We start from the raw sequence: 56,604 nt of genomic DNA, 5'->3' as shown, positions 1-56,604 counted from the left end.
GGGGCGCCTCTCCCGCATCACCTGGGCCGTGGCCGCATTCACCCGGGCCACCGCCCCCAGCGCCTCCTCCAACACCCGCACAGCCGCGTCAGGGAGACCAGCACCCGGTATGCCCACGGCCGGATCCGGAACCCCGGCACCGGGCGGGGCCGCCGTGGTCAGGGCGCGCAGCGCGGTGACGGTCTCGTGCAGGTGCACCCGGGCCGCGACCAGCTCGCGCAGGACGTCCCCCGCGTCCTGGGACACCGGCACCAGGACCTCTTGTCTTGTGCGACTGCCATCACCTGCCGTCCCGCCCACGACGCGGGCGACATCCCCTCCCGGCCGGCTGCCAGCCGCACGACCTCCAGCTCCGTCTCGTTGAACGACAGATTCACCCGCCGTCCGCGGGGTTCGGACGTCAGCCGCTCACGGCGCCGCACCCCGCCACCAGCGCCACCAGGTTCTGCGACACCCACCGGAAATCGCTCCCGGAAAAGCCGTCCTCAGGGCCCGGCGAATGGGCGAATTCCAGAGGTCGTTGCAACAGTGCAGTGATCACCGATGTGTGGTGGCGAGCAGTTTAGACAGGTGCTCGGCTGGGGTTTCCCAGCCGAGCGTCTTGCGTGGGCGGCTGTTGAGTTCGGCAGCGACTGCGTCGAGGTGGTCCCGGGTGTGGCCGGACAGGGTGCTGCCCTAGAGACTGCCCGATTCGCGACCAGCGTACGGGCCCCTATCTCTCGCCCCATGGCAGCTCCAGCCCAAAGCCGCTCCCGCCGACCTCATCGGGCCCGTGTGCGATCGTCACGCCTCCCAGGTACGTTGAGCCGTCAGCCGAGGGAGAACGCTCGCGAGGGAGGCGCCCCGCAACGCGTGGCTGCGGGGCGCCGATCCACTTTCGCAACGGGCCCTAGTGGGGTTTAGTCGACCGTCTGCCCGTCGTACATACCGCCCCTGCAGGTCGGGAGCACGGGCGTCGACCGGTCGATCGTTCCGCCGTTGTCCGTGCACTCACCCGGGGTGACGCTCCCGGCGATGGCGGTGGCGGTGGCGGCGGTGGCGGCGCCTGTGAGGCCGAGTCCGGCGAGGGCTGCCGTGGCGAAGACCGCGGCGAGGATTCGTCGAATGCGCATTTGGTTCGCCTTTCACAGATTGCCTCGGTTGGGGCACTAGCCAGCTTGATCTTCACCCATGTGGGTGGCACGTTATGTTGGGCCATCTGGGTGACAGTGTTGTCGGGTGCGGGGTCGGTAACGCGACCCGTCAGAGCGGATGAAAGCCCGTGCCACATCCGTCCCAGAAAGAGCGGATCCCAGCGGTCAAGAGCAGTCAAACGCGACGCCTCGCGATTACTGAGGTTGAACTCGTGATGTCGTGGGGGCTGACCGAACCGGCGCCAGTTCCACGATGTCCGTCCTCCGTCTCCGTGACGTGGTGAGGTGAGCGTGGTGCCGTCTACCAGCGGTGCCATACCTCTTCGGGTGCGGCGTCACGCGTGACGGAGTGGTCATCTCCCGCGACAAAGAACAGGGCCCAGGACACGACGTTGTCGTCGGCGCGCTGGGCGCCGACTTCGAGTTGGAAGCCGTCGCAGAAGAGGTCGCCAGTCGGACTGAACCGCAAGCCGGTGTCGTGCTTGATCGCGTGGGCTTCCATCTCCTGCGCGAGCTGCGACGGCACACGTCCGATGAGCCGGATCCCCTCACAGGTCACCTGAGGGCCGACGCGCCCGTCCACGAGGACATAGGCCAGCTCTCGGTCCGCATGGAAGTAGCACTCCACCGCCGCCCGGCTCGTGGGGGCGTCTTCCTTGGCGAAGCGCACGGCGTCCCACCCCGGGCTGTAACCGTCGGGCCGAGTGGTGAAGCCGTGCGCGGCCAGGGCCGCGATGACCTCTTCCTGATTCATGTTCATGCGTAGCGGCCCCAGGGTCCGCCCGGGGAGGTAGTCCCACTGATCCCGCTCCATGTCCGGAAGCACCGGCCACATACCCGTATCCATCACATGATGATCGTTCACTCGGTTCACGCCCTGTGCTTCATTCAGGGCCAATGAGACGGCCGGCCGGGACAGTGACAGCCGGTCGTCACCTTGTGTCGTTCCTCAGGTGGGTCTGATGGTCAGGCCGGTTTCGGCGAGGCAGCCGTCTATGAGGTGGCTGCGGTACTGGATGTGCCGTAGGCCGCGTCGGATGCGCTGGACGAGGTGTTCGGGGGTGGAGAAGGCGACGTTGGAGAGCCAGCCGCGTCGCAGGAGGGACCAGATGCCTTCGACGGGGTTGAGGTCGGGTGCGTAGGGCGGCAGGTAGTAGATGGTCAGCCAGTCCCGGGCCGCCGCCCATTCCCGCAGGTCGGCGGCTTTGCGGACGTTGAGGTTGTCCCAGACGAGGACGATCGGGCCGCCGAGCTGCTGATGTGCGGCGGTCAGCAGGCCCCGATAGTCGCGCCAGGAGAAGCTCTTGCGCCCGTCACGCGGGCCGTCGTCCCGGCGCGGCCGGTAGATCAGCCGGGACTGGTGGCCTGGCTTGTAGCAGGTCAGCGCCGCTATGGATATCCGTCTGCGGGAACGGCCGCGAACCTCACCACCGGGGTGCGGCCGCGCTGCGACCAGGTCTTCGCTTGCGGCGGCGTCATGGAGAATCCGGCCTCGTCCTCAAAAACCAGCCAGGCTCCACGGGCCGCCGCTAGTCTTCCGCGCAAGACCACACCTCCTTCACCCAACCAGCCACCGCCTCGTCGTCCCGCTCCATCGCGCGTCGGCCCGGCACCTGGCACGACCAGCCGTTACGCACGAGCAGCTTCCGCACGCCCTGAATCGTGTAGGTCAAGTGGAAGCGTCGGCCGATCACCGTCTTGACCCTGGCCAGGGTCCACCGCTGGTCCTCCCAGCCGTGTGCGGCCGGCCCCTTGGCCAGCTCCGCCTCCAACTGCGCGAACTGCTTCTCGCTCAGCCGCGACCGCGACGCCGGACCTTGCGACCTCAGAGTCCGCGGACCGCCCTCGTCCCACGTCCGCCGCCACCGCTGCACCAAGCGGACACTGACCCGCAGCTCCTTGGCGATCACCGCGCTCGCCTCACCCAGGGCGAACCGTTCCGCAGACTGGAGTCGTAACCCCTCGCGAAACTGCTGCCGTTCGGCCGTCAGCCCGCCCCCTTGTGGATACCGCATGCCCCGGTGATACCGCACCTGACGACCAGCCGTCAGCTCCAACGACACCACGAGTTCAACCTCAGTAGTCACCAGAGGCCGTTTGCGCTGGTCAGCGTCACCCCCCCTACTGACTTCGGCTCGTCGGGGTGAATCTTGGTGAAGTGCCTGCTGGGCTTGGAGCTGTGGCTGTATCCCGTGGTGTGTGAGGTATGCGGATGGGGGCGGGCTGACCCCTGCAGGGCGTCAGCGCCGTGAATCGGTACGGATACAGGCGGTCGGGCTGTTCGAGCAGAAGGCCAAGCCGTCGGAGGTCGCCCGGCGCCTGCGGGTAAGCCTGAAGTCGGCCTACCAATGGCACCGACTGTGGCGCGACGGCGGGGCTGCGGCACTGGTCTCGTGTGGACCGAGTGGTTCGCGGTGCCGGCTGTCGCCGTACTGCCTCGAGAAGCTGACAAGGTTCCTGGAGGAAGGTCCGGCGGCGCACGGCTGGGTGGAGGACCAGGTGTGGACCGCGTCGAGGGTGGCCACGCTGATCGGCCGGAAGTTCCACGTCTCCTACAGCGTCTCGGGTGCCACCCGGTTGATGCACCGGCTCGGCTTCAGCCCGCAGGTTCCCGCGCGGCGTGTCGCCGAGCGTGACGAGCAGGCCGTCATCGCATGGAAGGAGGCGACCTGGGCGGAGGTAAAAGGGCCCGGGCGGCCTGCGGGGGCTACGTCTGCTTCGAGGATGAAGCGGGCTTCACCCGTCGGCCGCCCCGGGGACGGACCTGGGGCAGGCGAGGCCGCACCCCGGTCGTGACGGTGAGCGGGCGCCGCTCGGGACGGCTGTCGGTGGCCGGCCTGATCGCCATGCGGCCCGGCTCCCGGACCCGGCTGTGCCACCGGCTGCGGACCCACCCCGCAGGCAAGGGCAAGCGCCGCAGCATGGACGAGCGGGACTTCATCGCGCTGGTCGACAGCGTCCATCAGCTGGTCAAGGCGCCGATTGTGCTGATCTGGGACCGGCTGAACACCCATGTCTCGCGAAAGATGCGGGACCTCGTCGCCGAGCGGACGTGGCTGACAGTGTTCCTGCTGCCCGCCTACGCGCCCGACCTGAACCCAGTCGAAGGCGTCTGGGCGCACGTTAAGCGCAGCCTGGCCAACCTCGCCGTCATGGCCCTCGACCGACTCGAAACCCTCGTCCGCAACCGTCTTAAACGGCTTCAATACCGGCCCGACACCCTCGACGGCTTCATAGCAGGCACCGGCCTGACCCTCGACGCCCCGGCATACCTTGACGAGTCGAAGTCAGTAGCACGGTGATCGGCATGTGGGGCGGGCACGTCATCCAACGGCGCTGGACGCCGCGCGCCGCCGCCGTGCTCGGGCCACCGTCTTCATGACCGGCAGAAGCAGGAACAACACGGCACCCGCGCCGGTCGAGGCGGCTAGCAAGGTCGCCCCACCGCCCTCCACGTCGGCCGCGGCGGCGACTGTCTGCGGATCGTCCGCCCGGTACCGGACGGTGAGGTGCGCGCCCACGGGGTATTTGCTGCCACTACTGCCTGGGGGCAAGGCCGCCACGACGGTGCGGTCCTGCGCCTCGAAGGCGACCGAGCACTGTCCCAGCGCGCACGTGCCGCGGGTATGCATGGTGGCGTCGGCGCGCACACCGTCGCGGAGCGAGCGCAGATGCTGGGCCTGGGGAATCAGTACCAGGGCCGACAGTGCGCCCAGGAGTAGTGCGAGACCGAGCCACACGAAGACTTCCGTACGATGCCCGGCGCCTGCACGTACCGTCTCGTCCACCATGTTCCCTACCCCCGTATGCCCTGCTCACGTAAGGGGCAACAGTATGTGGGGCTCCGCGGCGGGGTCACCCGCTGCTGGCGGCACCCATGAGCCGGTCCGGTTGCCGGACATCGGCAGAACGGGTGGCCCGAGCGACCCCGTTGCCACGGTCGTCCATACAGCCAGCACCTCAAGCCCATCAGGCACTTCGCCAAGGTTCACCCTGACAAGCCGAAGTCAGTAATGGCGTTGCGGGTGGTGTTGGTGATCTCCACCCACTCGTTGTTCAGGGAGCGGTTCGAGTGGTCGTCGCGTCCGGGGCTGTCGGCCTGGACCCGGCTGATCTCCACCCGCGGCCGCTGGTGGCGACGGTCCCCGTCCGCGGCGGACGCCGGCAGAGCAGCGGCCGAGACGATGGCGGCGGCCGCCAGGACGGTGGCGGCAATACGACGTACGGAGGAAGAAGCAGAAGACATGGGTGACGCTCCATCAAGAACAGCGCCTCACCAGCCGAAACAGGTGGTGGAGGCCTTTGCCGTGTCGGCCCGGATGAGCCGAGGGCCACACTCTCGACCCGACACGCCCCCCGCCGCAGCCCCCGCAGACGCCGGTTACCGGACACGGACATATCCGTCACACTCGCCTGCGCACTGCACGCATTACCCCCGAACGTGCCCCTGACATGCACTGAGCGCTACACCCACCCGCATCGCAAACCGAACATCGGGGTCGATGCGCTCCGGCGCACTACCGGGCGCATTCGTTCGCCGCTTCACCCGGCCGAAGTAGTTGATCAAGTAACAACCGTTCTGCAGAATTCTTCGCACGCGGACCGCATCATGATCATCATGGGCCGGTTCTACCGGCCCCCGCACCGTCAGGAACAGGCTCACGAGCCCCGGTTCACCCGCCCGAGCACACGGTTCACCGGCGAAACGCCACTGCACACCGCCGCCCGGTCAGCCAGCGGCCGTAGCCGGCCCCTCACCGAACCCGGGCACCGCATCCAGCCCCACGTCCAGGCGCAGTCGTTGGAATCGGAGCGGGTGTCGGTAGATGCCGCCGTGGTCGATGGCGCGGTCGGCGCTGACTTCGGCGACCAGGGCGGGGTGGACGAGGGTGGTGTCGAGGACGTCGCGGCTCCCCCACGTCGCCGAGAACTTCACGCCCGTCCACGGGTGTCCGGGCGCGGCCGCGGTGAGATGTTCGGCGACCTGCCGGGCGGCGTCCGGGCGCAGCGGTACGGTCCGGCCGACGGCGCGTAGTCGGCCCGTTTCGTCGTGGCGGCCGAGGACGAGGAGCTGCGGGCGTGTCAAGGTGCCGGTGATCGCACCGACGATCGTCTCCGTGGTGTCCCGCCTCCGGATCTTGGTCCACCCACGGTAGCCGGGCAGGTAGCGGCCGTTCAGGGGCTTGACCAGGATCCCCTCCACGCCCGACACATCTGTCCAGGACTCCAGCCACTCCCGCGCCTTGGCCAGGCCCCCCGGCGGGTCTGCACCAGCACCGTGCCGCCCGGCCCGGACGCGGTGAACAGGAGCGCCCGGTGACCGTCCAGCTTCTGCTCGTACGCCACCCCCGCCCGCAATGCGGCCGGGACCGGCACGGCTTCCGCGGCCTGCGCCAGCATCGGCTCGACCGGCGGTCTGAGCGTCACAGGGGCCTCCCTCGTGGGTCGCCTGCCTCTCCTCCAGAGTCCGCCAGACCAGCCGGGCGCGGCTCTGCAGGGCCGCCGCGGGTCATCCATCCGAGGGGCGCGGCGGGGGCCGTCAGGGGCGGCCGTCCGACCGCAAGGCCGACGGTCCGGCCCGACTGCGCAGGACGACCGCACCCCGGCCCGCCGTACGACCCGCCGCCAAGCCCAAGAAGGTGAAGGTACGGCCGCGCCGTACGCCCGCCCCGCCCCGCCCCGCCCGGTGCGGCCCGCTCCCGGGGCACGGGCCGGGGAGATGCGGGAATTGTGCCGCGCCGCGCACGGGGTCACCAGCCCTGCCGTGGCCGCACTCTGCCGGCAGACGTACGTGTGGTCGGATAGCGCTGCAGTTGGTCCGTCCGGCCAATTACAGCGCTCAGGTCCTGCGGGCGTGGAGGTACGCCACTGTTAAGGCGCCGCCGGCCCGCGCTGCACCGGATTCTGTCCGTTTCGTCGCGGTTGTGCCGGTCATCGACGTCACCGCGCCCACTCCGTACGCCGTCAACGCGCAGGAGATCGTCGAGTCCCTGCCACGGCCCTGAACGCCGTGCCAGACGTGAACTACACCTGGGTGTGATCCCTGGACCATGCCCCCTTCGAGGGGTGGTCGGCCGTGGCAGGCCCGCCCCGCTGATCGGTGATGATTGATGAATGCGGGCTGGGCAGTGGCGTCCGGCGGGTTCTCGGGGGTGGGGCAGTGATCGAGGTCGGACAGCAGGGCGCGTTCAGCGTGAACAGTGTCGGCATTGAGCGTGAGCCGTTCCCATTGAGCTTCAGTGTCCGCGAGGCCGAGGGGCTATGGCGGATGTCCGCCGGTGCGGCCAAGGCGAGTGAACTGGTCGACCTGCTCGTGGCCGTGGCGAGCGATGCGGTCGCTGTGGTGTCGCTGGAGACCAACTCCTACCTGAACGAGGACTGGCATCCGCTGCAGCCCGCGCTGATCGCGGCCGAGCTCGGTGTGCCGTGCACGGTTCACTCCCTCGGATCCTGGGCGTCCGGCACGAACGGACTCGCGGAGGAGTTCCTGGTGATGGACCGCGACCTCCTGCCCCGTCTCCTCGACGGCACCTGGTCGCCGTACGAGCTGACTCTGATCGACCTGCCCGCCAGCCCGACCCCAGAACAACTCGACGAGCTCGCTCTCGTGCTCGGCACGACCGGTGTAGATGAGCCTCTCCTGAGTCGCCTGGAAGACTCCCGGGTCTGGTTCTCGGGCCACGACGACTGCTACGTATTGCTGGAGACCCGAGACCCGGCCCTGCCGGCCGCGGTCCTGGCGCGGCTGCTGAGCCTGCTGGCAGGCTCAGCCCTCGTCGAACTCACCGAGAAGTCAATCTCGCGCGTTCCCGAGCCTGGGCCCTGGCTGCCCGAGGAGCTGATTGCCACCGCACCCCACTGGATCGGAGCCCTGGGCAACGTCACCGAGGATCTGGTCACCATCCGGCTAGCCGCCCTGCCAGCCCCATGGCGGCTGGGCGTGTCGTTCCCACAACAGGCTGACCTCACCGCGACGCTCGACGTACGTCACGGCACCTGGCGGATCACGCCTGCGGAGTAACACGAGAAGCCACCCCCGGCGAGGAACAGGACGCCAGTGGTGGCAGGTCACGCAACCTACGGAGCGGCACGAGAAGGTTGGTCCAGTCCTTGTCTTCCTGGCCACCGGACTTGTCCCGCTGCCCTGCAGGCCACCTTAAATTGCTCAGTCGGGCCACTAGAGGGTTCTGACCGCTCTTCCGTGATGCCTACGGTTGGAGGAGGACGCGGGCTCTGAGCAGAGCGAATGAGGCTCGACCGTACATCTGCCGCTTGATCGTTTTGATTCTGTTGACGTGTCCTTCGACGATGCCGGAGCTGTAGGACAGGGTGAGGCCTGCCGTGACGGCGTGGAGATCCTGGCGGATGGAGTCCGCGAAGATACCAATGGCGTCGGGGCAGCCCAGCTCGGCCTTCTGAATCCAGTCCTGGAGTAGGTGGCCGCGACGGTGGCGAAGCATGTTCGTGAACTCCCGCGCAAGGTCACAGGCCAAAGCGATCTCCGGGCAAGCGTTCCGGACGGTTTCCAGCTGGGCGACGTCCGCGGGGCTGAGCGTCTGCTCGGGTCGCATGATCCATGAGGTGATGTCCCGAGGGCGAGGAGTCACGGAGCGGGCAGGGACCGCGATACCCTCCCGGATTGCCATCACGTAGCGGTTCACAACGTGGTATCCGCCGGTGTAGCCGAGGGCGAGCAACTCGCGATAGAGCTGCATCGATCTGGTGCAGCCCGCCTCGAAGCGGTGCTGCACGTGCTCGATGTACGAGTCGAGGACACCGTGCCCGCGGTCCTGCGCCGAGGCGAGAAGCCCTGCCAGGTCCTTGTTCCGGTAGCGCCGGACCGTCTTGCGGTCCAACTGAAGACGACGGCCGATGGCGTTCAGCGACATGCCGGTCGCAGCGAGCTCGTTGACCTCTGCGTGGCGTTGTCGGATCCGGTTAAGGAGCGGAGTCTCCGGTGTGGCCAATGGTGGGCTTGCCTCTGGTCCGGCTGGTCGTCTTAGGCACTCACGATGCCGTCGGCAGGTCTTCTCGACGGCCGCTGAGAGGTTCTGGAGGAGGTGCCAGCGATCTGCCGCCTCCAGCGCGTCCGGGGCGGCCTGCCTGATGGCCTTGGTGAATGCCATCAGGCGGTCTCGGCAGATGATCTCGGCGCCGGGGTGCTCCTGGAGCCAGGTGGCGACCGTGCTGGTCTCTCGATCCGGCAGCACGTCCAGAGGCCTGGAGGACTCGACGTCCACGAGGACGGTGCTGTAGGTCCGGCCCTTGCTGAATGCGAACTCGTCGATTCCGAGTATCCGTGGGGCCCGGGCCGGCACGGGCTGAGCGGCCAACTGCCTCAGGAGGGTCGTCCGCCGGCCATGGATCCGCAGCTTCGCGCAGAGGCGTTGGCCCGGGCGGCCGCCAAGCTCCACGGCGACCGCTCTCATCGCCGATCGGGCCACCGTTGAAGTACGAAGTCGTGACTCGGTCAGCCCCGCCACCTGTTCCATGTATGTCCGACGTCGGCACTGGCTCTGATCACAGAAGAATCGACGCACACGGAGACGGATGATCATCCGGCGGCCGCCGACGGGCAGCCCGGCTATGTGACGCCAGTACCGGCTGTGGACGCGTGCGGCGGGATGCTATGCTGACACTGAGGGCATGGCCCTGGGGGTCCGCAGCCAGCCGCGTCGATCATCAAGGTGTCGTCCGCGACCACGGCCTGGCGCACCACGAGGTTCACGCCCGGGAAGAGGACGTCTTCGAGTGCTTCCAACTTCATGACGACGTCATCCCCTGGCGAAACGGTCCTGCAGTCCAGCCCGTCGAGCGCCAGCCGTCAGGGCAATGGCAGACTTCGAAGGTGAACTCTGATCTCTATCCCGAGCTGGCCGCTGCGGGCAGCCTTGCCGCCGCGCTGGAACAACTGGCGGCCGACCTTGGTGTCGATCTCGCGGTGGTGCCCGGCGACTGGGGGGCACTCGTTTCGGCGGGCATCGCTGCGTCGGTCCCTGAGCGCAAGCCGCTGTCCGTTCACATCGGGGCCGAGAGTCGCTGGTTCGGCGTCTCTGGTTGGAGCCAGGGGGTCGAACTCATCACCGGATCCACGCCCGATCTGGCGGATGTCGTCAGGGCTGGCGTGGCGTGGGGGCAGGGCGGGAGCCTGCGGGAGCTGCGGACGGAGCTGCCGTTTCTGCACTCCAGCGAGCGAGCCGAGGCGCACGAGCGCGGGCCGGCCGTGGTCGTGGAGCTGCAGTGGCGTTTGATGCGGGAACAGGCAGCCGAGGCGCCGGAATTTCCTGAGTTCGCTGCACTCGTGGAAGCGGCTCACGCCGAACGGAGGCTGCGAGAACTCTATGTGTTCTCCAGCCACTGGACGCTCGGCTTCAGCTCCTGCACCGGATTCCCGTTCGAGAATGAGGTCGCCATCGCCCCGTCATTTGGCGGCGGTCCGTACCGCGTGCTGAAGCACCCTCACGCCGACGTCATCAGCGAGGCCGCAACGGCCGAAGAGGCTGTCGCCTTGGCGGTGACCCGCCTCCCCGCCGGACTTGGCCCGGCGGTCACGGGCACCGCCAAATGAAGTGAGTGGCGCTAGGCGGGGAGGCCGAAGCCCGTACCCGTCATGGACGGTTACCCATCTCGCGACCATGTGACTTCCGGTTAGGAGGCGACAGGCGGCGGTCAGCGTCCGCATGAGGGAATGTTCCCCGCCTGGGTGGGGAACTACCTGACGCCGAACTGGCCGAGGTGGGGAATGGGGCGACCGTCGCCATCCCAGGTCGGGCGGTTGGATCAGCGGGCCCAGGGCAGTCGTACGGCCTCGATCTCCGAGTCGTTGAGGAGGGCTTCGACGAGCGGGGCCGGGCCGGCGACCTTGGTGGCCCACAGGTCGTAGTCCGTGCACAGGACCCAGGACCGGTCGTGGGCCCAGAGGTTGGACGGGCTCCAGGAGTCTTCTTCGGGGTGGTCGTACAGGGCCTTCGCGTCTGCGAGCCGGCCTGCCCGGACGTGCAGGTTGTCGAAGTCCTCTGCCCCGAGCACAAGCGGGGTGTAGTAGGCCAGGCAGCGGGTGTCCGCGCCCTGCGGGCTGTGCTCTGTGAGGATCTCGACCAGTCGGTTCCAGTCGGAGCGGTCCAGGCTGCCCTCGGACGGACCGGTGATGCCGACCGGCCACCCGCCCGACTCGCGGAGCGAAGGGAAGGATGTGTGGCAGGGCAGACGCCCCTCGGCGGCCACGGGATCGCCGGTCCGCCGGGCGAGCTCTGCCCAGCGCAGGCGGCGATAGCGTGGTCCGGGGTGCTCGCCTGTAGACTTGGCGAAGGGGTCCGATGGGTCGGTGAACACGTCCGCGGGGTCGAGACCCGGGATGATCTCGGGACTGGTGCTGTTCCTGTTTAGGAAGGCCCGCAGGTACTCGCCGTACGACATGTCGAAGGGCCCGAGTTCGTGTTCGTACATGGCATGGAGTACCCAGGCCGCGTCGGGCAGCGCCGGCGGCATGAACCCGGTGAGCCCGTCGTCGGAGGCCAGTTCCCTCAGCCAGTCGGTCTCCGCGGACGCGGCGAGCGGCCAGCGGGCGGTCGCCAGAGCGGCGGAGTTCTCGTACATCGGCTCAGGATATGAGCGCAGACCTGGTGTTGCTCCAGCGCCTCCCCAGTCTGGACGCGGCAGTCCTTCCGGCGTAGCCGTCACGGAAGAGCGGTCAGAACCAAGTAGGGTTCTGGCACAACTTCTGTGGTGCGGCGCCGTCGCCCGGCAGAGCCCGGTCGGTGGGAGAGGGAATCGCCACGTCGGCGGCTTGGGCGACGTCGGGCGACCGGCCCACGTGACGCAACACCACAGAAGTTGAGCCAGAACCCCACTTCGGGAGGCGCGTCGGTCGGCGGCTGTTCGCGACGCGGGTTGTCCGGAGGGGCTGCACCTGCGACGGTTATCGGCGTGAACGTGATCTTCGAAGGCGGGCGGCGCAGGTCCGGTAAGGCGTGGCCGACATGATCGGCGGCGGAAGCTGGTGGGTTCTCGTGGAGACCTCCGTCGGAGGAGATTTCCGCTGGGAGCTGGTCCGCACGATCCCGGTCGACGGGGGTCGGGACGGAGCCGTCGACCGGGCTGCACAGCTGGCCCGTACGTGCAGTGATTCCGGGTTTGAGGCTAAAGAGCCCGAAGCCTACGGCCGACGGGTTTTCCGGACAGCGGAGACGGGCTGGCTCGTGGAGGTCGGTCGGTCGTACTGGCCGAATGACATGAAGAGCCCCAGCACGCTCAAAACCCATGTACGGATCACCGTCGGCGAACTGGAGCACGAGAGCGAAACGCCGGTCGCCCAGCCTCCGGCCAAGGGCCGACTGCGGCGTGCGCTGGGCGGAAGCTGAGGGTCGGCCGAGGACGCACATCAGCTTCCGGGTGTTCGATTCGGCGGTTGCTCATCTGCCTCCCGAAGTGGTGAACATCTGCTGTTCGCTCTCGGGTTCTGGCTCAGCTTCTGTGGTGCAGCCACGCTGAGTGACCGGATCGGCTCGGGAATGACAGATCCCGGTGGCGAGAACAAACCGCTGGTCATTCCCCCGCCCCAACGGCCGACCCCTTGCTAAGGAACTGTTTCGCTGCCTCAACTGCTTCCCCGTTGAGTTCCTCGACGGAGACGCCCCAGCTCTCCTCCCAGCCGTTCAAGTTGTGCGCGCAGTGGACGAGGGGTTCGAGTTCCACGGGGTAGCCGAGGTCATAGGCGATGTCTGCCCAGATGAGGTGGGTGCCGACTGCGGGATCCAGGGATCCGTCGGCGATCTGACCGGCGACCCAATGGGCCATGGCCCATTTCGCGGCCCGTGGGTCAGCGGGCGGGTGGAAGAGCAGTCCCAGCTCCTCCAGCACCTGGTCGAAGAGTGCCGGAGCCTCGGGCTCTTCGCGCCGGAGGAGACCGGCCAGCATGGCGAGGGAGGGGCTCTCGACGCCGGCGATCAGCGCGTCCAGCCCAGCCTGGATGAGCCGGTCCGACCCGACGTGCCTACCGAATGCCCTCTCGCGCGCCATGTGGTTGAGCTGCTTGAGAGCGTCGTCGCGGGTCATCACAGTCTTCTCGATCGGCCATCCGGGAGAAGGAGACTCGCACATTCTCAGACGCTGCTGCCATCGAGTTCCTCCTGCGTGTTCGCCGATCAGGACATGAGAACCCGTTTCCGCAGGAGGGCGAAGCCCGCGCGACCGAACATCTGGCGCTTGAGCATTTTGATCCTGTTGACATGTCCTTCAACGACGCCTGAGTTCCAGGGCAGGGTCAGGCCGGCGATGACGGCGTCCCGGTCTCGTTCGATTCCTGTGGCGAGGGTGTGGAGGCTGGGGAGGTCGTCCTGTCGGACGGCGTCGAGCCAGTCCGGCAGCTGTTCGCCCTGGCGCTCGGTCAGCATGGTCGCGAACGACCGGACGTGGCGGGTGAGGGCGGCGATCTCGGGGCAGTTGGCTGAGATGTTCTTGAGCTGGAGTTGCTCCGGTTCGGTCAGGGTCTCGGGGCGGCGGAGGATCCATCCGGCGACTGAGCGGGGCGAGGGGGGCCGGGCCGCCACCGGACGGGGTGATGTCCGTTTGAGGTGCAGGTAGGCACGGACGCGTCCGTAGCTTCCCTGGTAACCGAGGGGGACGACCTCCTCCCATAGCTTCCAGGCGTTGGTGCAACCCTCACTCCAGCGGTCGTCGAGGTAGGGCTTGTACTCGTCCAGGATCGAGGACCGGTTCTGCCACTGGCCGGTGAAGAGGTCTTCCGGTCGTGCGGCGTCGGCGAAACGCTGAACGGTGCGGTATGTCATGCCCAGCTGACGTTGGATCGAGCGCCGGCTGTGCCCGGCCTCGATCAGGGCATGGATCGTGGCGTGCCGGGCTCTGGTGCGATCCGCGTAGCGGCTGCTGGTCGCCCACGGCGAGGTCGCGGGCTCGGCTGCCGGAGCCGGTTCTGTGTCGGGCTGCGGGGCAATGGGAACGAGTACGTGCAGGCAGCGACGGTGCTGGGAGACGCTTCGCTCGGCGGCCTCGCTGAGGTTGTGCCACAGGTGCCACCGGTCGGCGACCTGGACTGCCTGGGGTGCGCCGACGGTGGCACCCTCGGCGAAGAAGGGCGCCCGGTCCCGGCAGATCACCTCGATCCCAGGCCGCTTCGCGAGCCACGCTGCGAGGCTGGCCGATTCCCGGTCGGGCAGCAGGTCGACCGGCCGGCGAGTCTCGACGTCCACCAGAACGGTCCCGTAGTGCCGTCCTTTGCGAGTCGCGTACTCGTCGACACCGACCACCCGCGGGTCGGGCGGCTCCGGTTCCGGCAGTGCGTCGACCAGGCGCAGGACCGTACTCCGGCTGACGCCGACTCCGACCACCTGGGCCATGCGGGCACCGGCCCGGCCGGCCAAGGCCAGACCGATGTCGGACAGCGTCGAGCGAAGCCGCTCCGTCCGCTGGCCGTGGCGACGTGTCAGCCCCGGTATCTGCTCGACGAACGTCCGCCGACCACAGGAGGCATTCGGGCAGGTGAACCGCCGCACTCTCAACCGGAGAACCACACTCCTGCCACCGCTCGGCACGTCAGTAGGAAACCGCAGGTAGGACCCATGAACGTCGTCCGACCACGTCCCGCACAACGGACACGACGCGCCTACCGCCGAGCCCTGGACATCAACGCGCACTATCGCGATGTCCACGTCTACCGACAGCACGACCACGTCTGCCACCGACGGGAACAGTAGATCCTTCAACCGAACTGCAAGGTCATCCACGGCTCCGAACTGTCAGCCCAACCATCCGGACGGACAGCCATTTTCGGGCGACCTCGCCAACACCTGTCACTGTCGCCGCCGTTACTCACCGTGGCCGGATCACAGAACTTGAGCCAGAACCCGCTCTCGTGAATAAAACCAACGGGGTGACGGAGCAGCGGCTGAAGCTGATCAGCGGGGACGAGGCGCGAGCCCTGATGATGCTGCTCGGCGTTCTCGACGACGCGGCGCAGCCCGAGGGGATCCGCAGGGCCGCGGGCGAGATGCGCTTTCGCCTCGGCTCCCGCCTGGCCTGACTCCCAGGGTCGCATCGGCGCCCTGTCGTACGGACGGCGGCGCCCGGGTAGCCGTTCATCAACCCAAGGACGGTTCGTGGACGTCGATGGGGCGCTGGCGCGCACCGATCGGGGCCGCAAGCCAATGAACGATGGGGGCGAAAATGGTCGATTTCACCCCCCGCGTCGATCCAATCCGCCAAATCGCCTGAATAGGTCAAAATCCCGCCTCGGAGTGGCCTGCGATCCATTGAAATCCGTTCCGTACTTGCGCCCCCTATTTCGCCTATCTTGGGTGTTCATCGGACGCCGAGGCCGCCCCGGCCCGGCCGAACCGAGAGGAATGCATGCCCTTACCTCGCTACGTCCTCGGCCCGACACACCTCGCCGGTGACACCTTCGGCTGGCAGCTCAACCGCGACGGGCGTTTCCTGGGCTGCCACGAGACCTTCGCGGACAACTTCGACCACGATGTCGAGGGCGCGATGGACTGGGCCGAGCAGGTCATCGGCACCCGGCAGGACTGGCGGCACACCCCGACGGCGGCCCGGACCGGTGGATCGCTGCCGACGACCGCGCGGGGGTCGGCACCGGCGTGCTGCGCTCCCTGGAGCCCGGCACGCTTCTGGTCGCCGTCGGCCCCGGCGCCTCGGGCAAGAGCACCTTCGCCGCCCAGGCCGGGATCGTCACGGTGGTCTGCCTCGACTCCCTGCGCCAGCAGATCGGGGGCAACGCCGGGGACCGTCCGTCACACCGTCCGCCTTGGTCGAGCAGAACATCCTGCTGGAGAAGTACCTGACGGGGTTCCCGTCACAGTCAGCCGCGATGGACAACAGCCGGAACGTCGGAACTTCATCACCGGCAGGCCATACCCAGTCGTAGAGCGACCCGGCTCAGAGGGGTGCCGTCTGCAACTCGCCGATGACCTGCAGGCCGACTTGCGCTACCGGCCAGGTGGCACGTCGGGCTTCGATCTGTTTCAACCACAAGCAGTCCATGCTCGTCGTGAGTTGAGGTGAGCGGCTACACAGGGGTCAGTGTGGGGGCACGACCCCGGTCATCGGCCGGCGCTGGAGCAGACGGAGACGGTCGGCGACGAAGGCCCACTCCAGGTCCTGCGTCCCGCCGAAGACCTGCTCGCAGCGGGCGGTGAGTTCCCGCAGGCTCTCCAACCGCGTCTCGTCGAGGCAGAGTCGGTGAATTCGGTCGGCGGGGACCGGGACCTGGCTCGTTCCGCCGGCCAGCGCGGGCTCCACGGCCAAGTCCTTCATGCCCGCCGTGCGCTCGATCACCCTGCCGTCGCGGCGGACCCGGTAGTGATCCGGTACGACCAGGCCGCTGACCACGGCTTCACCCAGGCCCCAACTCGCCTCGATCAACAGGACGTCGGAGCCGTCGAGGGGGTCTCGGGAGAACAGGACTCCGGCGCACTCGGGTACCATCAACTCCTGTACCACCACTGCCACTCTGGGCCGGCCGGGCAGCCCGAGCCGCTCACGGTAGGCGAGCGCGGCGGCCGAGTGCGCCGAATCTCTCACCGTTCGGACCGCCTCGGTCAGCCCGTCCGAACCCCGTACGTTGAGGCAGGTGAGGTGCTGTCCGGCGAAGCTCGCCCCGGCCGAGTCCTCGCCCAGCGCGGATGAACGTACGGCCAGCCCGCCGCCCTGCAAGTCGGTGGTCGACACGTGCAGGGCGGCGAGCGCCTCGTTGTCGCCTTCTGCGACGGCGTCGACAAACAGCCATTCCAGGGCGATTCCTTCCGGTACCGGTAGACCGGCCCGGGCGGCGGCCGCGAGTTGTGAGGCCTTGCCGCCGTACCGGCTCTCGTCGGTGGCCAGGCGGAGCGGCACCGGGGCGGACCAGGTGCTCGGCGACAGCGGACCGGTCATCGGACCACCGCCGCCTCTCCGGCCCGGCCGTCGACCCGCACCCGGGCGCCGTCGGGTATCACCGCCGTGGCATCCGTGCATCCGACGACGCCGGGGATGGCGAACTCCCGGGCGACGATGGCGGCGTGGGAGAGCGCCCCACCGCGATCGGTGACGATCGCGCCGAGCAGCGGCAGGACGATGTTGAAGGCCGTGGTGGTCGCGCCGGTGACCAGGACGTCCCCGGGCTGGATGCGCTCGAACTCGGGCACGCCGCTGATCACCCGTGCAGTGCCCTCGTACACGCCCGGGCTTGCGCCGAGCCCGTGCACGGTCCGCCCCTCGGTCCGCGCTGCCGGGTTGCTGAACATGGCAAGGACGATGGCCCCGAGGGCGCGTTCCAGGCGTGCCGCGGCGGGCGGCAGCCAATCAGGCGGCAGCGGGTCGCCCGGGGGTGGACCCAGCATCGGCGGCGCGTCCGCGTACCGGGCGTGGTCGCGGTAATGCGCCCGGGCGACGAGTTCCGCGGCGTCGGGCCCGGAGCCCGTACGGACCAGGGCGCGCAGCTCGGCGTAGCCCGCCTCGGCCAGGTGGGCGGGTGCGTAGATGCGGCCCTGCTCGGTGAGCCGTCGGCCGGCCGCCAAGATGGCGCGCCGGGTGAGGCCGATGGCCGGCAGGTCCGCGCACGACCCGCGCTCGTCGCGCAGCCGGGAGACCAACCGCGCCTCGGCGAGCAGCTCGTCGAAGCGGGAGCGGTGCGGCGCGGGTACGACGTCGCGAAGGTCGGCCGCCGCGTCGGCGCGCTGGTCGGCGCGGGCGTCCGCCTGGGGCCTCGTCGAGGAGGAGACCGCCGAGCGAATGGCCGCGAGCACGACGGCGGGCAACTCCGCCACGCAGGGATCGCCCACATCCTCGCCATTGACGGGGCGCCAGCCCGCCGTCTCCAGGTAGTCGGCAAGGGCGGTACTCGTACGTCCCGCGACGGCCCCCAGCGCCGCCAGCAGCTCCTGGGGTCGCGCCGGGGAGGCGAGCAGCTCGCTCGCCCGGGGGTCCGCTGCCACGGCGGCGGCCAGCTCGGCCAGTTCCTCCCGGTCCGCCAGCGGGTCGGGGCTCGATCCTGCCAGCGGGGCCAGGATCTCGCCGGTGGTACGCCCGGTCCACTCCTGACAGTGTGCGAGCAGATCGCCCATCGGCAGCAGTGCCGGCATGTTGAACAGGTGGTGCAGGTAGCCGGCTCGGCGCTGGTGCTCCCGGCATCGGTCGAGGTAGGCGAGCAGACTGCCGGTGTCGAGGAGACCGGGCTCGACCTGCTGCAGTTCGCGCCGCTCGCGCTGTAGCCCGGGTCTGACCTCCTCGTCCCATCGGCGCAGGTCCTCGCGCCACAGCTTGCGCTCGAAAACGGTCACGCTGGTCGCGAGCCTGGCGCGAATCTCGGGATGATCGGCGACAAGGCGTTCCCAGACCTCCCTCGGCGGGTGGTCCGTGGCGTCCGGCGGGGCTCCCAGCGGCTGCGGATGGTAGTAGCAGAAGCCGTTGACGAAGGCCCAGTCCAGCCGTTCCAGCAGCGACCCGTACCGGCGGAGGCTCTCTCCGAAGCCGCGATGCATCTCCTCGATGAAGATCTCGGCGTGGAACCTGGTCACCGGGCGGGTGAAGTGGGTCGGGTCCAGGAACCAGGTACCCGGCCCCGGCGGAGCGAAAGTGCGTTCCGTGGCGATGCTCATGGCTCTCCTCCTCGCCGGTCATCCGCTCGGGTGGCGTAGCGGGCCGTCCGGGTCTCGCCGCAGCTCGTCCGTGAGCACCCTCACCGCCCAGGCGGCGGCCATGCCGGCCTCCGCCCCGTCGAGCCCCGCCTGCAGCCGCATGGCCTGCCAGGCCGGGGCGCTCACCAGCAGGTACAGCACGGCGACCGCGCGGCGGCGGGCTACCGGGTCGGCCTCCGCCGTGAGCTCGGCCAGCGCCGCCTCCACCGAGTGGAACCGGTCCCTGCGGCCCTGCTCCCGCAGCGGCCGGGCGGCCTTGGAGTTCAGCATGGCGAGGATCAGCGGTGCGTGCTCGTCGTACGAGCGGTAGAGCTCCGGCGCCACGCGGCGCAGCCCGTCCAAGGTGTCCGGGTAGGACTGCGTGAGCACGTGCAGATTCTCCTGGGCCCACCCGCTCCAGTCCGCGAAGAGTGCCTCCCTGGTCGGGAAGTGCCGGTAGACGGTGCGGACGGCGACGCCTGCGCGCTCCGCCACGAGCGGGATGGTCAGCTCCTGGACGCTTTCGTCGGCGATGGCCTCGGTGAGCGCGGCGAGGATCAGCTGCCGGGTCTGCTCAAGCTGCCCGGCACGCAGCGGACTCTCGTACGCGCGCTTCTCTTTCATGGCACGTCGACAGTACTCCAATTCATGCCAAACTGTCGAGAAACGGTATAAATATTCCCAAGGAGGGATGGAGGCTGAGGGGGATGCTGGACGGACATCCGGCTCTCATCGGCTGCCTGGGAAGGTCGGTGAGCGCGAGGGCCGGGAGGTGGAACCGAGCGCGAGGATCATCGACGCGCACGCAGTCGGTGCGGGCCGCCACGTCAGTGCCGGCCGCCTCACGCGGCCACGACGGCGCCAAGAAAATCCATGCGACCCCTGTATCTCCCGGGCGCACCCGCCGGCCCCTTCAGGCGTGGGCGCGGTCGTGGCGGGCCAGGTGAGCGGCGGCGACCTGGCCCGCCAGAGCCGGACCCGTGCTCTCGTAGGCGAGGGGGGCCAGGTCCGAGGGCGGGATGTAGCCCTCGGGCATGGCCGCATACGCGCGGTCCAGCAGGTCGGCGTAGCCGTCGGCCAGGGCCTGTCCCCGGACCAGGCGCGGCGAGTGTGGGTGCTGGTGCACGAGCAGCCCGAGGGCACCTGGGGCGCGGGCGGCTCCGTCGTCCGCTACGCCGACCTGATCGCGTTGGCGAAGGGACAGCGGGCTGATGGGTGAACTGACCTACGTCGCCCGGCACATCGTCGAACAGCGCGAGGTACCCGACCCCGAGATCAGGTCCGGCCAGGAGACGATCGCCGCCCCCGTCGCCGCCACCTCCTGCGACGCTGTGGTCTCCCCTGTGTCTAGGCAACGCCGGCGGCGTGTCACAGGCATGTGGCAGGGTTCCGTCATGGATGCCTCAGACGTCAATCGGCCGGTCGACCCGGATGCAGGGGACTTGACTCAGCCTCGGATCCCTCGTCCGTCCGAGACGCTTCGCATACCCCCGGGGGTCCTGGACTCGATTCAGGAAGCAGCGCGAACAGCCACGGAGGCCTCCAGGCTGCAGATAGACATGCCAGCGATGGCGGCGGCCATCTCACCGGTAGTTGCAGCCCTCGCGGACACCAGGGCTGAGCTCCTCGCCAACGTCGACTGGGCGACCACTTCGCCCGTACTCACAACCCTCGCAGACACCGCGTCCGCACTCACCGACACAGTTGACCTGTCATGGCTGCAAGGCAGCCTGTCCCAAATCACGGCCGTCGCTGCCCAGCAGGACTGGTTCACCCAACACGTGCAGACGCTGTCCAGCAGCTGGCCGGCCGGCAGCGAGGCGGGGACCCGCTGACAGCGCATTGCGCTGCTGACGAACCCTGACGCCGATGCGGATGGGTCGGCCCGGCGGTACTGCCCCCAACGAGTGGGCACCGGGCCTGACCCGCGCACGCCATATCGGCACGGGCTGCAGCGACCCTAACCCGGCCCTGACCTGTGTCTCACCCACCTGTGCGACACCGAGCAGGGGCAGCCCCGGACAGCGGATATCGTCGTTATACCGGGCATGATCAGTACGAAATACCGGGCATGATCAGTACGAAGCAGTTCGCCGGCGAGAACGCCGCCCTGGACCTCATGCTGGCCCACCTCACCCACGACCCGCAGGCCATCGCCTCCGCCACCGCCGACACCGCCGTCTGCCCCACCACCACGGCGTATGCGCGCCAGCAGCTCGCCGGGCTACTGCACGACGCTGTCCTCGCCCACCCCGACTTCTCCCCCCGTCGGCCGGCCGTCCTCGGCCCGGCCGGACGGGCCTGGCTCCAGCACGTCACCATGCATGGCCCCGTCGCGGACACCGTCATGGCTCTCGCCGACGACGGAACCGACCCCCGCCACCGCCTCGACGGCGCCCAGTGGATCGCCGCGTACGCGATCAGCGCCGTGGCCCGCATCATCGACGTCTACGGACCTGACGAAACCGCCGAACGCCTCACCCAGATCCGGAACGCCGACTTCCTCCCCCACCTCGCCCCGTAAACCCGCGGACAGAACTGCCGCCGGCCAGGCCGCCCAGGGACAGGTCCGTGCAGCGGATCCCGCCTTGGGTGTGCCACTCCAACACCGGTCCCACAGCGTCGCCGTGCTCCTGGCACCAGGAGACGGGAACCACACCGCCGCAGTCGTGGCGCTTGCACACGCACCCCTTGCCCGGCCTGGCATAGGCGACGCCGTGGCGCACCAGCCCGCCCGGCGGCCCTGACGCGGCGGTGCCGCGCAGTCCTGCCGGCCAGGCCAGCGTCAGGCGCAGGCCTCCCGATCCCGGCCGGAACCGGTCGATCACGCGCACTTCGCCGAGGACGTAAAGGGTGGTGCCCCGGGCGTGGCCAGGTGCTTGACAGTCAGTCCGAACGTGCCTGCGGACAGGGCGGCGAGCGCGTCGGCGTCCTCGTCGGTGGTCCAGCCGGACAGGCGGTCCTCGTCTTCGGCGTCGTTGGCCAGGAGCAGGTGCGGGTCCTCGATCCGGAACCGGTGCGTACCGCCGTCTGCTCCGGCGACGACCAGGGCGGCAGACGGTGCCTCCGTGGGGACGGCGATCTTGCCGTGGGCCAGGAGCCAGGCTACGACCGTGGCCCGGTCGAACTCCGGGCTCGTCTCCGTACCGCCCACCTGCGCCGGGAAGTCGACGTCGCGGCGGCGCCAGTTCGCCGCCGCGGCCCGGCCCACCCCGGCGATCCGCCCCACCTCCGCCAACAGCACCCGGTCCTCGCCTGGGACGAGTGGGGTGAGGGCGGCGAGCGGAGAGCGGCGTCCGGTCGGGGCGGTGGCCACCGCCTGCCAGTCCACCAGTGCCGGGCGACCTGCAGCAGCGCCACGTCGACAGCCGAGAACAGCGGGACAACCGTGACGCCGCCGTGGGACTTGTAGTCCACCTCCACGGTGCCGATCGGGGAGAGGAACCCGAGCCGCACCGCGGCGTCGCAGTCGACCCGGCGGACGCCGAGCCGACGGGCGGCCTGGTCGGGGCCGAGGGGGCCGTACCGGTCGAGCAGGGCGGGCAGGTCCCGGCGACGCGCGAGCGTGTTGACCTGGTCCGGGTGCACGTCAGGGAAGGCGACCTCACCGCCGAGGTGGACGAGGAGTCCGGCACGGACGAGGTGACCGACCGCCGACGCGGTCACCCGCGGCCGGCACCGCGGCAACGGCACCCCGAGCGCCTCCGTCAGCCGGTCCGCCGCCCACCCCGCCCCAACCGGGCCCCGCAGCGCCGCCCGGACCGCCTCCGGCCGGGTCGGTGGCCTCCACCACCGCCCGCGACCACCGGCCCGGCGTCCGCGGCCGGGCCCAGACCCGAACCGGTCGCCCACCGCCACGCCGCGACCGGCACCAGGACCCGCTGCTCCCGTGTCCGCCAAGTCCGACGCGGGGCGGCCCGGCAGCGCAACGGCACCGCTTCCGCCGCCGTTCAGTACTGTACGGAGCGGCCGTTCCGTACAGTGCGGAGCACCGGAAGGGGACTCGCGATGGCCGGTCTGAGGCTGGGCCCGCTCCTGCGCCACGTGGACTGGGAGTCGGGCACGAGCGCGACGGTGTGGGTCGAGACCGACCGGGCGTGCACGGCGGAGGTCCGGTGCCCGGGCGGCGGCGGTGGTTCAGCTCCCACGTTCCGCGTCGTCGGCCACCACTACGCACTGGTGGTCGTGACCGGGCTCGCCCCTGGGTCCGCCACAACGTACGAGGTGCTGCTCGACGGCGAGCGGGTGTGGCCCCTCGCGGACTCGCCCCAGCCGCCCAGCACCATCCACACGCCGCCGGTCCCGGCGACGGGCGCGGTGGTCGCCTTCGGCTCGTGCCGGTGGGCGGCGTCTGCTGTGGGCGAGCCCGATCCGGTGGGCCCCGATGTCCTCGACACCCTCTCCGCCCGGCTCGCCGCCGACCCAGAGGCGGAACGTCCGGACGTTCTCCTCCTCCTCGGCGACCAGGTGTACGCGGACGAGACGTCCGCCGACACCCGCGCCTGGATCGCCCGGCATCGGCGGGCCGCTGGCACCGGCTCCGCCGCCCCGCCGGACCAGGTCGCCGACTATGAGGAGTACACCCACCTCTACGACGAGTCCTGGGGCGACCCCGAACTGCGCTGGCTGCTCTCGACCGTACCCAGCTGCATGATCTTCGACGACCACGACGTCATCGACGACTGGAACACCAGCGCCGCCTGGGTAGCGGACATGCGGGCAACGCCCTGGTGGCACGAGCGGATCACCAGCGGCCTGATGTCGTACTGGGTCTACCAGCACCTCGGGAACCTCTCCCCCGCCGAGCTCGCCACGGACGAGCTGTACGCGGCAGTACTGGCGGCCGACGACGGCACGGAGGCGCTGCGCGCGTTTGCCGAATGCGCCGACGCCGACCCGTCGACGGCGCGCTGGAGCTACCGCAGGGACTTCGGCCGCACCCGGCTGCTGATGGTCGACACCCGGGCCGCGCGGGTGCTGGAGGAGCAGCACCGGGCGATGCTGGACGCCGAGGAGGCGGCCTGGCTGCGGACGCAGGCGTTCGACGACCCCGGCGGCGTCGACCACCTGCTGGTCGGGACCTCGCTCCCGTGGCTGCTGCCCCCGATGGTCCACTTCGCGGAGGGCTGGCACGCGGCGCTCTGCCGGGGCGAACGCGGGCCGCGCTGGGCGCGCTTCGGTGAGTGGCTGCGCCGGCGGGCGGACCTGGAGCACTGGGCGGCGTTCACCTCGTCGTTCGGAAGGCTGACGGAGACGGTCGCCGAGGTGGGGAGGGCCGAGGCGGCCCCGGCGACGGTGTGCGTGCTCTCCGGGGACGTGCATCACGCGTATGTGGCGGAGCCCGTCTGGACCACCGGGCGGCAGCCGCGCTCCCGTGTCTTCCAGTTCACCTGCTCACCCCTGCATAACTCTGTGCCCGCAGCCATACGGGTCGGATTCCGTTTCGGCTGGAGCCGGTTCGCCAAGGGGATCGGACATCTCCTCGCCCGCCACGGACGGGTCGCGAGACCGGCGATCCGGTGGGGGCGCACCGGCGGACCGTGGTTCGGCAACCAGTTGATGACGCTGACACTGCGCGGACGTACGGCGCGGCTGCGGCTGGAGAGGGCCTCGGCGGGTGCCGAGCGGGGGCGCCGCGGGACCGACCGCGCGGGAGCGCGGCTTGTCGGCGTCCTCGATCGCAGTCTGACGGACGGAAGTTGACGCCCCCGTTACTGAGGTTTTCAGGGTGGGGTCGGTGGTGCGAGGGTCAGACTTGTGGCGGTGAAGCAGCCGTCGATCAGGTGCGGCCTGAGCTGGATTCTGCGTAACTCGCGGCGGAGTATGCGGTCGAGGTCGTCAGGTGTTTCGAAGGTGGTGTTGGCCATTGCTCTGCGCACGAGTGACCAGGCGGCCTCGACGGGGTTCAAGTCAGGCGCATAGGGCGGGAGGCGGACGGTCGTAAGCCAGTCGTGCTCGGCCTCGTACCGTTTCAGCCCGGCGGCCAAATGGGATTGTCCCAGACCACTACGATCGGGCCGTCGAGCTGGATGTGTGCCCGCACCAGCAGGTCGCGGTAGTCCTTCCAGGAGAAGCTCTTGCGTGCCCCCTTGAGCAGGAGATGGGTGCGGGGGCGGTGGATGAGACGGCTCTTCTCACCGGGTTTGTAGCAACACAGCGCGGCGACCGAGGTCCGGCGGCGGGACCTGCCACGGACGCGGACGACGGGGGTCTGCCCGCGCCGGCCCCAGGTGCGGCCACGCGGCGGAGTCATCGAGAAGCCGGCTTCGTCCTCGAAAAGGATCCCGGCACCGGACGCCGCCGCGAGGCTTTTCCCCGCGGCCACACCTCCTTCTTCCACAGCTCCACCGCGTGCTCGTTACCGGCAGGCCAGCCTTCACGAGATGCCCGACGGCCGACGCCGTCACCCGAGGCCGTATGGGCGGCATCGGCACCCCCAGGCCTCCGTCAACCGGTCCGCCCTCTCCCCCGCGCCTACCGGGCACCGCAGCGCGGAACGGACCGCCTCGGAGTCGACGGACTCGACCACCGCCCCCGGCCGGCGTCCGCCACCGGGACCAGACCCGAACCCGTCGCCCACCGCCACGCCCCGACCGACACCCGCAGCAGACCCGCCGCCTCCGACTCGTCGAACACCTCACGCACCGAACGCACCAGCAACCCCACTGATCTGAGCCCTCAGCCCGAACCGGCGACCAGTGCCTCGCCAAGCGGGGTGCGCCGGTAGAGCACCGACCGTCCGGACCGGGCGCGGACGAGCAGTCCCGCGCCTCGCAGGATGGAGAGGTGGTCTCCTACCGCGCCGGGTGCCATGGCGAGGCTTCGGGCGAGGTGGCTGGTACTGGCCGGGGCATCCAGCGCCAACAGCAGCCGGGCTCGGGCCCGGCCGACCAGAGCGGTCAGCGCGTCCGGTTGGGGGACGGTCCCCTGTTCGCCCCACAGGGCGGCGGTGCCGCGGGCAGGATAGACCAAGGTCCTGGGCCAGGGGTCTTCCATGTGGGCGGCGATATGCCCGACGAAGACCGAAGGGATCAGCAGGAGCCCGTCGCCCGCGAGGCGGACTGTTCCGCCTCGGAAGAAGCCGATCTCGAGACCGCCAGCGTGCCAGGCGACGCCCGGGTGCAGGCTCTCGATGGTCGCGGCCCATCCGTGTTCGCCGATCACCCCCACCCGGTACACGACATCGCGCTCACAGATCGCGCGCAGTTGCGGCCAGTCCGCGGCGAGCAGCTCGTGCCACGCCTGGTCCATCGCCTCGGCGATCCTGGAGACGGCGTCCGCCGAGTCCAGCACAGCGCGTACGCGGGGATCACGGGCGGACGGTCCGGTCGCGGTGGTGGCGATTTCGTGGCGGGCCGCTTCCAGCGGTGTGGCCCGGATCACGGACAGGTCGTCAGCCCAGTTCTGGTTGAGGCCGCGCGGGGGTGGGGCGACGAAGTTCGGTCCGCCTTGCGGGGCCTGCAGCGCGAGGGCGGCGTCCAGTTCGGTCTCGCGGCGAAGCCGTTCAAAGACCGGCATGAGCCGGGCGGCCCAGGCTCGCGGCAGCGGCTGGCCTTGGCCGGCGAGCGAGCGCAGCAGCAAACAGAGGTCCAGTGCGGGCGAGAGCGCGAAGCGGCTGCGCAGTAGGTCCTCGACGGAGACTTCGAAGCGCAGCACCCGGTCATGCTACCGAAGGACGTCTGTTCCGATTCGTCCAGCGACGAATCATTGGTGAGTGGCGTGGGCACACGGCGAGGCTGGGCGTCATGACCCCAACCGCCGAACCCGCGCAGGTCAACCACCGTGCCACCTACCGGAAGGTGCTGGCCGAGCCGCGATTCCGACTGCTCTTCTCAACCCGCACCGTCGCGATCACTGCGGACGCGATGCGGATCACCACGTTCTCGGTGCTGGTCTTCTCGGCCACCGGCTCCGCGGTGCTGAGCGCACTGGCCTTCGGAATCGGCTTCATCCCGCAGCTGTTTGGCTCGCTTCTGCTGGGCTCACTGGCCGACCGACTGCCGCCCCGCGCCCTCATCACCGGCGGCTACGCCTTGACGTGCGCCGCCGCCCTGCTGATCGCCCTGGTGCGGATGCCGGTCGCGGCAAGCCTCGGTGTCGTGGCGCTGGTCGCCCTCGCCACACCGGTGTTCAGCGGCGCGTCGAGTCGGCTGGTCGCGCAGTCGTTGGAGGGCGACGCCTATGTACTGGGCCGTTCACTGAACAACATCGCTGCCTCCGGCGCGCAATTGTTCGGTCTGGCGCTGGGAGGTGCGGTCGTCGCGGCACTCGGCCCGCGCCGGGCGCTAGCGGTCAGCGCCGCCCTTTACTTCGGCTGCGCGCTTGCTATCCGCATCCGGCTACCCCGGCTGCAGCCGGGAAAGTTCGGCGGCACACCCAGCAGCGCTCGGGGCGAGGGCGGGGCCGTCCGGGCAAGCCTGCACGGTGCCGGCCTGCTGCTGCGCGGACGCACGGTGCGACGACTGATGCTGGCCCAGTGGCTACCGCCCGCGTTCGTTGCAGGCGCGGAAGGCCTGATCGTCGCCTACGCCGGAGGACGCCACTTCGCGCCCGGCTGGTACGCGGTGCTGATGGGCTGTCTGCCGGTCGGCATGCTCGTCGGTGACCTGCTGGTGGGCCGACTCCTACTACCACCCAGCCGGGAGCGACTGGTAGTCCCGTTGATTGCGCTGATGGGACTGCCGCTGGTCGGCTTCGCTGCCGAGCCCGGAGTGGGCGTCTCGTCCTGTCTGCTGCTGCTCAGCGGCTTCGGATTCGCCTACGGTCTCGGCCTGCAACGGCCGTTCCTGAACGCCCTGCCGCCAGATGGCCAGGGCCAGGCCTTCGGTCTGCTCGGCTCCGGCGGCATGACGCTGCAGGGCGTCGGGCCGGTCTGCTTCGGCTCGGTGGCCGCAGTCATCGGAACCGGCGGCGCCATCGCCCTGGCAGGCGGCGCGGCGGCGCTCACGGCCGGCTGGATTCTCACCTGGCACCCGCCCATCGCCCCGGTCCCCGTCCCGAACTACTCAACGGGATCAGAGAACGGCACCGAACAGCATGCGTGTAGTTCTCCTGCTCAGTAACCGTCGCCGGTCGAGTCGGCCGCGAGCCGCCACGCACCCCACCCCCACGCCTCTCTGACAGACAATCATTCCACCAATCGGAATCAGCCGGAGAGCCGGCCGGGGAAGCGGATGGTGTCGCCGCCTCGCTCGCCGAGTTGTTGCCCGACAGGGTTCGGGTGTTGGGCGCGGACCACCCCGACACCCTCACCACCCGACACGACCTCGCCCACTGGCGGGGGCAGGCGGGGGACGCAGATGGTGCCGCCGCCGCGCTCGCCGAACTGCTGGCCGACCGAATGCGGGTGCTGGGCCCGGACCGACCACCCCCACACCCTCACCACCCGACACAACCTCGCCCACTGGCGGGGAGAGGCAGGCGGCAGGGGCAGTGTTCGGTAATAACCTCCCCGTCGCGTAGTACACGCGGGCCCGGCCCCCGCCGGCGGATGGCCTTGGCACCCTCCACTACCGCCCGGATGCGGAGCGGTCAGGGCGCTTCCAGGGGTTCGATGTTGCCCAGGGCGGTCGGTAGTTCGCGGCCGCCGGCCTCGGGGCCGATGTAGGCGTGGCGGGTCCAGCGCGGGCCGGTGTGGGTGGCGACTTCCTCGCGGACGACGGCCACCATTTCGCCCTCGATGCCGGATGCGATGCCGCGGACCCGGTGGCCGAGCAGCGGGTGTGATCCGCCATGCGCTCCATCGTGCAGGCCCGGACGGCACGGCATCCGGAGCGCAGCCCGCTTCCGCGCCCTGACCATCAATGAAGCAGCTCCGCGCACGGGCTCGAGAACAGCTGAGCGTGACGATCTCTCAGAACTGCTGGCAGGAAAAGCGTTTGGGGAGGACAGGCCGGGTCAGACGCGTTGGTGTCGGAGGCCAGGCCTTGGGGGGTTGGGCTTCCGGAGCGGGCCCCGCCCCCGTGACGCTCCTGCCTCCCGGCGTTATGGGGCAGGCCCGCCCGCACGACGGGCTGCCGCCCGGATCCGTACGGCCCCCTGACACCCCGCACCCCGGCCTCCTCCCCGACCGGGGACCCCGGGGCCATCCGGCGAACCCCCGGCGCCGGCTCTCAGACCGCCGCCCCCGGGCAACGGACCCGACGGCAGCAGCCCGACGCACGATCAATCGCCGAGCCAGACGATGCCCAGGACGGACAGCCGCCGTGTGAGCCGGTTGGCCACGTAGACGACGGACAGCTGCCCAACGGACGCGGCCCGGACGTCCTCGCCCTCGGGATCGCCGGCGTTCCACTGGGGCCAGCCCCACGGGGAGCGCACTGCGATGTCCAGGACGTCGCGGACCGTCTCCCGGGCCGGGCCCGGGAGCTCGGCGAGGGTCTTCGCGGCCTGCGGGGACAGACGGACCGCCCACGGTTGTTCTTCGGTCACGGGCGGCCGCCGAGGACGTCGTCCAGGTCCACGAAGTCGGAGTCGTCCTGTCCGGAGTCCATGAAGGCGTCGACGTCCGGGGCCACGGCGACGCGCAGCTGCCAGGTGCGCACCACCTCGTGCAGGGGGGTGAGGCTGAAGGCGTGGCGGGCGTCTTCCAGGGCCTTGGCCCAGTCCCGCTCGAACGCCGGCACCCACTGCTCGGCGCGGCGGTCGGCCCGGAGCTGGGCGAGGAGTTCGGCCGCAGCGCCGGGGGCGGGCGTGTAGGGGGTGGCGGGTGTGTGGTCGGGCTGGGCGCTCATCGGCTCCTCCTGGCGGCGGGTGCTACCGGCCAGGGTAGAGCGCCGTGGCCTGGGCCGTGGAGGTTCGGACGGATGCCGCGGCCCAGATCCCGCCTGCTGCCGCGCCCGGGCGCATCGGCAGGCGGGACGAAACTGCAACTTCACGCCGCGCTCTTCGCCGCTTCCGCACGGCGGAGGTCGGTGCAGCGGAGCCCGCCACCGGGGAGCCACTCCAACACCGGCCCCACCTTGTCCCGTGCTCGGCACACCACGACACCGGGGGACCACGCCGCCGAGATCGTGCCGCGCGCAGACGCAGGATCGCGTCGGATAACCAGCACTTATCCGATGTGACCTCCAACCCCGTTCCCCTGCACGCGAATCGACAGCACCCATTGCAGAAGGTTGGCCAGAAAACGCTGCATCACAAACTCCCCTGACGATGTATAAGAGAGTAGGCAATGCGCTGCACAAGAAATGCAACACTTGACGCGGAATGAGGAATCACGATGTCCCACGCTCGTCCGCTCGCGAACGGCCTGCGCACCGACCACCCGGTACCCGGCCTGCCGTTCGTCGACGACTCGCACATCCCCCTCGACGAGGGCCCCGAGGCCATCGAGGCCGTCGGCCGCCACGAGGCCAGCGGCATGTGGGGGCGCTACGACCGCAACCGACAGGACAACAGCTGGTACGCCTTCACCACCGATCCGCTCGACCACTCGCTCGGCTGGTCGGTGCGCTACCACCCCGACCGCGGTCGGACCGTGCTGCTGATGCGCGACGGCGACACCTCCACCCTGCACAGCGACTGGGGCGGCGAGGCGCTGCTTTTCCGGGCCGGCGGCTACTGGTGGGACGGCACCACCTGGTACCGGCCCGGGCAGGTATGGAACCCCGTCGAGCAGGACCACGAGCGGCGCAAGGCCCGGGCCGCCGTCACGGTCAGCGCCGCCGACATGCTCGACGGCCGCGCCGACCCGGACAAGGCGTATGTGGGGAAAGTCCTCACCTTCGACCCTGAGGAAGGGGCTCCGGAGAACTGGGGCGACCACCTGGCCCTGTGGGCCAAGCACCACCAGGAGCGAAAGGGCGCGCTGCCCCTGGCCCGGTGCGTGGTCGACGTCGCCAGCCCCGAGCTGACCGGCGCGCAACTGCTCGGCGTGCCGGAGATGGCGGAGCTCGGCAACATCACCTCCTCCACGCTGCGGGCCTACATCTCCCGCGGCAACAGTGAGGTCCCCCAGCCGCAGGCGATGGTCAACGGCCGCGTCCAGTGGGCTCGGGCGGTGGCCGACGACTGGGTGGAAGCGCGCCAGCGCTCCTACGAGGGCATCAAGGCCACCATGTCCGCCGGTGACCGCGACAATCTCTCACCCGGCGCCGCCGCGGTCCGCGACCGGTTCGCGGCCAACTTCCACAGCACCCTGTGGGGGCGGCCGGACGTCCGCAAGCGGTGGATCCTGCGCGCCCGGAACGAAGAGTCCGTCCGCGAGATCGCGGACACCCTCGCCTGGGACGTCGCCGTCAGCTTGGACCGCGTCCTGCCGACCGACGTCCTCGGCCCGACCGTCAAGGGCGCGATCCTCAACGGCTTCGCCGAGGCCATCGCCATGAACCGCCCGTCCGCAGCGCACCGGAAGGAGGAGCCGGGCGAGAAGAGCTGGTACCACCTCCACCTCACGGTGCCGGTGGCGAAGATGCTCGACTGGTTCATCCGTCACCACCCCGAGTCCGCCCACCACTACATCGGCGACATCGTCCGCGAGGCCCACGACCGGTGGGAGATCCCGACGAAGGCAACGCTCCGCACCCTGCGGCAGGCCCTGTCCCTGGACGGCGAGCTGAGCCAGGAGGCCCGCGAGACGTACTTCGCGCTGCTCATGCCGCGCGAGCAGCACGCCGACTGATTGTCCAAGCACGCAGCGGGCCGGAGCCAATGACAGTGGCTCCGGCCCCTTCGCGTGACTGTATCCCGAGCCCAGACAGCAGCCCGCCCCCGACCGAGCCAGACAGCCTTCCCCCGGGAGACCCCCGCCCTTCATGGGGTGTTTCATGCGTCCCACCGTTTGCAACGCCTCATGAAACATGATCACTGCAGGTAGACCATCCCGTGGCGCCGTGTTCCATAGGCGACCGACTCCGGGCCAAAAGCGCGCCCCGCACACTCCTCTTCGCGCGCCCCCGAAAGCAGACCGCGCAGCCGCTCCAGCCGCTCGGGCTGAGTGAATGTCCCGTTGTCGACGGGTGAAGACATCGCCACTCCCACAGGTAGAAGCACAGTGGCGCCCGAGCCGACGCTGCTGCACCGCCTGACGTCCCTTCACCGCACCGGCGAAGGCCAGCTCTACCCGACCGCCGGTGAGGGCCAGACCTGCCCGGTCTGCGCCGGTAACCGGCGAGGCGAACCGCACCGGGTCTACGGATACGCGTGCTCCACTTGCATCCGCTCCGGCGCTGTCATTAGCCCGAACCTGATCACGAAAGAGATCGCGCGATGACCACCGAGCCCGCCGATACCGCGCCGGCCCCGCCGAGCCTGACCTTGACGACGTGCTATGCGAGACCTGCGGCTGGACGTACTCCATGATCTGCCCGGAGTACCCCGGCTGCGGCTGCTCCACCAGGTGCTCCGGCTGACGCCACGGCGAGTACCAACAGGACCGGGACGACGAGCCGGGCGACTGCGGCGACGACGAGTGCGAGGGCTGCGACGACCGCTCCCACTACGGGATGGCGTACGGCGAGGCGGCCTGGTGACGCCCTACGCTCCGGCGGGGCGCGAAACGCAACGAAAAGAGGAACACATGCCCGAGATACTCGTGCTGAAGCTCACCACTTACCCCGGCACCGTGAAGCCGCGGGACTACTCCGGCCGGACGGAAAACGGCTGGAAGGAGGGCCTCACGGACGAGCGGATCGCCGAGCTGAACCGCTGGGGCTGGAGCCTCAACACGGAGCGCGCCCGCGCGTGCTCGCATGTGCTGTTCGTGTACAGCGGTATCGTCCGCGCGGTCGCGAAGATCACCGGCATCTTCGGCCCGTACGACGCCGACGAAGGTGAAGGCCACGAGGTCAAGCTCGTCAAGAAGAAGGCCGTCGAGGTGAAGGTCCTCGGCCCCGGCAAGAAGACCTACGAGAAGTGGCACGGGAAGCCGGTACCGCAGGCCAGTTCGGGCAGGTCGGTACGCTACATCCCCGCCTGACACCCGAACCAGCCCCCGCCCCGGAACCGAGCCGGCCAGCGGGGGCTTCCTGAGTTTTCGGGCATTACCAACCCGGCGCCCCGGCCGCATACGGTGAGTACACAACTAAATGGACCCGGTCCAAGCGCTCAGGACCGAGGGCTACTTCGTTTCCAGGCCCGGCTACTGCCCCAGGAAGGTCTTGCGCCACTCCAGCGGAGACATCGTCAGCGCGGCCTCCGCGAGGGCCTGTGCCGACGCCGTCTTGAGGCTGTTCAGCGAGGTGTCGATCCAGTCCTGCACCAGGGTGTAGCCCTGGGCGCGGTACTCCACCGCCTGCACCAGGCATTCGAGCTTGTCGGCGTCCTTCGCCACGATCGCCTCGGGGGTGTCACCGCTCTCGTATTCGCCCACCACCCGCTGCACGCCGGCCCTGACCGCAGGGTGCGCGGCAGAAACCTGGTCCGCGGTGACGGTCTCGTTCGAGGCCGCGTCGATGTACCGCCGTCCGATGTGCGGGATGTCCCCGATCCGCGTCTCCTGCGTGTCGTGGAACAGGCACATCAGCGCCACCTTCGCGGGGTCGACGCCTTCCATCATGGCCAGCACGGCGCCGACGATGCCGACGCGGAACGAGTGCTCGGCGATCGACTCCGGGTTGTTGTTCCCGGTGAACCACCAGCCGGTTCGCTTCGCGTTCTTGAGCACGCCCATCTCGAAGAGGAATCCAGCTGTGCCCTGGGCGTTCGCCGTCTCGTCTGCCATCTGCTGACCTCCAGTTTCAGGTTCGATCACGAAGAACGTAATGCACGCTGGTGAGTTCACGCCGGGATCTTTCGGAGATGCCGCCCCCGTCCAGCAGTCGCTCGGTACGCTCCGCCAGGTCCCGCACCAGCAGGCCGGACGCCTGCGGGAGCCAGGGGTGGGCCGACAGCAGGGCCCACATCGTGTGGGCGTACAGGTCGACGTACCCGGGGGCGTGATGGAGTCCGTACGTCAAACCTCGCAACAGGGTGACGGGATCCCAGCCCGTGAGCTGCCGGTCCCGCATGAACATGTCGTCGGACTGCGGTAACGGGGTACCTCCCAGCCAGTAGGCCCAGTAGTTCAAGTTCGCGGCCTCGCCCGCGTCGTCGTCCACCATCGCCCGCTCGATGAAGTCGAGCAGCGGCACCGGATCCCCGAGTCGGGCGAGGGCGGTAGCCGTCGAACGCGCCTCGGCCCACTGCGGAGTCCACCCCCGCCGGGCCAGCAGACCACGCCGGGCATGCAGGGCCTGAGCGGTCCAGGCCACCGCCTCGGGGCTCTTGTCGTACGAGGTCAGGTACAGGGCCTGGCGGTGCAGGAGCACGCCCTGGGCGTCGGTCCGCGGGGCCGCCTCCGCCGTGTTCCGCAGCCGCTCGAAGAACGCTGCCCGGTCCGGGGAGGCAAGGAGCGGGGAATCCGCTGCTGGCCCCCTTCGGCGCGGGGCCGGGATACCCGCAAGGGACGGCGGCCGGATGCCGGTGAGCGCCCAGGCCAGCATGTGGGCGGTGTCCCGAGTGTGCACCCACTCGGCCAGCGGGTGCGGCCCCTCGACAGGCTGGAGCGTGGCCGCGATGATCCGGTCCGCATCCATCGCCGCGTCCAACAGGGCGACGATCGCCGCGTCCGCACCAAGCCCGGCCAGCCGCCGCCGGAGCCCTAGTAGATCCACCGCCCTCATATTTGCGATCGGCCGCCGGCCCGACTCCCAGCCCTGCACCGACGCCAGGTCCACGCCCAGGGCCTCGGCCATCCCCGCCTGAGTGAGCAGCACCGACTCCCGCGCCGTACGCAGGACAAAGCCCGCGATCGTGCCGGTGATTGGTCTCGTGGCCATCGCGCGCTCCCCGGTGCGGCCCCTGCCGTAACACGTACCCGCAGTCAGTCCTACCGCACGCAGCGCGACCGTACGTTCATCTCGCGGGAACGACCAGGCCCCTTGCATGGGACCGATGTTGACTCCGCACCCCCCGGCAGCGGGGCGCAGTCATACCTCCCCGGTCCCTGCGTCCCGCTGCACCGCCTCCGAGAGGAGCGCTCGATGCCCGGCCCCGAACTCCCCCGCCGCCCCCTGGCCCGACAGCTCGAAGACCAGCCCACAGAGCGCATCCCCTGGGACGCCTTCGCCGTCGACTCCGGCACCGCCGAGACGTACGGTCAGCCCTCCTCGGCCCTCATGGCGCGAGCGGAACGGGGCTGGCAGAAGCTCGGCGCCCTGCACGCCCGCGTCGCTCCCGCCGGCGAGGACGGTACGCAGTGAGCAGGCGCCCCTCCTGGCTGTACGAAGGCGCCCGGATCTTCGACCCCGCCAGGGACCGGGAAGGGGTCGTGCAGTTCATCGGCGAGTGGGAGGACCCCGCGACCCGCCGTGTCATCCCCGAGGCGGTCTTCATCAGGCCGGAAGGGGGCGGGGTCGAATGGGTCATCGCCGACCACCAGGCCCTCCGCCAGGCCGCGCCCGCTGACCCCCGCACAGCACCACACGGACCACCGACCCCGAGGGAGAAGCCGTGTCCGCCCATCCCGCGTCGCCGAACACCGTCCTCGCCAACGCACTGACCTATGCCGAGGACGTCCTCACCCCGCGCATCCGCGCGCAGGCCCCCCAGCGCGTCGTCTTTACCGTGGGCACCCAGATCAACGGCGCCCCGCACATCGGAACCTCCCTGGTCCAGTCCCTCACGTTCGCCGCAGCGGCCCGCGTCCGCGACCGCTTCGACCTTCCCGTCAGCATCGTCTTCGGCGCACTCGACAACGCCCCGCACGAAATCGCGACGGACCCGACCAGCGGCCACCGCTACCAGCGCGCCTACGCCCAGGCCCTCGGCGAGGACGAGATCCGGGGCCAGGTGGAGAAGGTGTACGGCCCCCTGTTCGAGGCTCTCTCCGTGCTCACCGGAATCGGGTACGAGATCAACACCTACTCCGAGCAGCAGCGCACCGAGACGTACCGGAGGACGTGGCTGCGGATCCTGCCCCGGCTGGACGCGGCCCGCTGGTGGCTGGCCCCCTCGACGGGCGTCCCGCACGTCCGCGTCCCCTGCCTGGAGCCGGGGTGCGGCTGGGCGGAGAAGTACGCCGAGCGGACCCGGGTCGTCATCGAGGGCGAGGACTGCGCCCAGGTCTACGCACATTGCCTCCACCACGGTCCTTACAGCGGGATCACCACCCCCAGCGTCGGCACCTACCTCGACCTCGCCACGCTGTACCGGAACCTGGTGAAGGAACTCTCCGCGGCCGGCGACCCGAGCACGCTGCACGTCATGGTCAAGGGCGGTGACTGGGTCTTCGGTTCCCACCTTGTCGACGGCGCCCTCCAGGCCCTCGGCCTCGCGCAGGGACCGACCCCGGCCCGGCTGTTCTGCCCGCAGATCGTCACCGACACCGGCGCCAAGCTCTCCAAGTCCCTGATCCGCGAAGGCCGCGCGACGTTACCCGAGGGTGCGGAGCCGTGGATGCTCGACACCCGGAACTGGCCGGGCTCGTTGACCGAGTACGCCGAGCGGCTGCTGACGCTGTCTGACGTTCTCTTCGCCGACCCCCGGCACTTCTTCCGCTCGTACTCGGCCGCCGAGATCGGCCGCATGATGACGACCACGACAGGGAGCCGTACCCCCGCATGAGCACCACCCACCGCCTCAACCTCTACCGCCAGTACTTCGAGCTGGTGGCCTCCGGCACCAAGACGATCGAGGTCCGGGTGAAGTACCCCCACCTGGAGAACCTCAAGGCCGGCGACCGGATCGAGTTCCGCATCAAGGACACCGAGGAGCGGTGCGAGGTCGAAGTGCTCCGCGTCGCCGAATACCCGTCCTTCGAGGCTCTCCTGGACGGTGAGGGAGCGGAGAAGGTCAACCCCTCCGCGAGCCGTGAGCAGCAGCTCGCCAACATCCGCGGAATCTACGGCCCCGAGAAGGAAGCCCTGGGCGCCCTGGCGATCGAGATCAAGCTGATCTGACGCCCCACAGACTCCCGCCCCGCACCTCCTACAGCACCACCGCCCGGGGCGGGCGCACCTCTTCCTCTCCGCACCTGGCCAGGCAGTCGGCACGGAGAGGAACGGCGCCGGGGACATGTCTGGGGACGTGCTCCCCGGCGCCACCCACTGCACCACTCGAACCGATCGAGAGGAGCACCACCGCATGACCGTCATGATCGAGAACCCGAGCCAGGCCACCACCCGCTCGCGCGCACCGCAGGAACTGCTGAACGCGGCAGGACAAGATCGAGCACCTCACCGTCAACATCCTCGACGACGGCATGTCGATCTGGGACCGCGAGATCGCCCTGCTGCTCCGCGACGAGGTCGACACCCGCGAGACCGCCGAGGGCATCTTGGGCAACGCGGTGATGTACATGATCGCGTCGATGGAGAACCCCAACGTCCACATCGGCGTCGGCAAGATCGTCGACAGGGCGTGCACCAGGTCATCCTCGACACCCCGGTCTACTTCGCGTTCTGCGACCTCTACAACGGCGGCAAGTACAAGCACCACGCCCCCTTCATCAAGCGCCGCAGCGACGGCCTCGTCATCCGCACCGCCGACTTCCTGCGCTCCTGCGGGTTCAACCCGGACACGGAGCTGTGGGCCAAGGACGGCGCCGACTGCTCCCCGTGCGACTCGAAGGTGCCCGACTCCCACTGACGGCTGACCGGCGGCCGAAACCGCCCGCCAACCGACCGAACCGCCCTATGGTGTGGGCCTCACCAGCGCGACCGGCGGGGCCCTTCCCCCGTTCCCGAAGGACATGACCATGACCACCGCCCCGCACAACTACGAGCACGAGCAGGCCCTCTGGGACACCTTCGCCGAGAGCGCGTGGAAGGACCCGAGCAACGGCGAGCCGGTGCTCCGCTGGACCTAGTACAAGGACCACCCCGCCGACCCTGGCATGGTCATCCTCGGCAACCCTGTGACCGCCCTGGAGATCGGCAGCGGCACCGGCCGGGCCGCGGCCTACCTCGCCGAGCAGGGTGTGCAGGTCACCGCGGTCGACCTGTCCCCTGTCGCCGTCGCCAACAGCACCGAGCGTTACGGGCCCCTCGGCGTCGATTTCGTGTGCTCCGAGATCCTCGCCCACCTCGCCGGCGGGGAGAGCACCTTCGACGCCGTGTACTCCATCTTCGGCGCGGCCTGGTTCACCGCCCCCGAACGTCTCTTCCCTCTCGTGGCCGGAAGCCTCAACCCGGGCGGCGTCTTCGTCTTCTCTCAGCCCCCGGCCATTCCGGGCGCCTACGGACCGCAGGGCATGTACAAGGGCGGCTTCGCGGGCCCCGCCATGTTCACCTACCGCTACAGCTACACCCCCGAGACGTGGGAGGACTTCCTGCGCGAGGCGGGGTTCGTGGACGTCCAGGCCCGCATCCTCGACGCCCCGAAGGCCGACCACATCGGCACCCTGCTGGTCCGCGGTGTCCGGAACTGATGCACGGGCGTTGCCCCGCTCGCTCAGGAGAATGGCGGTCGTAACGCCGCTGGAGACAGTAGCGTCTACTCGTGACCGACTTCCTCGCCCCCGAACACGTGCCCGCCCTTAACGGCAGTGCCTCCAACGGCCTCTACCCGCCTGAGTGGCACGAGGCCAGAGACAACGGGCTCACCTACGCCGCTATTCGCAGCGTCAGAAAGTTGTGGGTGGTAGACGTCGACACCCTCACGACTCAAGATGTCGCGACCGGAGAGGCCCGCATCTCCCTCGAATCACAAAAGGCTGTACGTGACGCCGTCGCGCGCCTCCACACAGCCCAGAGGTTTCAGGGAAAGCCCGAACTGGACCTCAGTGGCACCTGGTTCAATCTGGGCTATCTGACGACGGAGCAGGATGCCCGCGAACTGGCCAGTGCCGTCTACAGCGCGGTCTACGGCGGTCCCATCCCTCTGACCCGCATCGCCGCGGGTGGGGTGGTCTAGCCGCGCGCTGCCGGGGGCCGGCTGCACCGCCGCGGTCACGAGCGCTCGGCCCGTGCGGCCTGTGCCCTGCGTTCCTTCTCGTCATCGGCCATGCCCGCAGTGTGCCCGAACGCCCGCCCGCGTGCGGCCGTTGTCCGGTGACAGCGAACCTGGACCGAAGTTGGGTGGCCGGGACAGGTGAGCAACGCTGGAGACATAGCCCGCGTTCGCTTCTGCGCCTCCTGTGGGGCTCGGTTGCCCAGGGACGCCCCATCCCGGCGCCTCTACTGCGACGACGTCTGCCGAGCCCAGACGTACCGGGAGCGCAGCACCGCCGGCCGCATGCTGGGGCTCGGGCTGGTGCTGGGTGAAGCGGAGTGGAGCGGCGACACCGGCATGGTCCGGCTGCTGACCTGTCCGGTCTGCGGTCGCCTGACCTTCGCCGGAGCAGGCCGCCGCCAGGACGTCGTGTACTGCTCGGGGCGGTGCAGATCCAGGGCCTGGCGGGACCGCTGTCCTCTGACAGGTGATCTTGATCGTTTGCCAGGTGAGTTTGACCGCTGCTGGGTTTCTGTCACCCGATCTCGGCCATCGGCCGGCGCTCGGTGAGGGGCGGTGGGATCAGTGGTTGCGGAACGGTGCCCAGGGGTCGGGAAGGGAAGCGCTCGGGTCCTCACTCTCGGTGGACAGTCCGACGTAGGCGCGTAGGGCGGGGAGGGTACCGGGGAGGCCGTACTGGGTGAACCGCTCGTGGAGGTCGGAGCCGAACGGCACGGGCTGGAAGTCCGCGGCGGTCAGCAACTCGGCCAGGACCCTCAGCAACTCCCGGCGCCCAGGGGAGAGCTCGACGAACACCGCTACGGTGTCCGCGGGGTCGAACAGGGCTTCCAACAGGTTCTCGGCGCGGACAGCCAGCGGGCGGGGCACGACTCCGGTCTCCTCGATACGAGGCAGGGCGCGGACGATCTCCAGGAGGACCCCGTCCGGGTCCTCGGCGGCGCCCATCAGGTGCAGCAGGCTACGGACGGTGTAGCTGTGCAGGTCGCCCGCGTGGTGGGCGGTGGCGGTCTCGGGGGCCGGCCCGGCGCCAAAGGCCGCCAGCTCGGCGGTGATGCGCTCCGCCGGCGGCAGGGCGGGCGCGGCGGCCGGGTGCGCCACCAGCAAGCGGGTCAGGGCGGTGGCGGCGGCCCAGCGCGGCAAGCTGTGCTCGTGGTCGAGGTGGTGCCGGAGTCGGCCGTCCGGGTCGTGGTCGGCGATCAGCCCGACCGAGACGAGGACCGTGGCGACGCATACTGGGTCCCGCTCGCCGTCGAGGCAGGCCAGCAATGGGAGCAGGGTGGCGTCGGCTTCCTCGGGGAACCAGCCGAGGAGGTAGGCGGTCTTGGTGCGGATCTCCGGGTCCTGGTCGTCGAGCAGTTCGAGCAGGACGGGAAGGTGGGCGCGGACCGCGTCATAGGAGCGCAGTGCGCCCTCGCGGGCGTCGACGGGGTGCCCCGCCGCACAGTACGCCCGTCCCTCGCATAGGTTCTTCAGCCGCTCCTCGTCGGTCTCGGCGGCGATCTGCTCGTCGTACCAGCGCAGATTCTCTTCGGGGCTGATGGCTGTGGCGCGCCACGCGGCGGTGTCGATGCCGAGCGGGAGGTCGTATTCGTCGTGCCAATCAATGGCCAGACGGGTCAGCAGCAGCAGCGCGTCGGCCCGGGCGCCGAATGGGCCCGCGACAGCGATTCGGGTGAGGAACGGCACGGCGTACGGAGAGGCCGAGTACCTGGTGCCCTGGTGGAAGATGTTGCCGAACAGGCTGCGGAAGGCGCTCTCCCGGGCCTCCTCGTCCAGCCCGCACACCGTCCGGAGCTGACCAGGCACGTCCTCGGCGCTGCCGTAGGCGTGCCCCAGGGCTGCCCAGTCGATGTCGTCCAGCCCTGCCAGGAGATCGTCGGATCGTTTCATGATCCGTATGCTCGCAGGGACCGCTGACACCGATCCCGCAGGCGAGCTGTCTCCTTGAGCCCAGCGGTCAAACTCACCTGTCAATCGGTCAAGATCGCCTGTCAAAGGACAACCGCGCAGCACGCCGCGTGCGGGTGTGGCCGTGACGTACAGCCGTCACAGATTCGGGCCCTACCAGCGGGTATGACGCCTGTGCGTCACGATCGGGAGGGCCGCCGGACGGCGTGCCGCCTGACCGGGCAGTGGGAGCCGGTGGCATGGTGGCCTTTCCTCAGCAGCCCGAGGCGCGGGCCGGCTGAGTGTGGCCCCGGGACCTCCTGCCCGGGGCTGCGCCATACCCGAGCCGGCCGGGATTGCTCCGCGCATGCGGGCAGGCCTGTCCGGGCCGGGGCCGGACAGGCCTGCCCGCCTGCGGGGCGCCTGCATGACAGAGCCCCGGCCGGGGTGACTACGGGCGCCTGGCCGGGGCTCTGCGGGCGTGGGGTACCGCTTCGCTCAGAAGGTCTCTTCGCCGCGCTGGTCGTCGCGCTCGTCGCGGATCAGGTCCTCCTGACGGCGCCGCTTGTCCTCGTCGGGGCGCTGGCCACCGCGGGACGGGGTGCCGGGCTCAGGGTGGACCGGGTCCTGACCGGGCTGCTGCGGGCGCTGGGGGCGCTGCTGCTCCTCGCGGCCCTTGCCCGGCTCCTGGCGCTTGTCCTGCATACCGCCCATGACGGCAACTCCCTTGTTACGCGGGGTGTGGATTCCTCGGCCCACGCTGCCACGAAGCGTCACCGCTCGCATCAGCTCGACTACCGTTCGTGGCGAGAGGGTGATCGTGCGACCTGGTGCGGATGCGTCGGAATGCGGGCTGGGGGCCCGGTGCCCAGGATGGGCGCAGTCCCCCGTCCCCGCGTCGTCAGGAGCCGAACCCATGCTGCAGCGCACACTGCGCAAGGACCGCACCGAGGTCACCTTCATCCTCCCCGCCGACATCCCGCCCGGGCCGGTCAGCGTGGTCGGCGACTTCAACGACTGGCAGCCCGGCGTCCACACCCTCACCCCGCGCAAGGACGGCAAGCGGGCCGTTACGGTCGAGCTGCCCTCCGAGGGCGCCCACTCGTTCCGGTATCTGGCCGCCGGGGACTACTGGTTCAACGACGAGAACGCCGACGGCCAGGACGGCCCCAACAGCCGCCTTCACACCTGACCGGCCCAACCGGCGTGACGTACGGCGGCCCTGGGCGTTGAGTGCGGCAGCACGTGTGCCGCCGGCCCACCACCCTGGGCCGGAATCCGTGTGACGGCCCCGCCACCTCGCGCCCGGCGGCGGGGCCGTCGTCGCTTCCCCGACCGCTCTCCCGGTTCATGACGGAACGGCCACGCCCTCGCCTGCGAGAGCACGCCCCCGGGTGAGAGGCGGCTTCAGATGTCGCCGGTCCACACCTCGGGGCCGCCGCCCTCCCACCGGATCGGCCCGTCCTCGGACAGATCCACATCCTCCAGCCCGGCCCGGCGCAGGAACTCCGACACGTCCGCGGGCGTGAACGCCCGGCCGAGGTCCGCGTACACGCCGAGCGCGTGCACGGTGACCTTGCGCCCGCCCTGCGGCAACACGGGATGAATCACGATCTCCGTCTGGTCCGCCATGCATCCACAGTGCGGCGCCCCGGCCGGCGCGGCAGCCGGAGCTCACCCCCGCCGCTGCGTTCGCGTGCCGCGAGAGCACAGCAGTCCTTGACGCCATCTCAGAACTGCTGGAGGGGAAGGCGTTTGGAGGAGAGCGGCCGGGTTAGACGCGTGGATACCGGAAGCTTCCACCTGGGGGCGGGTGCTTCCGGAGCGGGCCCCGCCCCCGTGACGCCCCTTCCCCCCCGGCGTCATGGGGCAGGCCCGCCCGCACGACGGGCTGCCGCCCGGATCCGTACGGCACCCGGACACCCGACGCCCCGGCCTCCTCCCCGGCCAGGACCCGGGGGCCGTCCGGCAAGCCCCCGGGGGCGGCGCTCAGACCGCCGCCCCCGGGCAACGGACCCGACGGCAGCAACCCGCCGCATGATCAATATCGATGAGTTCGGGGTTCTGGCACAGATCTTGGGGAGCGGTCGCGGAGTGTTCCTCGATGTTCGATTGCGAGGAGACGGCTACGCGTGAGACCGCGTACGCCTTCTCGGTCCTTGGGGAGGATCGGAGCGGTGAGTAGCGACTCCGCTAAGCGGTGACGGGCGTAGCCGTCGACTGCTGGCACAACGCGGCGAAGTCGGCCTGCGTGGCCTCGACGCCCGCCCGCCCGCCGTCCGTCGGAGGTCGTCCGTCGGCCGGCGGGCGGGGTGGCAGGGCGGCGCGGTCACATCCTTTGCGAACGATGCGCAACCGTTCCGCCGCTCCTGCATGTCCCACCTTGCAGGAGCGACCAACTCCAATGACGACCAGGGGGAAACATGAAATTCACCCGTTCCGTCCTTACCACTACCGCATTCGCCGCCCTGGCCCTGGGGGCCACGACCGCGCTGGCGGCGCCCGCCACCGCCGCACCCAACACCACGCCGCAGAAGGTCTGCGGAAGCGCCTACAAGACCGTGAACTCGGCCGCCATCGGCTCGCTGGGCACCGTCTACCTGACGTACAACGCCTCGAACGGCAAGAACTGCGTCGCGACCATCCGCAACAACCCGGGCGCGGCCGTGGACATGGCCCTCTGGATCGAAGTCCCCGAAACCTGGGAGCGGGGCGAGGACTACGGCCGGTACACGTCGTACGCGGGCCCGGCCTACGTGTACGGCAAGGGCCACTGCGTCGACTGGGGCGGGGGCATCAGCAACGTGCACGTGCAGGTGTACAACTCCAACTGTGGCGCGCGCAAGGAGCACCGGGTCACCGAGGTCCGCTGACCCGAGCTCCTCCTGACCGCGACGTTCTGTGCCGTCGTGCGGTCGTCGGGGGCAGGACCTACGACCCGACGACCGCACGGGAACCGCCGCGGTCCCGCTCGCCCCGGCAGACTCGCCGAGTCCTGCCGGGGCGAGGGCGCGTCCGGCCGCCCCCGTTATGTTTTTCGCGGTCCTGCAATGGGGCCGCTGGCCTCCGGGCCCGGTATGACTGTGTCCCCTCTGTCGAAGGCATGACCTGGGGGGTGGTGTCGCCGGGCCCGTGGGGTGCCGTCGGAGACGCTGATGAGAGGTCCGGCCACCGCCTGGCCTGGCGCAATGCCGGGCAGTTCGCGGGCGGCAGGTCTGCATAACGTGGATGCGCGAGCACGGTGCCACCGCCGAGGCCGGCACGGTCAACCACCCGGGAGGGGTGCGATGTTAGACACCGGCGATGTGGGCGTCTTCCTGGGTATGGACGTCGGCAAGACAGCTCACCACGGCCACGGACTGACGCCGGCGGGCAAGAAAGTCTTCGACAAGCCGATGCCCAACAGCGAACCGAAACTGCGGGCCGTCTTCGACAAGCTGACCGCGAAGTTCGGCACGGTGCTGGTGATCGTGGACCAGCCGGCCTCGATCGGTGCTCTGCCCCTGACCGTCGCCCGGGACGCGGGCTGCCAGGTCGCCTACCTGCCCGGACTGGCCATGCGACGGATCGCCGACCTCTACCCGGGAGAGGCGAAAACCGACGCGAAGGACGCCGCGGTCATCGCGGACGCCGCCCGCACCATGCCCCACACCTTGCGTTCGCTGGAGCTGACCGACGAGATCACCGCCGAGCTCACGGTGCTGACCGGCTTCGATCAGGACCTCGCCGCAGAAGCCACCCGCACCTCCAACCGGATACGGGGCCTGCTCACCCAGTTCCACCCGTCGCTGGAGCGCGTGCTCGGCCCGCGACTGGACCACCGGGCCGTCACCTGGCTCCTCGAGCGATACGGATCCCCGGCCGCACTGCGCAAGGCCGGCCGCCGCAGACTCGTCGAACTCATCCGACCCAAGGCCCCGCGGATGGCACAGAGGCTGATCGACGAGGTCTTCGACGCTCTCGACGAGCAGACCGTCATCGTTCCAGGCACGGGCACCCTCGACATCGTGATCCCGTCCCTGGCCGCCTCGCTCGCCGCGGTCCATGACCAGCGCCGGGCAATGGAAACCCAGATCAGCACCCTGCTGGAGGCCCACCCTCTTCACCCGGTCCTGACCTCGATGCCGGGAGTCGGAGTCAGGACCGCCGCAGTCCTGCTGGTCACCGTCGGCGACGGCACCGGCTTTCCCAGTGCCGCCCACCTCGCCTCCTACGCGGGCCTCGCCCCCACCACCAAGTCGTCGGGCACCTCGATCCACGGCGAACACGCACCCCGCGGCGGAAACCGGCAGCTCAAACGGGCCATGTTCCTCTCCGCCTTCGCCTGCATGAACGCCGACCCGGCTTCACGCACCTACTACGACCGGCAAAGAGCCCGCGGCAAGACCCACACCCAGGCACTCCTGCGGCTCGCCCGCCAACGCATCAGCGTCCTGTTTGCCATGCTCCGCGACGGCACCTTCTACGAGTCCAGAACCTCAACCGTCACCCTCGCCGCATGACCACCCCAAACAGCCTCACACCCGGCACCACGTCCTTGACGAAGGACATAGAGGCACCCCCTCGGGTGCACGGCCATCCGGTCGGCGCGTCGCCGCAACCGGGGCACCAGGAGCAGATGCGGTCCCGGTTCGGCCGACCGCGCTCACCCGGACCGACATCCAGCTGCTCGGTGGCGAAACGGACCACCACCTCCGGGATCACGGACAGGTCCTCAGCGGTGGTGGACCAGGATGCGTGAACGCTGACGGACCCGGCCTCGTGCCCCTTCCCTGTAATCGAAGGCATCGTCACGATCCGTGACCACTCCCCAAGATCTGTGCCAGAACCTTCTGGTGAACATCCGCAGCACCCAAGATCGCCAACTGCCACCCAAACCGCTGACTAATCGCTGCCACTTCACAGGTTCTGGCTCAACTTCTGTGGTGTTGCGTCACGTGGGCCGGTCGCCCGACGTCGCCCAAGCCGCCGACGTGGCGATTCCCTCTCCCACCGACCGGGCTCTGCCGGGCGACGGCGCCGCACCACAGAAGTTGTGCCAGAACCACTTCACATGAACGAAGCCAGCCACCCAAAGACGACGCCACCGTCCTGTGCCTCGACTGGCACGGCCCCCACCCGGAAGCGGCCGCCTAAACGCCTTGGGATCAGTCCGCGGCCGCCGGCCCCGGACGACCCTTGCCCCCCGCTGGGCGGAATCAATGTAGTGGCCTCCGGCGCTGCCATACCGCTTTCGGTGGATCCCGGTGCGTAGGCGGCCCGGTCCGGGCAGCCTACGGAATCCGCAGGGCCGGCCGGGGGCCGGCGGGAGAGAGGAGAACGGCATGTGCGCACTCTCTCCGCGGGGCCCGGGGCTCGCCGGTGACCCGGCGGGTGTCATGCCGAGGCCGACGGGTTCACCGATCCGGCGGCACGGCGATACTCGGCGCTGATCCGCTGAGCTTCTTCCAGCTGGTCCTCGAGGATGACGATGCGGCAGGCCGCCTCGATCGGGGTGCCCTGGTCGACGAGTTCCCGGGCGCGGGCGGCGATGCGCAGCTGGTAGCGGGAGTAACGGCGGTGTCCGCCCGCGGAGCGAAGCGGGGTGATCAGGCGGGCTTCTCCGATGGCGCGGAGGAAGCCCTGTGTGGTGCCGAGCATCTCGGCGGCCCGGCCCATCGTGTAAGCGGGGTAGTCGTCGTCGAGACGGCCGAACGAGACGTCTGCTGTCATGGAACCTCTCTCGTGGAACGCGTGGAGGGGCCCTGGTGCCGTACGGCACCAGGGCCCCGAAGGAACTGCTACACCATCTGCCGGCCCTGATTCTGCGCCGACCTTCTGTATCCGCCGACCCGCCCGAACGGGGACGGGAGATGCGGGGATCGCGGTTGCTTGACCGGAGACCACCTCACTATCGATGTCCTGCGGTACCCGGACTCAACACTCTGCCCGGGCGGTCCTGATGGCGCCTCAACTCCTCCGTTCATCCCTCGGATGATCAACTGCTTACCAAGCGGGAAACGCGAACTGCTGGTACTGCTCGTGGCCTGACCGAGCGCCACGCTCCGGCAGCCAGCCCCGTCGCCCATCCTGCGTCTGCTCTGGCTTGGAACCCCACTGCCGAACTTCCCGGTGCGCGCGCCCGCAGCCGACGCCTTCACCGAGGTACTGCTCTTCACTGCCGGGTACTGCCATCACTGCGTTGACGCGGTACTTCCTGCGGCGGCCCCTGATGACTGCGGGCCACCCGGTCCGGCCGTCAGCCCCGTCGCCGTCCTGCAACCGCTCTGGCTTCGGAACTCCACTGCCGCACCGTCCAACAACTGCAACTGCGGGTACTGCTGCCCGGCAGTTCGTCTCTGCCGAGCTCTTCCTGACTGGGCTACGAGAGAAACCATTACCACATCACCACCCAATGTCTACTCCGGCCGCAATAGATTTTCGGGTGCGTGCCCTTAAGATAATCGGGTGTCGCCGGAGTGGGAGGGGGGACACAACGACCGGGCGGCGGCGCCGCCCGAGCCCTCATGCGCTGAGGCCCGTGCCCCGCTCCCGCCCGGGCCGCCTCATCATGGGCGGCACAGAAGATCTTGAGAGAGGTGAGCAGGGAGTGTGGGTGAGCGGTGACGATCAGTGCCGTGTCGTGCGCGTGGGGGGCGAGATGGACATCGACCGGGCGCCGATGCTGCGCGACGCCCTGCACTCGGCGATCACCCGGCCGGGTGGCTCGGACGAGATCGTCGTCGACCTGTCCGACCTGTCGTTCTGCGACTCCTCCGGCCTCAACGCCCTCATCCACGCGCAGCGGACGGCGGCCGAACACGGCCGGCGCGTCGTCCTGCGCACTCCGCCGCCCCAGGTCCGGCGCCTGCTGGAGATGACCGGCGCCGACGCGCTCTTCCCGATCGCCGACTGCTGACCGGGGCGGCGCCCGACCGCGGTCCCCCTCACGGATCGCACACCGGGCGGCTCACGGTCGGCCGTGGCACGGTGGCAGTGCGACGAGAGGGTCCACGCACGCGGGGCCCGGCCGGTTGAAGCCACCCCGGCCGGGCCCCGCTACGGACACCGGGCATCCTCGGCCCGTCGTCCCTCGCCCGCCGCTCTCCCAGCCCCACCCTTTCTCGACCGCGGCTTCCAGTCGGGTGACCCGAAGTCATTCCGATAGCAGTTCTAAAAGCCATCGACTCGCGGTGAAGGCCGGCGGTGACATCACAGTCTCCGGTCTCGCCCGCGCGGCCCGAGTCGACCGAACATTCTTCTACCGCCACAAGGACCTACTCGAACGCGTCCACGTCGCTGCTGGCACCACAGTCGAGGACGGACGGATGGCAGCGGTCAGCCGGATCTCGCTCCAGTCCGACCTCGCGAACGCGCTCGAACGCAGCAAGCGGCTGACAGCACGGGTTCGCCAGCTGGAGAACCGGCTGTCGTCTCAGCTTGGCGAGAGCGTCTGGGCCGATTCCGGGCTCGGGGCACCTGTCGACATCGACCAGCTCCAACGACGCATCACGCTGCTAGAACAAGATCTCGCCCACACCAAAGGGGAGCTCGACGAGCGAACGGAGGAGCTGGAGGCTCGCGCAGCCAACCGAGAGCTGACTCGCACCCTCAACTCATCAGTACCCGGATAGCCGGATTGCTCTGCGAGGGCGACCGTCCCCGCAGAGAGAACTCACAGGCCTGGTCCTTGGCCCGCCCCAACCGGTGGGGTGTCACCATGCGTTGACCAGCTTCAGAGCCTTCTTCTCCTTCTTTCCTCTGGTCACGGCTCACCGGCAGCGAGTGGCGACTCGCCCCAAGCATTCGCGGCCGGCGCCCTGGAGCTCGAGACCGCCTACCCGGCTCGGAGAGCAACGTGATTCTGAGCATCGCCCATCCCCCACCGCGATCTATCCGATTCGCCGAGCTCAACCGCATCCTCACCAGCCGCGAAGCCGACCTACTGGAGCAGTTCGATACCGACCCGCAGGTCTGACACGACATAAAGTGACCGGGGCGGTTCGCTCTTTAATCGACGCAGGATGGATCGAGGCTGAGAGGGTGCTATAGGCCGTGGAGCTGGCGTCGACCCAACGCGGCCGGCTCCCGGCGATGCCGATTCCTGGCGGGAGTGCCACCGACCGCCAGGGCGGTCCTCGATGACGCGCCGTCCGCAGCTTCCGGTCCGTCGGGTAGTTGAGCAACTATCATCTGTCACGCAGCTTCGGCCGGTCCCCATTCCACGCCATTGCTCTGTCACCGATTGGAGTCCATATTGTTCGGTGACGACATTCCTCGAGGCAAGGCACTTCAGGCCTACCAGGTCGAATTCCCTAGATTTGAACTCTACAGCAAGGCGCTTCGGGAACTCGCCACCAAACTCTGCGACCTCCGGGGAATCAAGTTCCAGACCATCGAGGCGCGGGCCAAGGATGTCGCGAGCCTCGAAGGGAAACTCGAGCGACACCCCGGCTACCAACGGCTCTCCGATGCAGAGGATCTCTGCGGCGTCAGGGTCGTGACCTTCTATCTGGATGATGTCACCCTGGTCCGAGATATGATCAGGGAAGAGTTCGACATCCTCAAGGAGGAAAGTCGACGCGCCGACGCACCGGATGCATTCGGATATCAGAGTCTGCACATTATCGCCCGTCTATCGGAAGACCGGCGCAGGCTGAGCGAGTATCAGGAATTCGCGGACTTCCGAGTGGAGTTCCAGGTCAGGACGGTTCTGCAGCATGCATGGGGAGTCATTAGTCACGCTCTAGACTACAAGAATGAAAAGGCGATCCCGGCCGTGGTCCGACGCAAACTCTTTCGTCTGGCCGCGCTCTTGGAGACGGGCGACGAGCTGTTCGGTGCATTCCGGGCAGAGGTGGAGACTCTGCGAGCGAGCTACGCCCACCAGGTCAACGTGGAGGAATGGCGCGAGCTGCCGTTGAACTTCGACTCTGTCCAGGCAAGCTGGCAGAAAATGCCGCTCCCAGAGGTGAGCCAGGTCGCAGGTGCCGCGGGATTCGCCGACGACGAGGAATCTCCCAACCACGACGACCAGCGCTTCCGCCAGTCACTTAACAGCCTGGTGTCGCTCGCGACCACCGCCGGCCTCACGACCGTGGGCGCGTTGGCGGACCTCATGGCAAGCCTGTCCGAACAGTCCGAGAGGCTTTCGGCCCTGGTACGGGAGATCCGGGCCAATGGACTCATTCCCGTGGGAGATCCGTGCGATGTGATCGCGCTGTCGATGCTCCTACGCGATCCCGAGCTCCGCGTACACGGAACCATCCTCTTTCAGCACGAGATCGAGGACGCCCTCGATGCGACCCTTCACCAGGTGGGACCCTAGATGAAGCACGAGGACCCGCAGGAGCCGGCAATGGACGACTCTGCGGATCGGATTGCGTCGCTGGAACGGGACATCGATGTGCTGCGGGGCGCACTCGCGGAACAGCCGCAGAAGCTGGCAGTTCTCGAGGAACGCATCGTCGAGCTCCAGACCAGTTTGGTCGGGGTCGCCGCCCAGAACGAACGGCTCGCCTCCACACTCCGTGAGGCCCGCGACCAGATGGTGGCCCTCAAGGAGGAGGTCGACCGGCTCGCCCAGCCCCCCGCCGGGTTCGGCACCTTCCTCAGGCAAAACGAGGACGGTACCGCCGACATCTTCACCGCTGGGCGCAAGCTCCGCGTCAACGTCGACTCCGGCGTCGACCTGGACGGACTCCGTCGCGGTCAGGAGGTGATGCTCAACGAGGCGCTCAACATCGTGGCCGCGATGGCCTTCGAGAGCACCGGCGACATTGTCACCCTCAATGAGGTCCTGGGGGACGGCGAGCGCGCCCTGGTCACCGGATATACCGACGAGCAGCGTGTGGTGAGACTCGCCGACCCGCTGGACGGTTCCACCCTGCGCCCTGGAGACACCCTGCTGCTGGAGCCCCGCTCCGCTCACGTCTTCGAGATCATCCCCAGAACCCAGGCCGAGGAACTGCTCCTTGACGAGGTCCCCGACGTTGACTACGAACAGATCGGCGGACTGGAAGAGCAGATCGCCCAGATTCGCAACGCGGTCGAGCTGCCCTACCTGCATCCCGGACTCTTCCGGCAGGTCGGGCTCAGGCCGCCCAAGGGCGTGCTGCTGTACGGCCCGCCAGGCTGCGGGAAGACCATGATCGCCAAGGCCATCGCCAATGCGCTGGCGAAGAAGGCGGACCAGAGCTCCGCGCTCCGCGGGAGGAGCTACTTCCTGAACGTCAAGGGCCCCGAGCTGCTCAACAAGTACGTCGGCGAGACCGAGCGGCAGATCCGGCTGATCTTCCAACGGGCCCGGGAGAGGGCCGACCAGGGCACACCCGTGATCGTCTTCTTCGACGAGATGGAGTCACTGTTCCGCACTCGCGGGTCGGGCGGCGGCTCAGACGTGGAGAACACCATCGTCCCCCAGCTGCTCGCCGAGATCGACGGCGTGGAGCGCCTGGAGAACGTCATCGTGATCGGTGCCTCAAACCGCGAGGACATGATCGACCCGGCCGTCCTACGACCCGGCCGCCTGGATCTGAAGATCCGAATCGACCGCCCTGACGCCAAGGGAGCGAGGGAGATCCTCACCCGGCACCTCGGCCCGATCGATCTTCTTCATCCGGACGATCTCCAAGCCCATGACGGAAACGCGGATCACGCTCTGGAGAACATGATCACGACGGTCATCAACTATCTCTACTCCAATGACTCTTCGAACGAGTTCCTGGAGGTGCGGTACGAGAACAACGAAACCGAGATTCTCTACTTCAGTGACTTCAGCTCCGGCGCGACGATCCGGAACATCGTCGACCGTGCCAAGCTCATCCAGATCACCCGCCACCTCGATCGCGGGGGCCCGCTCGGCCTCGGAGCCCGGGACCTCCTCCGAGCCGCTGCCGATGAGATCAGATCCATCGAGGACCTGACCAGCACGACCAATCCGGACGACTGGGCGCGGATCTCCGGAAGGAAGGGTCAGAGGATCACATATGCGCGCACCTTGACCAAGACCGGAACCCGCCTGGCCGGCCGGTCCGTGGAGTTTGAGCATGGAAAGTATGGGCTGTAAAGCGGAGCATCCCGCGCATCCCGTCGATCCCGTCGGGCAGCCCCTCGCTCCCGTCAGGTCTGTCCACCTTCCCCTGCTGCGTACCGGCGGGCTCTGACCCGCCAACCAACGGCCGGAGAACGCGCCAACTAGCGATCTGAGAATCGAGTCCGACCTGCGGGAACCGCGAAGCGGAGCCGCCAACTATCGGTCGAAGTCTCAACTACGAACACGGCATCAGCTCTAACCCCCAGAGAAGGCAGCGCGACCCCGACGGACTCGCCGCGCTCCTGAGGCTTCGCACTCTGGCCCTCCACGGCGTGCAGACGACATGCGCCATCGCCCCGAACCGGATGCTGGCCACGATGCCGGCCGCAGCCATCCCGCCGCAGGGGTGTCTTCATCGTCCTGGACCGGTACGCAGACGCGATCGGGATCAACCTGCACACGCTTCTCAGTTATCGGCATGTGGCGATCGCCTGGCCAACCCCCGCAAATAGGGCCGCCATATAGATGTAACACTCCAGGTCAGAGCGTGTGATGCTTACGATGCCAGGCAGCGTTGTATTCGCTGGAGAATTTGCGCCACTCCGCGTGCGCCTTCGCGACGGTTGGCATGAGGCTCGGTAGGGGTTCCCCGCGGAGGTATGCACCCAGGCACCACTCTGCGTCTCTGCAGACTTCCATGTTGCGGGTGAAGGCGGACTCACTCTCGGTTGGCGGGAGCCCGAAGATGATTGAGGTGTCAATGCCGACGCGTTCTCGCAGCTCATAGCTGGGTACACGCTGCATAGCGATACTGATCCTTGAGCGACAGTCCATCATGCGATGGAGTCGCTCATCTCGTTCCTCGGGCGTTAGATCTTTCCCCAGAAACGCAGCCATGAAGGTAGAAGGGGGCTCCTCATACGAGGAACCTTTCGTTGAGGGCACCTGGGTCTTGGCTGCACGTAGGGCCGTCTGAACCTCCAGGAGCTCGGTCATCGCTGCATCCACGCCGGCCTTAGCCATCTCCTCGAGTCGCTCACTCCGAGCAGTACGACTCTGCCGGTGCTGCTCCCACACAGTGCCGGCAAGGGTTGCTAGCCCACCGACAATGGCGCCGCCGAGAGCGAAGATACCTGCTGTCACATCACTCACAACTGCAGAGTTCCTCAGCAGTCGAGCAGCCAGTTGCTCGACTAGCCACATACCCAACAGCAGGACTCTAATGGCTTACACCTCGGCTCATGCCGGGAGTCTGTCGTCGGGGTGTGCGCAATCTGGAACATCGTCGATAGCGCGACACTGTTCCGGCTCACGGATTGTCGGGGGCGGGCCGTTCGTCTCCCGGCTCGTTCACCCTCACGGGCGATCTGCCACACCTGTCGCAGAAGCTAGGCTCAGGGATCACGTCGTTGAGCTGCATCGATCCGGCTGGCCCACGCCACGAAGGTCTCGATCCCCCAGAGAAGACAGCGCGACCCCGCCGGGCTCGCCGCGCTCCTGCGGCTGCGAACCCTCGCCCTGCACGGCGTGCAGACGACCTGTGCCGTCGCCCCCAACCGGATGCTCGCGACGATGGCGGCCGCCGCCACCCCGCCCGGCATGACCACCGTGATCGAAACGGCGGACATCGAACGGTGGCTTCGGCCGCGCCCGGTGGCATCGCTCTACGGGGTCGGTCCGGCGACGGCGGGCAAGTTGCGCACCTACGGCCTGCACACCATCGGCGACATCGCCGACACCCCCGTACCCACCCTCGTACGGCTCTTCGGCGCCGCCGCCGGCCGCGCCCTGCACTCCCACGCCCGCGGCCAGGACCCGCGCACCGTCCAGACCCAGCCGATCGCGAAGTCGCTGGGCGCGGAGCGGGCCTTCGCGCACCACGTCCTGGACCCGGCCGAGCACCGGCGAGCCCTGCTCTCCCTGGCCGAGGAAGTCGCCGCCCGCCTGCGCGACGGCCAGCAGGCCGCCGGAAGCCTGGCCCTGTCCGTGCGCTACGCCGACCGCAGCTCCAGCACCCGCAGCCGGACCCTCAGCGAAGCCAGCCCCCACACTCGGGCAATCGCCACCTCCGCGTACGAGCTGTACGACCTGCTCGCCCTCCAGCGAGCCCGCGTCCGCAGCATCAGCCTGCGCGCAAAGGATCTCCGCCCGGCCAGCGAGGCCTCCCAGCAGCTTTCCCTCGGTCCCAGCGACGACCGCGCCCTGGCCATCGAAGCGGTCACCGACCACGCCCGCGCCCGCTACGGCCCAGGCACCCTGCGTCCCGCCGCGCTCGCCACCAGCACCAAACGCGCCGCCAAGGGAATACCCGGCGCCAAAACGTTCTTGCCAGCACTGCCGCCATCCGAAGGGAACCGTCCATGACCACCCCCCAGACCTCAGCCAGAGTGCCCGCCCTCAGCTGCGCCCCGGCCCAGATCGGCCCCTGCGCGAAGTGGCCTGTTAACTGCACCAGTGACTCCGATCCTGGAGCGAGCTGGCCCTTCGGGCTGACCTCTGTGCCGTCCTGGCTACTGACGCTTGAGGCTACGCGTGACGCCGGCCGCGACGGTCGTGGCAAAGACCCATCCCGCCGCGACCAGAAGATAGGCGAGCCACTGGTGGGCGCCGGTGGGCGCGAAAGCCTTCTCCTGGCCGAAGTCGATGACCGGGAGCAGCAGGTCTGCCGCGTAGGCGAGGGCGTTGAATTGCGGCCCCTTGCCCGGTTCGGCTCGTGGTGGTTCGTGAAGGCCGTAGGTGACGGCGCCGACCAACAGCAGTGCCAGTAGCCAGGTCACCGCGCGGGCGGGGCGGAAGCCGTAGCCGACGGTCACGTCCTGGATGTGTCCCCACAGCCTCGCGGGCCACGGCAGGGTCCGGCGGTGTCTGCGCTGCGCCACGAGCAGCACGGTCCGTGCCTCGCCGTCCTCGCCCGCACCGCGGTAGGCGTGCGCGAGTTATTCGTAGCTGTGCGGTACGAAGCCGTCCTGGTCGTGCTCGAGCAGGGGCAGCCGCTGGGCTGCGGGCAGCCGGGGCGAGAGCGACTCGTAGACCAGACCCTCCAGCCGGACCACGTCGGGCCACACCTTCGGATCGGCCTCGATCGCTTTGAAGGTGGAGTGGTGCAGTCTGACCTCGCCCTTGATGGGCTCCGCGTCGCGGAGGGTGAGCTGGCGGGCTTCGCAGCTGCTGAGGCCCAGCGCGACTCCTCCGGGATTGTGAAGCCGTGCTTCGATGAAGGAGATCCAGCCGCCTGCCCTGGTGCCGGTGAGTCGGACCTTGCCCTCGGCCCTGAGGCCACCCGCGTTGAGGACGGTGCCGAGGCTGAGGCTGGGCGCGTTGAGAGCCAGGGCTTGCGGGTTGTGCAGCCGGGCATCCTCGAGGTCGAGGGCACGAGCCACCTGGGCCGCCTCGAGTACGACCTCGCCTTGTGCCATCAGGCGCGGGGCATTGATGTTGCCCTCGACGCGGGCGTACCCCAGTTGGATCGGGCCGGACACCTGGCAGTCGGCGAGTACGAGGTCGCCCTCGACGCGCAGGCCTGGCGCGGTGAGCGCGGGCAGCCTGGACGCGCACAAGTCCAGTCGGCGTACGCGCGCTTCGCTCAGATCGGGTGTGTCCTCGAAGTCGCAGGCCATGAGCTGGATCGGATACGGGATCTCGGCATACGCCAGGTCCAGTCGGCCTGTGATCGTCACCCCGCGCAGGCACAGCGCGGGTATCTCGCCGTCCTCAACTGGGCCGGAGAGCAACAGTCCGCGCAGCACCGCAGCGCGTACGGATGACCCCGCGACGTCTGGAGAGCCCGGGGCCCCGTGTTCCGGGCGCACGTCGACCGCTTCGCCCCGTGCGAAGGCATACCGGATGCGGGATTCGAGAGGGGTCAGGTCAGCGATTTCCACATACGGGACGCTACATCCGCCGGCTTCCCGGTCCGTCGGCGGACTCAGGGCTGCTGTCGCTGGACTGAACGCAGCCAGACGGTAGTAACTGCCTTACAGATAGCCCGACGACCGTTACCCCGACCTCGTCCTCATCCCCTGCTGGCTGTCATCCTGCTCCGCTCCGACGTCAAACTCGCCCGGCACCACTGACTTCCAAGAGCCACGCGAGCATCTCGCCTTGACTAGTAGGGCTTGGTCAGGTTCGTGTTGGTGTTGCGTGTCCTGCTGGTTCGGTGTGTCGTTGGGGATGTGTGACGCCGGAGGAAGTTTCAGCTGTGCGTGGCGAGTTGGAGGACTTTGCGGCAGAGGTCTTCGAGCCGTTCGCGCGTAATGATCAGCGTCGGTGGGGGCGGGTCTACCTGCGGGGCCTGCTCACGGACGGGCAGCGCAAGTCGGTCGAGCCGATGACCGCCCGGCTTGGTGAGGACGGGAACCGACAGGCGCTGGCCCACTTCATCACCACCAGCCCATGGGATCCAGCGCATGTGAGGGCCCGGCTGGCCTGGAGGATGGAGAAGGCGATCCAGCCCACCGTGCTGATCTTCGATGACACCGGATTCCTCAAGGACGGCAATGCCTCGGCGTGTGTGTCGCGGCAGTACACGGGCACGGCGGGCAAGGTCACCAACTGCCAGGTGGGAGTCTCGCTACACCTGGCCTCGGATCATGCCTCGGCGGCGGTGGACTGGCGGCTGTTCGTGCCCGAGACCTGGGCGCCGGGGTCCGTTACTGACTTCGGCTCGTCGGGGTGAATCTGCGCGAAGTCCCTGAGTGACCTTGGGTGATGGCTGTATCTCAGGGTGTGTGAGGTATGGCGATGGGGGCGGGCTGACCGCTGTGGGACGGCAGCGCCGGGAGAAGGTGCGGATGCAGGCAGCCGAGCTGTTCGAGCAGCAGGCCAGACCGCTTGAGGTCCCGCGGCGGCTGCGGGTGAGCCAGAAGTCGGTGTACCAGTGGCATCAGTTATGGCGGGACGGCGGAGCCGGGGCACTGGCCTCCCGCGGCCCGAGTGGATTGCGGTGCCGGCTGTCCCCGCGTTGTCTGGAGAAACTGGCCGGGTATCTAGAGCAGGATCCGGCCGCGCACGGCTGGGTGGAGGACCAGGTGTGGACCGCGGCGAGGATGGCCACGCTGATTGGAAGGAAATT

Annotated in this window: 53 protein-coding genes and 9 pseudogenes (2 of these 62 running past the window's edge); 31 read left to right on the top strand and 31 right to left on the bottom strand. The window is 69.1% G+C overall.

The annotated features are described in order from the left end of the window. The 6 genes and pseudogenes from OG594_RS46320 to OG594_RS46295 form a co-directional block, all read right to left on the bottom strand. Nucleotides 1-252, bottom strand: partial view of a hypothetical protein gene (locus OG594_RS46320; protein WP_266602477.1) — the 5' portion only. Its footprint begins 9 nt before the window's first position; the window shows 252 of its 261 coding nt (coding positions 1-252); its start codon is at nt 250-252; its stop codon lies off the left edge, out of view. A 148-nt stretch (nt 253-400) separates the two neighbouring features. Continuing rightward, a complete protein-coding gene (locus tag OG594_RS46315) occupies nt 401-541 on the bottom strand; it encodes a hypothetical protein (RefSeq protein WP_266602475.1) in 141 nt (46 codons plus the stop codon). A 358-nt stretch (nt 542-899) separates the two neighbouring features. Next, nucleotides 900-1,112 carry a hypothetical protein gene (locus tag OG594_RS46310; RefSeq protein WP_266602473.1) on the bottom strand — a complete coding sequence of 71 codons (213 nt, stop codon included), beginning with the start codon at nt 1,110-1,112 and terminating at the stop codon, nt 900-902. 322 nt (nt 1,113-1,434) lie between these two features. Continuing rightward, on the bottom strand, nt 1,435-2,007 hold the full coding sequence (locus OG594_RS46305; protein WP_266608743.1) for a hypothetical protein: 573 nt from the start codon (nt 2,005-2,007) through the stop codon (nt 1,435-1,437). Nucleotides 2,008-2,082: 75 nt separating this feature from the next. After that, nucleotides 2,083-2,612, bottom strand: a pseudogene (locus OG594_RS46300) (transposase). 50 nt (nt 2,613-2,662) lie between these two features. Further along, the gene (locus OG594_RS46295) at nt 2,663-3,148 is read right to left on the bottom strand and encodes a winged helix-turn-helix domain-containing protein (protein WP_266608914.1); all 486 of its coding nucleotides are present in this window, start codon (nt 3,146-3,148) and stop codon (nt 2,663-2,665) included. A 208-nt stretch (nt 3,149-3,356) separates the two neighbouring features. On the opposite strand from OG594_RS46295, the gene OG594_RS46290 reads away from it, so the two are divergent. Both OG594_RS46290 and OG594_RS46285 read left to right on the top strand, forming a co-directional pair. Next, nucleotides 3,357-3,929, top strand: coding sequence for a winged helix-turn-helix domain-containing protein (locus tag OG594_RS46290; protein ID WP_266608913.1), 573 nt, complete (start codon nt 3,357-3,359; stop codon nt 3,927-3,929). Further along, nucleotides 3,905-4,435: pseudogene (locus OG594_RS46285) on the top strand (transposase); the annotation flags it as partial. The gene OG594_RS46290 and the pseudogene OG594_RS46285, both read left to right, overlap by 25 nt. Nucleotides 4,436-4,456: 21 nt before the next feature. Here the strand turns inward: OG594_RS46285 and OG594_RS46280 are convergent. From OG594_RS46280 to OG594_RS46270, 3 genes and pseudogenes are all read right to left on the bottom strand, one after another. Then, on the bottom strand, nt 4,457-4,924 hold the full coding sequence (locus OG594_RS46280) for a DUF3592 domain-containing protein (protein ID WP_266608741.1): 468 nt from the start codon (nt 4,922-4,924) through the stop codon (nt 4,457-4,459). 221 nt (nt 4,925-5,145) lie between these two features. Then, nucleotides 5,146-5,379, bottom strand: a pseudogene (locus OG594_RS46275) (lamin tail domain-containing protein); the annotation flags it as partial. 483 nt (nt 5,380-5,862) lie between these two features. After that, nucleotides 5,863-6,336 carry an ATP-dependent DNA ligase gene (locus OG594_RS46270; protein WP_266608739.1) on the bottom strand — a complete coding sequence of 158 codons (474 nt, stop codon included), beginning with the start codon at nt 6,334-6,336 and terminating at the stop codon, nt 5,863-5,865. A 957-nt stretch (nt 6,337-7,293) separates the two neighbouring features. On the opposite strand from OG594_RS46270, the gene OG594_RS46265 reads away from it, so the two are divergent. Continuing rightward, nucleotides 7,294-8,154, top strand: a complete 861-nt coding sequence (locus OG594_RS46265; RefSeq protein ID WP_266608737.1) for a hypothetical protein — start codon at nt 7,294-7,296, stop codon at nt 8,152-8,154. A 187-nt stretch (nt 8,155-8,341) separates the two neighbouring features. Here the strand turns inward: OG594_RS46265 and OG594_RS46260 are convergent. Beyond that, a pseudogene (locus OG594_RS46260) lies at nt 8,342-9,742 on the bottom strand (ISL3 family transposase); the annotation flags it as partial. Nucleotides 9,743-9,981: 239 nt separating this feature from the next. On the opposite strand from OG594_RS46260, the gene OG594_RS46255 reads away from it, so the two are divergent. Beyond that, nucleotides 9,982-10,701 carry a DUF6193 family natural product biosynthesis protein gene (locus OG594_RS46255; protein ID WP_266608735.1) on the top strand — a complete coding sequence of 240 codons (720 nt, stop codon included), beginning with the start codon at nt 9,982-9,984 and terminating at the stop codon, nt 10,699-10,701. Between the two features lie 212 nt (nt 10,702-10,913). Here the strand turns inward: OG594_RS46255 and OG594_RS46250 are convergent, their stop codons facing one another. Continuing rightward, entirely contained in the window at nt 10,914-11,729 is an 816-nt protein-coding gene (locus OG594_RS46250) for a hypothetical protein (RefSeq protein ID WP_266608733.1), read from the bottom strand. A gap of 374 nt (nt 11,730-12,103) precedes the next feature. On the opposite strand from OG594_RS46250, the gene OG594_RS46245 reads away from it, so the two are divergent. Next, on the top strand, nt 12,104-12,493 hold the full coding sequence (locus OG594_RS46245; RefSeq protein ID WP_266608731.1) for a hypothetical protein: 390 nt from the start codon (nt 12,104-12,106) through the stop codon (nt 12,491-12,493). A gap of 184 nt (nt 12,494-12,677) precedes the next feature. On the opposite strand, the gene OG594_RS46240 is transcribed toward OG594_RS46245, so the two are convergent. Both OG594_RS46240 and OG594_RS46235 read right to left on the bottom strand, forming a co-directional pair. Beyond that, nucleotides 12,678-13,187, bottom strand: a complete 510-nt coding sequence (locus tag OG594_RS46240; protein WP_266608553.1) for a hypothetical protein — start codon at nt 13,185-13,187, stop codon at nt 12,678-12,680. 89 nt (nt 13,188-13,276) lie between these two features. After that, nucleotides 13,277-14,785: an ISL3 family transposase gene (locus OG594_RS46235; protein WP_266608898.1), complete on the bottom strand. Its 1,509-nt coding sequence runs from the start codon at nt 14,783-14,785 to the stop codon at nt 13,277-13,279. 236 nt (nt 14,786-15,021) lie between these two features. Between OG594_RS46235 and OG594_RS46230 the strand changes: the two genes are divergently transcribed. Together OG594_RS46230 and OG594_RS46225 are read left to right on the top strand one after the other, a co-directional pair. Continuing rightward, nucleotides 15,022-15,171: a hypothetical protein gene (locus OG594_RS46230; protein WP_266608729.1), complete on the top strand. Its 150-nt coding sequence runs from the start codon at nt 15,022-15,024 to the stop codon at nt 15,169-15,171. A gap of 574 nt (nt 15,172-15,745) precedes the next feature. Further along, nucleotides 15,746-15,949, top strand: a complete 204-nt coding sequence (locus OG594_RS46225) for a hypothetical protein (protein WP_266608727.1) — start codon at nt 15,746-15,748, stop codon at nt 15,947-15,949. Nucleotides 15,950-16,184: 235 nt separating this feature from the next. Here OG594_RS46225 and OG594_RS46220 read toward each other — a convergent pair whose 3' ends face one another. From OG594_RS46220 to OG594_RS46205, 4 genes are all read right to left on the bottom strand, one after another. Further along, a complete protein-coding gene (locus OG594_RS46220; RefSeq protein ID WP_266608725.1) occupies nt 16,185-17,039 on the bottom strand; it encodes a PEP/pyruvate-binding domain-containing protein in 855 nt (284 codons plus the stop codon). Next, nucleotides 17,036-18,742 (bottom strand): PEP-utilizing enzyme, encoded by a 1,707-nt coding sequence (locus OG594_RS46215; protein ID WP_266608723.1) that lies wholly within the window; start codon nt 18,740-18,742, stop codon nt 17,036-17,038. The genes OG594_RS46220 and OG594_RS46215 overlap by 4 nt, the downstream gene beginning before the upstream one ends. Before the next feature lie 18 nt (nt 18,743-18,760). Then, nucleotides 18,761-19,384 (bottom strand): TetR/AcrR family transcriptional regulator, encoded by a 624-nt coding sequence (locus tag OG594_RS46210; RefSeq protein ID WP_266608721.1) that lies wholly within the window; start codon nt 19,382-19,384, stop codon nt 18,761-18,763. 289 nt (nt 19,385-19,673) lie between these two features. After that, on the bottom strand, nt 19,674-19,886 hold the full coding sequence (locus OG594_RS46205; RefSeq protein ID WP_266608929.1) for a hypothetical protein: 213 nt from the start codon (nt 19,884-19,886) through the stop codon (nt 19,674-19,676). On the opposite strand from OG594_RS46205, the pseudogene OG594_RS46200 reads away from it, so the two are divergent. The 3 genes and pseudogenes from OG594_RS46200 to OG594_RS46190 all read left to right on the top strand — a co-directional run. Next, nucleotides 19,842-19,979: pseudogene (locus OG594_RS46200) on the top strand (4-oxalocrotonate tautomerase); the annotation flags it as partial. The gene OG594_RS46205 and the pseudogene OG594_RS46200 sit on opposite strands and share 45 nt — an antisense overlap. Next, a complete protein-coding gene (locus OG594_RS47330) occupies nt 19,972-20,595 on the top strand; it encodes a hypothetical protein (RefSeq protein WP_323185482.1) in 624 nt (207 codons plus the stop codon). The pseudogene OG594_RS46200 and the gene OG594_RS47330, both read left to right, overlap by 8 nt. A 236-nt stretch (nt 20,596-20,831) precedes the next feature. After that, on the top strand, nt 20,832-21,284 hold the full coding sequence (locus OG594_RS46190) for a hypothetical protein (protein ID WP_266608717.1): 453 nt from the start codon (nt 20,832-20,834) through the stop codon (nt 21,282-21,284). A gap of 300 nt (nt 21,285-21,584) precedes the next feature. Here the strand turns inward: OG594_RS46190 and OG594_RS46185 are convergent, their stop codons facing one another. Further along, nucleotides 21,585-22,091: a hypothetical protein gene (locus OG594_RS46185; RefSeq protein WP_266608927.1), complete on the bottom strand. Its 507-nt coding sequence runs from the start codon at nt 22,089-22,091 to the stop codon at nt 21,585-21,587. A 677-nt stretch (nt 22,092-22,768) separates the two neighbouring features. On the opposite strand from OG594_RS46185, the gene OG594_RS46180 reads away from it, so the two are divergent. After that, nucleotides 22,769-24,463 (top strand): alkaline phosphatase D family protein, encoded by a 1,695-nt coding sequence (locus tag OG594_RS46180; protein WP_266608715.1) that lies wholly within the window; start codon nt 22,769-22,771, stop codon nt 24,461-24,463. Nucleotides 24,464-24,483: 20 nt separating this feature from the next. Here the strand turns inward: OG594_RS46180 and OG594_RS46175 are convergent. Both OG594_RS46175 and OG594_RS46170 read right to left on the bottom strand, forming a co-directional pair. Then, nucleotides 24,484-25,013, bottom strand: a pseudogene (locus OG594_RS46175) (transposase). A 425-nt stretch (nt 25,014-25,438) separates the two neighbouring features. Next, nucleotides 25,439-26,416, bottom strand: a complete 978-nt coding sequence (locus tag OG594_RS46170) for a winged helix-turn-helix domain-containing protein (RefSeq protein ID WP_266608714.1) — start codon at nt 26,414-26,416, stop codon at nt 25,439-25,441. A gap of 89 nt (nt 26,417-26,505) precedes the next feature. Here OG594_RS46170 and OG594_RS46165 point away from each other — a divergent pair, with 89 nt between their 5' ends. Continuing rightward, complete coding sequence (locus OG594_RS46165) at nt 26,506-27,822, top strand: MFS transporter (protein ID WP_266608713.1); 1,317 nt, start codon at nt 26,506-26,508, stop codon at nt 27,820-27,822. Between the two features lie 158 nt (nt 27,823-27,980). Further along, the gene (locus OG594_RS47500) at nt 27,981-28,367 is read left to right on the top strand and encodes a hypothetical protein (RefSeq protein WP_353962641.1); all 387 of its coding nucleotides are present in this window, start codon (nt 27,981-27,983) and stop codon (nt 28,365-28,367) included. Here OG594_RS47500 and OG594_RS46155 read toward each other — a convergent pair. The 3 genes from OG594_RS46155 to OG594_RS46145 form a co-directional block, all read right to left on the bottom strand. Continuing rightward, nucleotides 28,292-28,528, bottom strand: a complete 237-nt coding sequence (locus OG594_RS46155; protein ID WP_266608710.1) for a hypothetical protein — start codon at nt 28,526-28,528, stop codon at nt 28,292-28,294. The two genes, OG594_RS47500 and OG594_RS46155, sit on opposite strands and share 76 nt — an antisense overlap. Before the next feature lie 396 nt (nt 28,529-28,924). Beyond that, nucleotides 28,925-29,191: a hypothetical protein gene (locus OG594_RS46150; RefSeq protein WP_266608708.1), complete on the bottom strand. Its 267-nt coding sequence runs from the start codon at nt 29,189-29,191 to the stop codon at nt 28,925-28,927. Beyond that, on the bottom strand, nt 29,188-29,493 hold the full coding sequence (locus tag OG594_RS46145) for a DUF6247 family protein (protein ID WP_266608706.1): 306 nt from the start codon (nt 29,491-29,493) through the stop codon (nt 29,188-29,190). Before OG594_RS46145 ends, OG594_RS46150 begins: the two co-directional genes overlap by 4 nt. Before the next feature lie 488 nt (nt 29,494-29,981). On the opposite strand from OG594_RS46145, the gene OG594_RS46140 reads away from it, so the two are divergent. Further along, nucleotides 29,982-31,382: an AlpA family transcriptional regulator gene (locus OG594_RS46140; RefSeq protein ID WP_266608704.1), complete on the top strand. Its 1,401-nt coding sequence runs from the start codon at nt 29,982-29,984 to the stop codon at nt 31,380-31,382. Nucleotides 31,383-32,279: 897 nt separating this feature from the next. Next, on the top strand, nt 32,280-32,678 hold the full coding sequence (locus tag OG594_RS46135; protein ID WP_266608703.1) for a hypothetical protein: 399 nt from the start codon (nt 32,280-32,282) through the stop codon (nt 32,676-32,678). 162 nt (nt 32,679-32,840) lie between these two features. Here the strand turns inward: OG594_RS46135 and OG594_RS46130 are convergent, their stop codons facing one another. Then, nucleotides 32,841-33,422: an HD family hydrolase gene (locus OG594_RS46130; protein WP_266608701.1), complete on the bottom strand. Its 582-nt coding sequence runs from the start codon at nt 33,420-33,422 to the stop codon at nt 32,841-32,843. Nucleotides 33,423-33,438: 16 nt separating this feature from the next. Further along, nucleotides 33,439-34,518, bottom strand: a complete 1,080-nt coding sequence (locus tag OG594_RS46125) for a DNA-binding transcriptional regulator (RefSeq protein ID WP_266608700.1) — start codon at nt 34,516-34,518, stop codon at nt 33,439-33,441. Between the two features lie 204 nt (nt 34,519-34,722). Between OG594_RS46125 and OG594_RS46120 the strand changes: the two genes are divergently transcribed. The 6 genes and pseudogenes from OG594_RS46120 (at nt 34,723) to OG594_RS46095 (ending at nt 38,593) form a co-directional block, all read left to right on the top strand. After that, nucleotides 34,723-34,941, top strand: a complete 219-nt coding sequence (locus tag OG594_RS46120; protein WP_266608698.1) for a hypothetical protein — start codon at nt 34,723-34,725, stop codon at nt 34,939-34,941. Between the two features lie 250 nt (nt 34,942-35,191). Continuing rightward, nucleotides 35,192-36,304, top strand: coding sequence for a hypothetical protein (locus tag OG594_RS46115; protein WP_266608696.1), 1,113 nt, complete (start codon nt 35,192-35,194; stop codon nt 36,302-36,304). Continuing rightward, a complete protein-coding gene (locus tag OG594_RS46110) occupies nt 36,301-36,639 on the top strand; it encodes an ASCH domain-containing protein (protein ID WP_266608695.1) in 339 nt (112 codons plus the stop codon). Before OG594_RS46115 ends, OG594_RS46110 begins: the two co-directional genes overlap by 4 nt. A gap of 184 nt (nt 36,640-36,823) precedes the next feature. Next, nucleotides 36,824-37,327: pseudogene (locus OG594_RS46105) on the top strand (hypothetical protein). A 109-nt stretch (nt 37,328-37,436) separates the two neighbouring features. After that, a pseudogene (locus tag OG594_RS46100) lies at nt 37,437-38,108 on the top strand (class I SAM-dependent methyltransferase). Nucleotides 38,109-38,179: 71 nt separating this feature from the next. Beyond that, nucleotides 38,180-38,593, top strand: a complete 414-nt coding sequence (locus OG594_RS46095; RefSeq protein ID WP_266608694.1) for a hypothetical protein — start codon at nt 38,180-38,182, stop codon at nt 38,591-38,593. 600 nt (nt 38,594-39,193) lie between these two features. On the opposite strand, the gene OG594_RS46090 is transcribed toward OG594_RS46095, so the two are convergent. Next, nucleotides 39,194-40,522 carry a HEAT repeat domain-containing protein gene (locus OG594_RS46090; protein ID WP_266608692.1) on the bottom strand — a complete coding sequence of 443 codons (1,329 nt, stop codon included), beginning with the start codon at nt 40,520-40,522 and terminating at the stop codon, nt 39,194-39,196. 495 nt (nt 40,523-41,017) lie between these two features. Next, a complete protein-coding gene (locus OG594_RS46085) occupies nt 41,018-41,233 on the bottom strand; it encodes a hypothetical protein (RefSeq protein WP_266608690.1) in 216 nt (71 codons plus the stop codon). A gap of 202 nt (nt 41,234-41,435) precedes the next feature. On the opposite strand from OG594_RS46085, the gene OG594_RS46080 reads away from it, so the two are divergent. After that, entirely contained in the window at nt 41,436-41,711 is a 276-nt protein-coding gene (locus OG594_RS46080; protein WP_266608688.1) for an isoamylase early set domain-containing protein, read from the top strand. 215 nt (nt 41,712-41,926) lie between these two features. Here OG594_RS46080 and OG594_RS46075 read toward each other — a convergent pair whose 3' ends face one another. After that, nucleotides 41,927-42,151, bottom strand: coding sequence for a hypothetical protein (locus tag OG594_RS46075; RefSeq protein ID WP_266608686.1), 225 nt, complete (start codon nt 42,149-42,151; stop codon nt 41,927-41,929). Nucleotides 42,152-42,942: 791 nt separating this feature from the next. Between OG594_RS46075 and OG594_RS46070 the strand changes: the two genes are divergently transcribed. Both OG594_RS46070 and OG594_RS46065 read left to right on the top strand, forming a co-directional pair. Continuing rightward, nucleotides 42,943-43,392, top strand: coding sequence for a spore-associated protein (locus OG594_RS46070; protein WP_189968811.1), 450 nt, complete (start codon nt 42,943-42,945; stop codon nt 43,390-43,392). Nucleotides 43,393-43,806: 414 nt separating this feature from the next. Then, on the top strand, nt 43,807-45,021 hold the full coding sequence (locus OG594_RS46065; protein ID WP_266603309.1) for an IS110 family transposase: 1,215 nt from the start codon (nt 43,807-43,809) through the stop codon (nt 45,019-45,021). A gap of 874 nt (nt 45,022-45,895) precedes the next feature. Here OG594_RS46065 and OG594_RS46060 read toward each other — a convergent pair. Next, nucleotides 45,896-46,231 (bottom strand): MerR family transcriptional regulator, encoded by a 336-nt coding sequence (locus OG594_RS46060; RefSeq protein ID WP_266608684.1) that lies wholly within the window; start codon nt 46,229-46,231, stop codon nt 45,896-45,898. A gap of 883 nt (nt 46,232-47,114) precedes the next feature. On the opposite strand from OG594_RS46060, the gene OG594_RS46055 reads away from it, so the two are divergent. From OG594_RS46055 to OG594_RS46035, 5 genes are all read left to right on the top strand, one after another. Next, nucleotides 47,115-47,417 carry an STAS domain-containing protein gene (locus OG594_RS46055; protein ID WP_266608682.1) on the top strand — a complete coding sequence of 101 codons (303 nt, stop codon included), beginning with the start codon at nt 47,115-47,117 and terminating at the stop codon, nt 47,415-47,417. A gap of 409 nt (nt 47,418-47,826) precedes the next feature. Then, nucleotides 47,827-48,132 carry a hypothetical protein gene (locus tag OG594_RS46050; protein WP_266608680.1) on the top strand — a complete coding sequence of 102 codons (306 nt, stop codon included), beginning with the start codon at nt 47,827-47,829 and terminating at the stop codon, nt 48,130-48,132. 623 nt (nt 48,133-48,755) lie between these two features. Further along, nucleotides 48,756-49,826 carry a GTP pyrophosphokinase family protein gene (locus tag OG594_RS46045; RefSeq protein ID WP_266608679.1) on the top strand — a complete coding sequence of 357 codons (1,071 nt, stop codon included), beginning with the start codon at nt 48,756-48,758 and terminating at the stop codon, nt 49,824-49,826. Beyond that, nucleotides 49,827-51,566 carry a proteasome ATPase gene (gene arc / locus OG594_RS46040; protein WP_266608677.1) on the top strand — a complete coding sequence of 580 codons (1,740 nt, stop codon included), beginning with the start codon at nt 49,827-49,829 and terminating at the stop codon, nt 51,564-51,566. A gap of 1,494 nt (nt 51,567-53,060) precedes the next feature. Next, the gene (locus tag OG594_RS46035; protein WP_266608675.1) at nt 53,061-53,897 is read left to right on the top strand and encodes a hypothetical protein; all 837 of its coding nucleotides are present in this window, start codon (nt 53,061-53,063) and stop codon (nt 53,895-53,897) included. A 146-nt stretch (nt 53,898-54,043) separates the two neighbouring features. On the opposite strand, the gene OG594_RS46030 is transcribed toward OG594_RS46035, so the two are convergent. Together OG594_RS46030 and OG594_RS46025 are read right to left on the bottom strand one after the other, a co-directional pair. Further along, nucleotides 54,044-54,412: a hypothetical protein gene (locus OG594_RS46030; protein WP_266608673.1), complete on the bottom strand. Its 369-nt coding sequence runs from the start codon at nt 54,410-54,412 to the stop codon at nt 54,044-54,046. 57 nt (nt 54,413-54,469) lie between these two features. Then, on the bottom strand, nt 54,470-55,414 hold the full coding sequence (locus OG594_RS46025; RefSeq protein WP_266608672.1) for a hypothetical protein: 945 nt from the start codon (nt 55,412-55,414) through the stop codon (nt 54,470-54,472). 293 nt (nt 55,415-55,707) lie between these two features. On the opposite strand from OG594_RS46025, the pseudogene OG594_RS46020 reads away from it, so the two are divergent. Both OG594_RS46020 and OG594_RS46015 read left to right on the top strand, forming a co-directional pair. Beyond that, a pseudogene (locus tag OG594_RS46020) lies at nt 55,708-56,169 on the top strand (transposase); the annotation flags it as partial. A gap of 154 nt (nt 56,170-56,323) precedes the next feature. Continuing rightward, nucleotides 56,324-56,604 carry the 5' end (the start) of an IS630 family transposase gene (locus OG594_RS46015; RefSeq protein WP_266608670.1) on the top strand. Its footprint extends 574 nt past the window's final position, so the window shows 281 of its 855 coding nt (coding positions 1-281); it begins with the start codon at nt 56,324-56,326; the stop codon falls past the right edge of the window.

Source organism: Streptomyces sp. NBC_01214, assembly GCF_026340975.1.
Classification (GTDB): Bacteria; Actinomycetota; Actinomycetes; order Streptomycetales; family Streptomycetaceae; genus Streptomyces.
This window is presented reverse-complemented; position numbering and strand designations above follow the sequence as displayed.

Excerpts from the sequence above, each read along its gene's own strand:
- OG594_RS46310 (WP_266602473.1), bottom strand. The coding sequence starts at position 1,112 with ATGCGCATTCGACGAATCCTCGCCGCGGTCTTCGCCACGGCAGCCCTC.
- OG594_RS46295 (WP_266608914.1), bottom strand. The coding sequence starts at position 3,148 with ATGCGGTATCCACAAGGGGGCGGGCTGACGGCCGAACGGCAGCAGTTT.
- OG594_RS46280 (WP_266608741.1), bottom strand. The coding sequence starts at position 4,924 with ATGGTGGACGAGACGGTACGTGCAGGCGCCGGGCATCGTACGGAAGTC.
- OG594_RS46250 (WP_266608733.1), bottom strand. The coding sequence starts at position 11,729 with ATGTACGAGAACTCCGCCGCTCTGGCGACCGCCCGCTGGCCGCTCGCC.
- OG594_RS46240 (WP_266608553.1), bottom strand. The coding sequence starts at position 13,187 with ATGACCCGCGACGACGCTCTCAAGCAGCTCAACCACATGGCGCGCGAG.
- OG594_RS46220 (WP_266608725.1), bottom strand. The coding sequence starts at position 17,039 with ATGACCGGTCCGCTGTCGCCGAGCACCTGGTCCGCCCCGGTGCCGCTC.
- OG594_RS46215 (WP_266608723.1), bottom strand. The coding sequence starts at position 18,742 with ATGAGCATCGCCACGGAACGCACTTTCGCTCCGCCGGGGCCGGGTACC.
- OG594_RS46210 (WP_266608721.1), bottom strand. The coding sequence starts at position 19,384 with ATGAAAGAGAAGCGCGCGTACGAGAGTCCGCTGCGTGCCGGGCAGCTT.
- OG594_RS47330 (WP_323185482.1), top strand. The coding sequence starts at position 19,972 with ATGGGTGAACTGACCTACGTCGCCCGGCACATCGTCGAACAGCGCGAG.
- OG594_RS46190 (WP_266608717.1), top strand. The coding sequence starts at position 20,832 with ATGATCAGTACGAAGCAGTTCGCCGGCGAGAACGCCGCCCTGGACCTC.
- OG594_RS46180 (WP_266608715.1), top strand. The coding sequence starts at position 22,769 with ATGGCCGGTCTGAGGCTGGGCCCGCTCCTGCGCCACGTGGACTGGGAG.
- OG594_RS46165 (WP_266608713.1), top strand. The coding sequence starts at position 26,506 with ATGACCCCAACCGCCGAACCCGCGCAGGTCAACCACCGTGCCACCTAC.
- OG594_RS46155 (WP_266608710.1), bottom strand. The coding sequence starts at position 28,528 with ATGCCGTGCCGTCCGGGCCTGCACGATGGAGCGCATGGCGGATCACAC.
- OG594_RS46145 (WP_266608706.1), bottom strand. The coding sequence starts at position 29,493 with ATGAGCGCCCAGCCCGACCACACACCCGCCACCCCCTACACGCCCGCC.
- OG594_RS46140 (WP_266608704.1), top strand. The coding sequence starts at position 29,982 with ATGTCCCACGCTCGTCCGCTCGCGAACGGCCTGCGCACCGACCACCCG.
- OG594_RS46135 (WP_266608703.1), top strand. The coding sequence starts at position 32,280 with ATGCCCGAGATACTCGTGCTGAAGCTCACCACTTACCCCGGCACCGTG.
- OG594_RS46130 (WP_266608701.1), bottom strand. The coding sequence starts at position 33,422 with ATGGCAGACGAGACGGCGAACGCCCAGGGCACAGCTGGATTCCTCTTC.
- OG594_RS46125 (WP_266608700.1), bottom strand. The coding sequence starts at position 34,518 with ATGGCCACGAGACCAATCACCGGCACGATCGCGGGCTTTGTCCTGCGT.
- OG594_RS46120 (WP_266608698.1), top strand. The coding sequence starts at position 34,723 with ATGCCCGGCCCCGAACTCCCCCGCCGCCCCCTGGCCCGACAGCTCGAA.
- OG594_RS46110 (WP_266608695.1), top strand. The coding sequence starts at position 36,301 with ATGAGCACCACCCACCGCCTCAACCTCTACCGCCAGTACTTCGAGCTG.
- OG594_RS46090 (WP_266608692.1), bottom strand. The coding sequence starts at position 40,522 with ATGAAACGATCCGACGATCTCCTGGCAGGGCTGGACGACATCGACTGG.
- OG594_RS46085 (WP_266608690.1), bottom strand. The coding sequence starts at position 41,233 with ATGGGCGGTATGCAGGACAAGCGCCAGGAGCCGGGCAAGGGCCGCGAG.
- OG594_RS46080 (WP_266608688.1), top strand. The coding sequence starts at position 41,436 with ATGCTGCAGCGCACACTGCGCAAGGACCGCACCGAGGTCACCTTCATC.
- OG594_RS46075 (WP_266608686.1), bottom strand. The coding sequence starts at position 42,151 with ATGGCGGACCAGACGGAGATCGTGATTCATCCCGTGTTGCCGCAGGGC.
- OG594_RS46070 (WP_189968811.1), top strand. The coding sequence starts at position 42,943 with ATGAAATTCACCCGTTCCGTCCTTACCACTACCGCATTCGCCGCCCTG.
- OG594_RS46065 (WP_266603309.1), top strand. The coding sequence starts at position 43,807 with ATGTTAGACACCGGCGATGTGGGCGTCTTCCTGGGTATGGACGTCGGC.
- OG594_RS46060 (WP_266608684.1), bottom strand. The coding sequence starts at position 46,231 with ATGACAGCAGACGTCTCGTTCGGCCGTCTCGACGACGACTACCCCGCT.
- OG594_RS46050 (WP_266608680.1), top strand. The coding sequence starts at position 47,827 with ATGGCAGCGGTCAGCCGGATCTCGCTCCAGTCCGACCTCGCGAACGCG.
- arc (WP_266608677.1), top strand. The coding sequence starts at position 49,827 with ATGAAGCACGAGGACCCGCAGGAGCCGGCAATGGACGACTCTGCGGAT.